A 57,671-nucleotide genomic window follows, 5' to 3' on the forward strand; every position below is an offset into this window, starting at 1 on the left:
AATAGCTACCATTGGTATAACTTCTATACGGATATCCTTTGTATCTACCAGTTGCGGTAATTAGATAGCTGGGATTGTATATACCAGCTTTATAATATTGATAAGAAGAATAATCAGTAAATTGAGTTTAACAACCAAAGTTTATCCTGTCAGTTTAGTTGGTATTTGTAGTATATTTTCTACAAAACTGAATTTGTTGTGGCTAACATTCGTTTTTGTAGTTTTTTATAAAAAACTCATAGAATCATAAATGTATATAAACAAAAAAAGCGCTTTTAGCGCTACTTCTATGACATTGGTAATATTTCTATTACTTTTCCATATACATTTTTGGTCCAGCCATTAAGGCGACCTCGGTTATTACCGATTAGTAATCCTCTTTTCACATTTTTTCCTTTGACCAAATGTGTAAAACAGTTACCCCTTACTTTACAAAAAACAATATCTCCTGCTTTGCAATCTTCCCATTTTACAGGTTCTAAAACGACAGGTTGTTTTGATTTTAATAAAGGTAACATAGAATTACCTGGTTCTTTGGAGACAATCGTCTCGCCATTCAATAGTTTTTGAATTTTCCAATTCATCATATATAGTTTTTAAAAATTAAACTTAAATTCAAAAACTATGGAGTATGGTTACATAAAGAACTTATGCAAAAGTAAGTAATTTACTTTAACTATCAATATTCTCTAATCATGCCTATTCTGAAAACACAATTCTAATGATCAATTGTATTGGTTTTCTTTCTATACCAAAAAAGTCCTGTTGATAGAATAATCAATCCTGCTATTCCCAAAATCCAGTACAATCTAGTATTGTCTATAAACGGAATAGGCGCTGTATCTCCTACCAAATAAAATCCTGCCCAAAAGGGGCTGTTCTATTGATATTGGCAGTTGCCAGATATTCTAATTTGGCTTGTTGTAATGCCTTGCCTTTACTCATCCCTGATTTGAGGTTTTTATAGAAATACCGCATCAACTCTGGAGTCGTTTGATCAGAAACCTCCCAACCAGTAAGTACGGCTATGCAAATAATTCGAAACAGGATAAAGCACTAAAGCAATGTCGCTTTCTGTGTCTATTAATTCATTTGTTCTTTTTTTATTTTGGTCATATCCTTTCTCTTTAGCTTATCGATTAAGGTATGGTACATATCTTTTGGTAATCCACAAGCAATTAAGTATTCTTTCATAAGATCTTCTTCTTCTTTCTCTATCGAACCATCTGCCAGAAGCACTACAGCTGCCTGTGCCAAAATATTGATCAATGCCTCTGAGGATAATTGACTACGTGCCTCATTAAGAAAATTAAACACCTGATTATTCTGATTCCCATTTTCTTTTACATCTTGATGTATTACCATTAAATCATCTTTTATTTCAGAAAAGCCTTCGATAGCATCCATAATTTCACGTTCCTCTTCTTTTGCAAAGTCACCATCAATAATAGACATATGTGTCATTGATGCTACTAGCGCTTTGGCAAAAACTAGTTTTGCATGTTTCTGATTCTCTTTAATTTCTTCTTGTGAGCGTTGTAATACTGTTTTTATACCTTCATTATAGGCACTTTTACAACTATCACATTCATAAAAACGATCTACCACATCCAAGGGAATTATTGGAATAAAAAACAAGGTAAACCATCTGCGATATAACTTATTTTCTAAATTTCCATTATTACAATTTGGGCATGAATTTGATAAAACAGGACTTTCACTCACCGTGTGTTTGAGTCCTCTTGTTCCGAAGATGATAAACATAACTGTATATTTTATTGATTTAGGGGGATATTAAATATACTATAATATTCTAAAAAACCTAATTTATAACCTCTTATATAAGAAAACACTCGTGATTTCCTTCAATATTCATTTTGCAAAATCATACGGTTTAGAAGTTTTTATACTAATCTAACTGTGAGGTAGTGAGTATTATATTATTAACCTCTGATCTTATTCCTTTTTTTGAGTAAAATTTATGTTAGAAATAATACTTATAGAGTATCTTTCTTTTTATCAAGCTGTTATAGGTTGTATATTTTTACAAAAATTCATGGCACGCTTTTTGGTTTTTATCAAATAAATTGAGTATTTTGACTCGATGTTTTTAAGGTTATTTTAACAATAAAATAAATTTTATCTCGTTGTAATAACCAAATATGATTAACCTATAAATTTTTTAATACATTATTATTTAACCCAAACGTTATGAAAAAATTATTTCTACTTTTATTTATGCTAGGTGCTGGATTATCTACCCAAGCCCAAACTCAAAACTGGGAAGGACTTCATATACTTCATAAAGATGAATTATACCCTCTTGCAAAAGATATTAGTGAACTTACAGACAAAGTAATTGCCAATGGTAATGTGATTTCTATAGTAAAAGATAATGGAACTACATCTTTAGTAAAAGAACTGGATAAATCTGTTCCTATTGAATTCTACAACTATAAATTGCTTACATCTACAGGAAGAGAACTTAAATTAGATGACTTGATGATGGCTAACAAAGTAGTAAACAAGTTTTTTGATGTCTTAAGGCGAGTAAAAGAAAATGAGTCTGCCGATACTAAACAAGAGATTGAAGACATCCTTAATAGCCTATAAAAGCTAATTATTTATAAAATATAAAAAAGAGCAATCAAATTAAGATTGCTCTTTTTTTATACAGAATCTTTTCGCTTTTTATTTTATAACAAAAAGTTGCTGTAAATCAAAAACATAACAACATAAACCCACTAAAAAAACGCTTTTATTAATGCTATTAAGTAGTATTGTTTTCTATATATAGCATTTCTAAAGTATATTTTAAATAGCTTTGTAGTAACAGTTAAGAGGGATAATTTTTATGATGAAAAACAAAAAAGTGTTAATCGTCGAAGATGAATTTTCGATAGCCTTAGATATTAAAATTAGCTTAGAAAAAATTGATTATTTGGTAGTCGGTATTGCTGATAGTTATGAGGAAGCGATGAAATACACTGCAGAGACCACACCAGATATTATTGTGATGGATGTCAATATTTCTGGAAAAAAAAATGGCATTGATACTGCAGAAGAAATCTATCATAAATATAAAACTCCAGTTGTTTTTCTTACTGCTTATGGAGATAACCATACATTTGCAGAAGCATTACAATCTAAACCTTTTGGCTTTCTACTAAAACCTTTTAAAATAAAAGAATTATCTTTTGCCCTACAAATTGCTCTACAAAAACAACTTGAAAAAAAAGATAGTACTCCACACTCATCTGCTAGTAACAAACTGTCTGACTCATTATTTATAAAAGATAAATCACAGCTTACAAAAGTTATGATTGATGAAATTCTATGGGCAGAAGCAATGGATAACTACACACAGGTAATCACTAAAAACAAAAAAGTAGTTGTAAACATGTTTCTCAAAGAATTTTATGACAAAGTACCACAAGACAAATTCTTAAGAATTCACAGATCCTATATCGTTGCCTTAGAAAAAATTGATAAAATAGAAAATAGGTTCATATGTATTGGAGATAACACCATCCCAATTAGCAAAGCCTATAAAAATTTATTATTAGAACGCCTAGATGTTTTATAACATGAATACCCCCTTCTTTTTTTTGAAGAGATACTCTTATCTTTTACTCTTTTTTTTAAGTATTTCATTAATTGCTCAAACAGATAGTTTGACGCAAAAGTTAACAACAGCTTCTAAAAAAGAAAAAATAGAAATCTATCAAAAACTTGCACTCAGTCGAAGTTATACTGATCCCGAAAAAGCTACCGAATACGCACTAAAAGGACTAGAACTATTAAAAGACAAAAATTCTAAGGATGTTGGTTATTTTTATTTTATACTAGGTAAACTTTGTAATGGGCGATCAGAATACGAACAAGCATTATTCTATTACAATAGAACAATAGAGATTGCAAAAGGATTAGATTACGATTTAGGCATTGCAAGGACATATCAGAATATGGGGCTAGTGCATGTGCGGATAGGAGAATATGATAAAGCACTAGATTTCTATTTAAAAACTGCTGAGATCTACAAAAAGGAAAAAGAAAATAATCTTCTTGTGGGTATAATGAATAATATAGGCTCATTGTATTCCTGTAGGTTAAAAGACGATAAAAATGGCCTTCTGTATTATAATAAAGCACTGAAACTATCGCATGAAATTGATGACCCACAATACAGAACTGCTGTATTGATCAATATGGGAGAAATGTATATGCGTCAGAATAATTTTGAAAAGGCAAAAAAAACGATACAAGAATCTATTGGTATTGCAAAAAAATTAGATGATTACAACTCTCTTATGGCTGGATTGAGCAATCTATCTACAATAAGTATCCAAGAGAACAAATTAGAAGAAGCATTGGCATATACCAAAGAATCTCTAAAATTGAGAAAAAAAATTGGTCAAACATACGGTAATGCACCTGAATACCTTAGATTGGCTGAGATCTATGAAAAAATAGGGAATACCAAAGCTGCAATATCACACTATGATGAAGCATTGGCAATAGCTACAAAATCAAAAGCACTACCACAACTATCAAAAGTATATGAATCTCTTCATGACTATTATAGCAGACAAAAAAAATATAAAAAAGGATATGAGTATCTATTAAAATTTAATAAAGTCAAAGACTCTTTGTTTAATGAAAAAAAACATAACCAGATAAAAGAAATTCAAGCAAAATTTGATATTGAAAGCAAAGAAAAAGAAGTACAATTATTAACCAATGAAAACAAAATAAAAACATTGGAGAACAAGAGTCAACAAACGACTCAAATTGTATTACTAATTGGGTTAATTGGATTAACCATAATAGCATCAACGCTTTTTTATAGTTACAAAAACAAACAAAAGACTAATGGAATTCTAGAAGAAAAAAACAAGAAGATATCACAAACACTTAAAGATCGTGAGATATTATTAAAAGAGGTACATCACAGGGTAAAAAACAATTTACAAATTGTTTCAAGTCTGTTACGACTTCAACATAAATTTGGAGACCACAAAAGTTCTATAGAAATCATACAAGAAATACAAGATAAAATCCAAGCAATGGCTATTATACACGAGAGACTATATATGTCTAGTGATTTGTCTATGATTAATTTGGAAACCTATTTAGAGAACCTATTAATATATTTCAAAACCAGTTACGATCTTACAGAACAAAATATTACAATAAATACGGCTGTAGATCATATTAACCTTAATATGGATTACTTGGTTCCTTGTGGATTAATTGTAAATGAAATTATAGTCAATAGTATAAAATACGCTTTTCAAGAAGGTGCAAAAGGGCATATTAGTATCGAAGCCTCTCAAAACGAGAGTAAATGCACACTTACCATAAAAGATACAGGAGTTGGATTCCCTGAAGATTTCAAAATAGAAAACAGCCATTCTCTGGGTATGCAACTTATACAAGGATTGACAAAGCAAATAAAAGGCTCTGTTGAGATTGCATCTAATCCTGGAGCTTGTTATAAAATTGAATTCAATATAAACGCATAAAATCTATAAATTAAAGTATGCCTTACCCTTCTTTTTAATCCATTTACCAAATAAATAATACCGTACACCATATTAATTTAGAAACTGCACCTTAGTATCATATTTTTAGTTGATAAACTAATTTTAAGAAAAGGTAAACAATGATAAATATTTTTAAATTATTAAATATAGGAAGTGCGGTTCTTTCTATATTTCTTATGATTGGCTGTGACTCTATAGATGATGCCCCAATTTTAGACCCTACAAACCCAGATACGCCAGACACACCACCTGTGGCAGAAGTTGTACTAGAAGAAGCAAAACTCTCAGCTTTTCCTTTATTTGGTATAACAGCAATAAAAACAGAGATCATTGATCCAGAAATTGTAGAGAATAAAGAAACTAAGTTCGGAGAAATTAATATCACTGTAGCCGCAGAAACCTCTCTAGATGCAATAAGCGCAATGATAACATCTAAGGAACTTAACTTAAGTAAATTCAGCATTACGCCTGGTAACGACATAAAATTATCATACGTAGACGGAAAAACAAATCTATATACCATAAACAATGCTACTGATGACAAAGAAGAATTACTGCATTATACTGTGAGTATTACAAAAGAAGCTGTAATCGTGCCAGAAACATTAGAGCTAACAAGTTTTAAGTTTGAAAAAAGTAAAAACCCAAATTTGCCAAATGATATCGAAATTGCCAGAACTGTAGAGAATTTAGCAAACGATAAAATATATTTGTTTGTACCTGTAGGTACCGACTTCACAAACTTGGTTCCAACAATTACATACACTGGTACAACGCTACATTACCACGAAGGCCCTTTACGATCTTCTGTAGAAAAAATATATACTGAAAACACTAGTATGAATTTTAAGTATCCTAATTCTATTCTTCTTGAAATTAAAAATAAAAACAATGACAAATCAAAAACTATCAATGTCATTGTAGATGTAATTAACCCACTCAAAATAGAGGAAACCTTTTTTGACGTCTACCTGTCAGATGGAGTTTTAAGAGCAGACCATGTTATACAATGGACTAACCAAGGAAATCATTTGTTGGAATATGGAAAAGAATATACTCAAGAAAACCAAGACCCTGTAGGAATACATTATTTATTTGATTTTTATACAACTATGCCCTCAGGAGGATTAGCTCCAGGAGATAGTGACCATATAGTGGCAGCAATTGATTTCCCCTTAGACCACCCTCAAGGAGTTTATAAAACAACAGCTGTGTTTTATCCTAGAATAAAAGATAACGCAGAGATTGATGACCTATTAGAACCAGCTAGAATGGATGTTATTGCTCACTTTGTGTGGTAATAATCATTTTTTAGATTTTATCTAGAATATTGTCAAAAAAGTAGTACCCTAAAAAATATTTTTTAGGGTACTCTTATTTTTATCATATTTAAATGTTTTATATTAAAAAAAGACCAACTGTTTAAAAAAAAAGTTTTTCAAGAATTATAATCTCAATTATTTTCAAAAACAATGCTTATAAGCTCACCCCTTATTATAGCTTATTCACCAAATAAATAAGATAGCACACCATATTAATTTTAAAGAAATAAATCATTACAATACATTTGATCAATTAATCAGTTGAAAAGTAAAATAATGAAAAACATTTTTAAATCAATAAGTCTAGGAAGTGTTATCCTTTCCCTAAGCTTAATAATCAGTTGTGGTTCTGATGACGACAACTCTGGTATTTTACAACCAGAGCAGCCAGTTAATCTACAAGAAGCAAAACTCTCGGCTTTTCCTTTATTTGGTATAACAGCAATAAAAACAGAGATCATTGATCCAGAGATTGTAGAGAATAAAGAAACAAAACATGGTCAAATTAATATCACTGTAGCCGCAGAAGTTTCTTTAGATGCTATAAGTGCAATAATAACATCTGATGAGCTTAATTTGAGTAAATTCAGTATTGCACCTGGTAACGATACAAGATTATCATATGTAGACGGAAAAACAAATCTATATACCATAAATAATGCTACAGGTGATAAAGAAGAATTACTGCATTATACTGTGAGTATTACAAGAGAACCAGTAATTGTACCCGAAACATTAAAAATAACAAGCTTTAAGTTTGAAAAGAGTAAAAACCCAGGTTTGCCAAATGATATTGAAATTTCTAAAACTATAGAAGACCCAGGATTAGATAAAATATATTTATTTGTACCTGTAGGAACAGATTTTTCAAACTTAGTACCTACAATTACATATGATGGTTCAAAATTATATTATTACCAAAATAGCTCTCAATTACCAGGAGATGCTACTCAAGAATACCCAGCAGAGGGCATGAGTATAGATTTTAAATACCCTAATACATTTACTCTTGAGGTTAAAAATAAAGACAATGATCAATTTAAAACTACTGTTGTCATTGTAGATGTAATCAACCCAATCAAAACAGAAGTATCCTCTTTTACCATCACTGATATTCAAGAGGGAGCATCAGTAACGCATGTTATTACACAATGGACTAATCAAGGAAATCACCTGCTAGAGTATGGAAATGGAGATACCCAAGAAAATCAAGATCCTGTAACACCATCTAAAGTATTTATATTTAATAGATCTGTACCTGGTGGTGGAGGTTTAGCTCCAGGAGATAGTGCTAATATAAGTGTTACAATTAATGCTCGAGATTACCCCGCAGCAACTTATAAAACAACTGCCGTGTTTTATCCCAGAATAAAATATAACGCAGAGATTGATGACTTATTAGAGCCAGCTAGACTTGATGTTACTGCTGAGATTATTAAGTAATACCATTTTTGATACTTGAAGTTACTGTTTTTGGAGATTATTATTTTTTATCCAAAATAAACATACCTCGACATTATTTACAAAGTACCTTCTAGTTAGGGCATACTTATAAACCTAAATTATCTAATAAGGTTGATTAATCCATAAATAACCAATACATTTTTTCCCGGATTAATCATATCATTGATCAAAAAAAGAGGTGCACACGCACCTCTTTTTATATTCTTTCTTTTCTGACCAAGCAATGATAAACTCCTCTGGGGTAAACCCACAAAGTATTTGTTTGACACAAACCTTTAGTTTCTAAGCAATCTTTAGAGCATTAAAACTTCACTTAGTGAGTAGAACCCCATATTTCATCCCCCCTTTTTCAGGGTATAATAATTCACTATAAAGGGGGAACTATTACACCTTATATCATCATACTTTTGAAGTATCAAAAAGCACTTAGGTTTTGGTGATAACTACAAACTTTATAGAAAAACGTATGGCACTCAAAGAAAAAAGAACGACCACAGTATTTCAAGAAAATCATCAAGTATCAGGGCTTGATATTGCATTAGAAGTCTCATATCTAAAAGAATTTAAAACTAAATCTATAGCAGAAACTGTAAACTTTGCCTACCAAAACAAGTCTCATATTATTGTAGGAGTATCTCTAGCTAGTGGCTTATATCTAGAAGGTCATATTACAGATATCTCTCAAAAAGATCACCATGGCTATAACATATGTTTTGATCAACCACAAAACGGTCTTACCTATTTTTATCCCCAAAGCATTATTGCAATTACTATTAGACAATCTCTAGATTCAACATTATCTAATAAATATTCTACCAAAAGGCCGCTATATTGCTAAAGGCTTTTACCACCCTAAAATATAATTTCTAATACCAACAAAGTATTCATAATACCAACAATAGATTACTTGGTTTTTATTTATTTGTTTAAAAGGCATTAAAACATTGTATTTTAATGCCTTTTTGTTTATTTCTTTTCTTTGATAAGATAGATATATACAGCAAAATGATCGCTGTATCCATATGAATAGCTACCATTGGTATAACTTCTATACGGATATCCTTTGTATCTACCAGTTGCGGTAATTAGATAGCTGGGATTGTATATACCAGCTTTATAATATTGGTAAGAAGAATAATCAGAGGTTAAAAACTCTTTAGAGATAATAATTTGATCAAATAAACTCCATTGATCTCTCCAGGCAAGAGAGCCAATTCCTTTTTTTGCTAATTGCTCCATAGGATTATATAAGCCTTTGATTTCAACATCTTTTATGTGTTTTTTTGTTGCTAATATTTTTTTGATACTAGGACTATTTGGGGTATCATTTAGATCGCCCATAGTAATAATTTTTGCATATGGATCATCAGTAAACAAGGAGTCCATAATTTTTTTATTAAGTGCAGCAGCTTTTTCTCTTTTATATTGACTTCTTGTTTCTCCACCTCGTCTAGATGGCCAATGATTTACAATAACATGAATAAGATCACCATCAAGATAACCGCTTACCAATAGTTGATCTCTGGTATACAAACGTTTATTTGTGGTTTTATCATAAATAATGAGCTCATATTTTTGAGCTTTTTTTACTTTAAAAAAAGCTTTCTGATATAATAAGGCAACATCGATACCTCTACGATCAGGAGAATCAAAATGTACAATATCGTATCTATTAGAAACAAGGCTAGAATCAATAGTAAGATTCTCAAGCACTTTTCTGTTCTCTATTTCTGCAACACCAATTATGGCAGGAGCATTATTAGATACATCTGTACCTATTTTAGCAATGACTCTAGCCATATTCTTTATTTTGTGAGCATACAAATCATAAGTCCAACGATCTTTTCCTTTTGGAGTTCTATCATCATCAAAAGTCAAAGGGTCATCTTCTGGGTCAAAAAGGTTTTCAAGATTATAAAATGCTATTGTATGAACCTTATATTCCTTTCTTTTCTGCGAAAAGAGGAGCGTGGTGAACAAAAAAATAGGTAGTAAGTATTTGTTTTTTAGAATCATAATATTTTTTAATTACAAATATTAATTTTTAAAGTTTCAAAAAATGAAACTCAAATATTTTATACTTGCTTTTTATTAACAATGCAAATTCAAAATTTGAATTGCTCAAACCCATAATACAGTATCAATTAGTATGATTTATAATCTTTTTAATTCAAAAAATGTAGTTTTCTTTTTATTCTGCAGTTTTTCTGGGATTTATGCTCAACAGACCATAATAAAAGGAAGAGTTGTAGATGCTATTACAGAAGAAAAGCTAGAGAAAACAACACTATATCTTAAACACACGCATATCACCACCTATACAAATGCGATGGGCGAGTTTGATTTTAATACCTATAAACAGCTCCCTTTGGGAGAGCAAGTACTTATACTATCAAAAGAAGGATATATAACCAAATATTTTCCTGTAGTTATTAATGAAGGAGGTATTCTTGATCTGAAAAAAATAGACTTACAATATGATTTTAATAATAAGCAAGAACAGATAGGAACCATTAGTCTTTCTGATAATGAATTAAATGTAGATAACACGATTTCTTTTGGTGTCGCTGGATTACTTCAATCCACACGAGATGAATTTCTAAATGCCGCTGCTTTTGATTTTGGAACAACATTTTTTCGTCCAAGAGGACTAAAAAGTGAAAACGGAAAAGTAATGATCAATGGTATCCAAATGAATAAACTTACTACAGGAAGACCACAATGGAGTAACTGGGGAGGTTTGAATGATGTATTGCGTAATCAGGAGTTTTCTATAGGAATCTCTGAAAACGATTATACTTTTGGTGATCTACTGGGAACCTCTAATATAATTATGAGAGCCTCAAAGTATAGAAAAGGAGGTAGGTTATCGTATGCAACCTCCAATCGCAGTTATCAAGGAAGAGTAATAGGTACTTATCATACTGGAATTACAAAAAAAGGATGGGCATTTTCATTATCTCTATCCAGAAGATTTGGGGAAGAAGGTTTTATAGAAGGAACAAGGTATGATGCAAACTCTTTTTTTATTGCTATTGAAAAAAAACTAGGGAGTAAACACAGTATAAATATGACTAGTTTTTATACTCCAAACCGTAGAGGGAAATCTACAGCAATTACTAAAGAAGCGTATCGTATTAAAGGAAATACTTATAATCCTAATTGGGGATATCAGGATGGGGAAAAAAGAAATTCAAGAGAGAAAAAAATTGAAGAACCAATCTTGATGTTAAATCATTATTGGGATATTGCTAAGAATACAAGATTACAGACCAATATAGCTTTTCAAACTGGAAAAATAGCAAATAGTAGAATTGATACAGGAGGGAGTGATATCGTATTTCTAGGAAATAAACAGCAAACATATACAGGCAAAGGTAGAAGTGTAGCCACCAATCCAGTACACCCTAATAATATGCCAAGCTTTTTTTTACAAGAAGCAACTCCAACATCTCTAGAATATCAAAAAGCTTTTTTAGCTCAGAAAAAATTATTGAATGATGGGCAACTCAATTGGGCTAATTTGATACAAACGAATCAACAAAATAAACAACAAGGTAATAATGCAACTTATATTTTATATGAAGATAGAAGAGACGACACGCAATTAAGTGGCAACCTATTACTGAATAGCCAATTAAACCCTCGTTTTACTCTGAATACGGCGATTAATTATCAAAATTTAAAAAGCCAAAACTTTGCTGAGGTAACAGATCTTTTAGGAGGTGCCAGTTTTTTAGATATAGATGTATTTGCATTATCTGCAAAAGGATTCTCTCAGACCGAATTGGTAGATAGGGCACAAAGTGATTTACGAAATCCTGATCGTATTGTTAAGAAGGGAGATACATACGATTATAACTATGAGATTAATGCCTCTACAATCAATGGTTTTGTTCAGGGGCAATTTAAGTTTGATAGAATAAATTTTTTTCTAGGAGGAATGGTTTCTCAAACATCATATCAAAGAAATGGTCTTTTTGAAAACGGATATTTTCCTGGGAATGCTTCTTACGGAAAAAGTGATGTCTTAAATTTTATGAATTATGGAATAAAAGGAGGAGCAACATATGCTATCAATGGGCATCATTATATTAAATTTCACAGTGCATACTTTAATAAAGCACCAGTTATTCAAAATGCTTTTGCTAATGCAAGACAGAATAATATTACTGTGGCACAATTGATAGGAAAAGATCAGGAAAGGCAAAAAAATGAATCAATAGATATAAGTTATATTTTACGCTCTTCAAAAATAAGAGCTAGAATAACAGGGTATTATTCTAAAATTATGGATGATACTGATATTTCTTTCTTCTTTACAGAAGCTATTTCAGGATCAAACACTGGCTTTGTTCAAGAAATACTTACCGATATCGATAAAATTTATATAGGAACAGAGCTAGGGGTATCCTATCAAATTACACCTACAATAAAACTAAAAGGAGCAGGAGCAATGGGAAATTTTGTTTTTGATAGTAATCCTAATTTAACATTAACAAGTACCAGTGATGCATTTATCGATGTTCAAGGAATACAAGATTTTAGAAAATCGTCGCTCAAAGGATATCGCATTGCAGGAGGACCACAAAACGCAATGCAACTAGGTTTTGAATATCGTGACCCTAATTTTTGGTGGTTTGGTGCAACCTTAAATCATTTTTCTAACACCTTTATTAATATTAGTCCTTTTGCAAGAACAGCAAACTTTTATCAAGATATTGATGGATTACCTTTTAATGATTATGATGAGAATATTGCAAAAGATTTGCTAAGACAAGAACAATTCGAAGGTTATTTCTTGGTAAATGCAATAGGTGGAAAGTCGTGGAAAGTCAAAAAATATTATATAGGCTTTTTTGCTTCTGTAAATAATATTCTTAATCAGGAATATAGAACAGGTGGTTTTGAGCAATCCAGAAATGCTAACTACAGACTTGCATTAGCCGAATCACAACGTGATACTCCTATTCATGGGTCTAAGTATTTCTATGGACCAGGTATATCATACTATTTCAACATTTATCTAAGATTTTAATAATAGACAAATTTTAATAATAAACAAAAAGATATGTACGCTAAAAGATTAAGTTATTTTTTTATAGGAATAATGTTCCTTAATTGCTCAGAAGAAGAATTTAAAACCCCTTCAATCACTATTGATACTCCTAAAATTGAAGGCACAATAATCTCTATAGATGCTGTGCTAGGAATTTTGAGGCAAGAGATTGCATCAAATGGAGAGAATGCCAAGGTGTTTTTTGAAGAAACGGATAATTTTATAGAAGGATACATTGTATCCAGCGATAAAGCAGGTAATTTTTATAAAAAACTAATAGTTCAGGATAAAAGTAATAACCCCTCTGCAGGTATACAAGTACTAATAGACATTAATCCATTATACACAACCTATGAGCTTGGAAGAAAAATATATATCAAGTTAGAAGGGGTATCCTTAGGGATAGAAAATGGAGTACCTACTTTGGGTATTGCAGAAGGAAATTCTATTAGTACAATTCCTTCTTTTTATGTAGAAGATATAGTGATACGATCTACAGAAGTTGTAACAATAACTCCATTAGATATTGCAATTGAAGATTTTACAGATAAACTATTAAATCTATATGTAAAAATAAATGCGCTACAGTTTACAAAAAATCTGGTTTTAGAAAATAACGCTTTTACTTTTGCTGCAGAGGATAATGATAAATATAGTGGAGAGCGTATTATAGAAAGCTGTTCTTCTAATAATACAACTATAGTAAGCACTAGTACTTTCTCAAGTTTTAAGGGGCTTAAGTTACCCAATAACCAAGGAAGTTTTGAAGGAGTATTGACAAAAAACTTTTTAGGGAATGCATATAATTTAGTACTTAATGATCCAACAGGTTTAGTGTTTGATACAGAATCGCGATGTGATCCAGAAGTTCTAGAATGCTTATCAGTATCTGATGCAAGTTTGACTGTATTTGAAGAAGATTTTACAAATCTCAAAATTATAGACTTAGAAGATTCAGGATGGATAAATAAGAACACAACAGGGGGTAAGCTAACTTATAAAATAGGAAATTTTGGAGATAATCACTACATACAAATTACAGGATATAGATCAAAAGAAAGTCTATATGAAGCATGGTTGATTACACCAGAAATTGATTTAAGCACCTATACAGATGCGATTTTAAATTTTGATCTTCAAGCAGGATATGATAATGGTAATATTTTAGAGGTTTTTGTAACCAATAATTATACAGAAAATCCATCTGCCACTACATGGGTAAAACTAGATGCAACTATTCCCAGAGGACCACTCAATGCATTTAGTCCTATTGTATCTGCAGGACCAATAAGCCTTTCTTGTTTAGAAGGTAAGATTCGTATTGGGTACAGATATATTGGGGGAGACCCAAGAGCGACCACACGATATCATATTGATAATATTAGAGTTACAGGAAAGTAAAGAAGATTCTGTGATGGATACATGTTTTATTATGAATTCAACAACGAGAAAACTTAATGGAATTGATAGGATTACTGTATAAACAAATGTAGTAACTCCACCCTTTTTGAGGAACTATTGAGAGAATGCTAATTACCTCGAGATCGCTTGGAACCCTCATAAAAAATTTTGGAGGATGGTTTTTGATTTTCAGAGAATTGTCTTATATTCAATTAATATTGTACATTTGTAAAAGCGAGTAAATCGCTTATTTAAAACTAAAATGAAAACAAACTATACAGCATTAGACATTTCCTCTTTCTTTATAAAGAAAGGTGTTAGTCCGTTGAAATTACAGAAATTACTGTATTATTCACAGCTTTGGTTTTTTGTTAAGAATAACAAAATGTTATTTAATGACAGAATTCAAGCTTGGATATATGGTCCTGTGGTTTATGATGTTTGGGCGAATTTTAAGTTTATGAAAAGAAGTTCAGTTATTCCTGATAGTAGAGTAGTTCAGTTAGATTTAGATAATTTAGTTTTCGATCATTTAAATGATGTCTGGAAATCTTATGGTCATTTAAGTGGTTCTGATTTAGTTGATTTAACTCACAATGATTTGCCTTGGAAAAATAGTAGAAAAGGACTTTTAACCAACCAACCAAGTGACAAAGATGTAATTATCAACCAAGATACTACTGCTGATTTCGCATTAGATTCGTATAATAGAATTCCAATTGTAGATTCACAAAATACTTTAGGACACTATTCTAATTTTTAGAATATGGCTAAAAAAGGATTAATATTCCTTATGAATGAAAAACCTAAAGGAAATGATGGTTTTATTATTCGTAAAATTTATAGATTTATTCCTGAATTTACAAATATCATTACTACAATTATTGAGTTAGAAATTTATACAAACAACATTTGTGTAATTTCATTTTATGAGCACAATAAAGGAACAGACAAAACTAAATATAAAATCCGTTCAAATATTGGTTCAGGTCATACAAGAGCAATTTTTAGAGCCTGTATAGATGCCTATTATGAATTAAATCAAGATTATGCATTAGTGTTTTCAGCCTCTAATGATATTGGAAAGATTGAAGAAGATAATTCTAGATACTCTGCTTACACACTTTTTTTGTCAATTTACTTTAGAAATTATAATAACTATATACAACAAGGTTCTATTGCGATAAACACGTTAATGTTGTATCATCAAAGTTATCAATATAAGGATGAAGCTGATTTATTCTATAAAGAATTTGAGAAAAAAGTTGAAAAGAACCTAACTGAAGATGACGATTCTGACAAGCCTTAAATTACTATTATTTTTTATACAACGAGTTGAGCACCCTGATAAAAATTAATAAAATACTATATAGTTGGTATTGGTTGTTTGTGAAACTTTGGTATCATGTATATGGTGTTTACTGTAAAATTATGGCATAATAAAGAAAGCTCCTTAGAGAGGCTTGCATAAAGTCATTTTTCTTTAAAATTATGAGTTTGTGCAACGATTAGCATTGTCATACATAAGTTTGATTGGTATTATAGTGTTATAACCATCCGTAATAAATGAAGATTAAAGCAGGGGTGTCAATAAAACCATGAACAGCGATGTTAAACCATAAATCGTTTTTACGGAGATGAAAAATAATAGCAAGAATGATACCTGTAATGGCTGACACGATTTGTCCACTTATTCCTTGATATGCATCCTATACTGGGTACTACCATTATCATATCCAGACTTAAAAGAAAAAGGATATATTTCTATGATAGACAATTTAAATAAGGGGCAAACTTTGATTTGATGAATCGCCTGTTATTAGACTAGCGTGGCAGGTGGTGTGTGAGGCGTAGTGGCAGTTATTGAATCGTCATCCTCCTACTCGATTGTGCCTTTGCCTTTTAATTCTATTTTAGATTTTTATTTTCAAATACCAGAACATAAGCTTGTTCCATTTTCTCAATTTCAATATCACTTAGCTCTTTGTAAAGGTTTCGTTTTCTACTTGCAAGTTTTCCTTTATTTTGGTGAAGGAACAATATCATACGATCAACTTTTTTATCTGGCATATCTACTATACTCTGGATGTTACTCTTCAGTTCATCATAGCACTGAAGGAAAAGAAGTTCTTCGGGAATATCTGTTGTAATTGTTGATTGTATGGCTCTTGCCAAAAATACAGTATGATTTGTTAGATCTGGATATCTGAACAATGCTTCTATATCCGATGCATTATTAACTGACATTTCACCAGAATCGTTAATGTTATATTTTACTTTTCGTTCTATCAACTTAGAAAGTAATTCTAAAGTAGCATCATATTCATCCATATGGGCGAGTATTTGAGCTGAAACAGGGAGTATTGTACTATTTGGTACAATGCCATCACGTACTAGAATATCATGTATTAGAAAGCGGTGAATTCTTCCGTTACCGTCTTCAAACGGATGAATATATACATAACCAAATGATACCATTGTGGCTTTTATAATTGTTGCAGTTGATGAGTTCTTTTTGTTTAGGTCAATAAGTCCTTTCATAAGTGACTTTACAAATTGTGGTGGAGGACATACATAATGTACTTTTTGTGTATAGTCCCTCATTGTTTGACCTACATAGTTTTGAAAATTTCTAAAGCCATCATCTACATACCTTGGATCAACAATAATATTTTGCATACGTACCAATTCTACTTCTGACAATGATTCTTCAAAAGATTTTTGGCCAGCTTCTTCTAGTAAAACAATGAATTTATCCATTCTGTCTTGTGATGGCTCTTCTTTCTCTATTTCACTTGATGATTTTGATTCTTTCTTATATAGGTAATAGCTTGCTCGTTTAAAAATTTCTGGAGAATATTCATGCTTTAGATTTTCAATTTCACCTTGAATATCCCAATCAAGTAAATCTTTGAGTTCTGTTGTCTTTCTAATTATTGGACAGTATTCTTTAGATCCGAGAAGGTTGTCATTTATTTTCCATTTAGATATTTTTGTAATACTTCCTGTTACATATTTAGATGAATCTAATAAGTCTTCATAATTAGAAATAGTTATGTCAACATCTATTGATTTAACTCCAGTGAATTCATAAAGAAAACCTATTATTCTTGAATATTTTCGATTTGGATTTGCTTTTACATAGTCAGCTATTGTTTGATGCTCAACTGAAGAGAAAACTTCCTTTATGAATGCTAGGTTTAAATCATCATATTTTAAAGCAAATTCTAAATGAGAAATTGGATTGTCATTTTTCACATCATATTTTGATTTGAAAGTCCGTACTACTGTATTTGTTAAGCTTATTTCTATTTTATCAGTTGACCCTATATATGATTCGTGAGTTAATTGAAAGCCTTTGATTTTTAATTTTTCTTGAAGCCAAGTAAATCCTATTTTTTTCATTTATTTTCTATTAACTGGGGTAAAATTCATTTTACAGGGGTAAATATAGTTTATTTTACCTAAATAGGGGTAAAATCCATTTAATGCCAGTTTTTAGAGGTAAAAATTATTTCACTAGGATAATATCGTTTTTATCTAGATTTTTGAGGGTAAAAAGGTTTTTTTAGACATATTAGGTTGGTTACCTCTATTTTCTATGAATCTATATATTTTGCTTTTTACAGGCTTTTTAACTTCCAAATAAGACCTTAAAAACTATATTTTACTAGGAGATGTAATAAAGAAAACTTCTTTATAGAGTCATCGTGAGTTGTAATGATATTTTCAATTTCAGAACTGTCTTTAGCTTCTTGCAAGTCCACCTTTTAATAGTTCCGTTAATTGTTGCACCTAAATGACCAGCCAATTTTTCAGATTGTTTTCCGTAAAAACTAATATTATCAGCTAACGATTTTTCTGAATTATTATCCTCTCCACGTTTCAGTTCAAACAATAGATTCCAAATTCTGTGGGCTAATTCATTAGACCATTTTAAACACTCAACCTTAGTTTTATCCGTTGATTCAGGATCATCCCAAATTGCTCTATTCATAACAGTCATATCAGAAAGTAATAGTTCATTAAATATTACTTTATCTTCCACTGATTTTGATGATAACCAGAGAACGGTCTCTTTTAATGTCATTTTGTGATTTTGATTTAAGTTCTATTTAAAAAGACGTTGAAAAAAACTCTTTTCGGGTTCTGGATAGACATTTTCATTCCGTTCAATATATCCGTATACTTCGTCCGATATTTTTGCTTTCAATTCTAGAATTTCATTTTTCATTTCATCCGTAAGTTTAGAACTGTAAAGTCTGGATTTAATCATAAATAGATTATTAGAAATGGTAGCGATTATTTCAAAATCACCTCCAATATTCTCAGGTACGTCTTTGGGCTTTGCTGTCCGATCTTCTTCCCATTGAGCTTGACCATTATATTTACAGTATAGTTTATAAGTGTCAAGATTTATTTTGTCCATTAATTTGCTTAAATTTTTTACAACAATAAAATATAGCATCTATACTCCTTAACATTAGTTAGTATATAGTTACTAGCTATCCTTATTTTATATCTAGAATAAAAATACTACTATTCTTTTATAAGAGTTATTGCTAGAAACCAAAAAGGCTTTACAGAGTCTTATCTTGTAAAGCCTTTTTGGTTTTTGATAGTGTACTTCCCTGAATAGAGTTGATCTTTTTTAGGTTAGTATTCGAGATTTTTCACTTTATCATTTTTTGGTTTTACATCCTAAATCCATTTGTGATTGCTCATCATTATTAGGAAAACAATAGCCTGATTTTATTGTTTCGGGTACATATCGGGTAAGATCGGTATCTCGTAAACTATTTTCTATAAAAACAGTAAGATTTTCTATTTCTTGATCTGTCAAGTTTAGAGTACCAAATTGAGGCGCTAGATTTTCTATAGTAACTTCTGTAGATTGTGCAACCCCTTTATTTTTATACGCAACGACATCTTTTATAGAGGTAAAAGTACCCCCGTGTCCATAAAAACCAGCATCGATCAAGTTGTATAATGTGGGAGTTTTAAACTTATAATCATCATTAGGATTTTTGGTAAACCCTCCTCTTCCTTTTTTTACATTTTCAAAATTTACTCCACTCAATACAACAGCATTTTTTGTGTTATCAAAATCTCCCATCCCAAAGGCATAAAAACCTGTATCATTGAGTGCAGGGCCAGTATGACATTCATAACATTTTGCTTTTCCAAAAAAGGCAATAGCTCCTTTTTTTTCTACCGTACCCATTGCGTCATAATCTCCCTTTAGCCATTCTTGCCATGGAGACTTATTGGCCAATAATGTTCTCTCATAAGCTGCTATAGCAAGACCTGCATTTTTGGTAGTATACCGCATGCTCTCCTCGATATCACCAAATGCTTGATCAAACATCTCTTTGTACCCAAAGGTATCAACAAAGTCTTTATCTACCTTTAGCCGGTGTACTCCTTGTCCCTTTATGGCCTGAACCTCTACCCCTTGTAATCCCAGAAAATTTTCTTGAATTTTATCCCAGTTAGCTTCTGTACCCTCATTAGTACCCGTTCCTCCAAATTGTCCGTTCCACAGCATTACATCTTGATAAGCAACATTAAGCAGTGTAGGGGAGCGAACAGGTTGTATATCTACAGAATCTACAGGTACATTATTATCGATGACCCGCTCACTACCATTGTACCCAAACCCAATACCACATTCTCCAACACCTTGTCTTACACCAGAACTAAACCCCGCTGTAGCTTGATGGCATGAAGCACAAGAATAGGTCTCCTTCATACTCTCTACCTTTGGGTTTTTGCCCAATGCCGTTTCGTGTAATAGTAGCTTTCCTAGTTCAACTTTTTCTTTAGTAATTGGATTTAATGGGTCTTGAGGGATATTGGTATAATCATCACTTTCTGGCAACATAAAATAAGCAAGACCTTGTTCTTTTGATATATCTACAAGAAGCAATTTGAGTTCCTTATCCAGATTTGATGCAATAGGTATATACTCATCATCGCTAGTACAAGAGCATAAAAGTAATACAGTAAATAGAAGAGTAATTGTTTTTGTCATAAAAATCTTTTTTGTTTATTTGTTTGGTTTTGTGGTTGTTATGGTTGAATATAATGAATGATTCTATATCGTAATAGGGGAATTTACCCCGAATTTATTGGATTTCCAAATCTGTTTTTTTTATCTGGATTTTAGAAATAACAAGATATTCATGATTATAAGTGCTAGCAATGAAGGCAACAACCAGGCCAAACTGTATAAACCCAAAGGAAGAGTTTCTAAAATAGGTGTTACAATAGTATCCAATCCTATTGAGGCTAAAAAATCGGGAATACTAAATATAATAGTTACTATTACCACTGTCTTAAATACCATAGAAGAAGTGAATCTATCTGGCAAAACATTTAGTACAATCAAAACAATTGTAATAGGGTAAATAAACATAAGTGCTGGTATGGCTATATCAATAATATAATGTACATCAAATTGTCCCATTATTACCCCCAAAATACAACCAATAACAGCCGTAATAACATATGTATTATGAGAATCATTGCAAATACCTTTGATAAAATCTGCTGTACCTGTTACAATACCAACTGCAGTGGTAAAACAGGCTAGACCCACAAGAATGCTAAGAAAAACTTTACCAATTTCTCCCAATGTTTTTAAGCTAAGGCCAGATAATAGGTCAGTTCTTGTAATGTTTGGATCAAATTGATTATTAAATAGAGCTCCGTTATAAATCATTCCTGAGTAGATGATAAAAAGCCCTATTCCTGCAATGATACCAGATTTTATGATCAATCCTTGATTTTGCTTAAAATCGGTAGTTCCTTTAATTTTTAAAGAGACTATAATTACACCCCCTACTACTACAGCACCAATGGCATCAAAAGTTTGATACCCTTCTAGTAATCCATTTATAATAGGTGTCTCAAAAACAGATGGGTTTATTACAGGGCTTTGAATAGAGAATATACCTATACAAATAATACTAAGAACAACTATAAATATAAGAGGAGAAAGAAACTTCCCTAGTAGATTAAGGATTTTAGATCGATTAAGTACAAAAAGTAGTACTAGTGCAAAATAAACAGTACTAGTAAGCCAGGCACTAGTGCCAAAAAAAGGCTGTATAGCCATTTCATGAGTTACAGATGCGGTTCTTGGAGATGGCAATGCTATAGAGATCATATAGACCAGAATACAATATATAAGGCTAAATGTAGGAGATACTTTTTTTGCAAAGTCTAGCATCGTTCCTTGTAATCGGGCATGGGCAAAAATCCCTAATAGAGGAATAAGCACTGCAGAGATCACAAAACCTAGAATAACCATAAACCATGCATCTCCTGCTTTAAGCCCCAAAAGAGGGGGAAGCATGAGATTACCAGCACCAAAAAACATAGAAAATAAGGCAAATCCAGCAACAAAAGTTTCTTTATTAAATCTCATATGGTTAGATATTTATATCTCTTTAATAAACAATAATAACGAAACCTTAAGACTCATACAAAATAATCATTGTAGTATTACAAATAGGAGAGCAAAGAAAAAAGAACCTATTTCCGTTTAAAAAAAGTTCATTTTCTAGTTTCTTTGTTCTCTTGAAAACGAATCAAATGATAGTAACACATAAAAACATTGCGATACATTATAAAACTTTTGGAAAAGGAGCCCCCATAGTTTTTTTGCATGGATTTTTAGAAAACACCATTATGTGGGAACAAACTATAGATTCATTATCAGACACCTATCATTGCATTTCAATTGATTTATTGGGTCATGGTCATACTGAATCTATGGGGTATATTCATACTATGGAGGATATGGCGCAGGCTGTAAAAGCCGTTCTGGATACTCTGGCAGTAACCAATGTAACTTTTATTGGTCATTCTATGGGAGGATATGTGGCATTAGCCTGTATTGATCTATTTACTGATATAGCTTCTGGATTGGTATTGCTCAACTCTACATCACTACCCGATAGCCCCCAAAGGCAACAAACCAGAACTAGAGCTATAGAGATTGTAAAAAAGAATCCCAATGCATATACCAGTATGGCGATTGCCAATCTCTTTGCCCCCAAAAACAGAATAAAATTTGATCAGGAGATCAAAGAGATCAAAGATCAAGCATCAAAAATCTCATTACAAGGAATCATATCTGGATTAGAAGGAATGAAGATTAGAAAAGATCGATCCTCTATCCTTGCAAATTTTGAAGGCTCTAAAATTATTGTTGCAGGAATCAAGGATCCTATACTGCCCATTGACCTAGTTGTCAAAGAAGCTCAATTATACAAAACTGATCTTATTCGTCTTGATGGGGGGCATATGTCTTACTTAGAAAATAAAGAAGAATACCTTAGAGAACTTCGTACGTTTCTAGCCACTCTCTAAAAATTATAAATGAGCTACTACAAAATAGAGTGGGGTCATCATGAAACACTAGACAAAATACATTTTTAAAGGTTAAAAAACATGATTGTAAGGCAATTTTGATTAAAAACCAACCATTTAAGACATATTTTCTTACAAAAATAAGGTAATTCTCAAAAAAAATTGGTATTATTGTATTGATAATGAACCTATAACCCCAATTTATGAGTTATTAACCCCGCAAAAAATGAAAAAAAATACCCCTAACTCCGCATTCTCCTTTTCAAAAATCTACTGTTCTTTATTTGGTCACAACTATTTAATTTCTAAAAATGTAACCCATCATATCAAAGAATATACGTGTTCTCATTGTGGTGAGCAAGCAACGACCAATAGTAGAGGTAGATTAGAAGTGATGACCCCCAAACTCAAAGAAATTAATAATGCTTTGGCCTCTGTGCATGCAAAAAAACTTGCAAAGACTGGTCCAAATACCCCGCTTCAGACTGCATCATAATTTATTCTTTTAAAGGATTCCATCCCTGAGCTGTTATTTCAATTTTTTCATTGGCTCTGGTAACCAATCCTATTCCGCTTTTTTCATCGGTAATATGCCCAATAACCGTTAGACTTGGATTTGCCTTTATTTTAGGGTAATCTTCTTGTTTGATAGTAAATAGTAATTCATAATCTTCACCTCCATTTAGAGCAACGGTTGTACTATTTAGTGTAAACTCTTCGCAAGTAGAAATCACTGTAGGATCAATTGGAATTTTTTCTTCATATAGATTTACTCCTACTTTTGATTGAGTACAAAGATGTATTACCTCAGAAGATAATCCATCACTTATATCGATCATACTTGTTGGTTTGACTTCTAATGCTTTCAAAAGTTCAGGAATGTCCTTTCTTGCTTCAGGCTTTAGTTGCCTTTCTATAAGATATGTATATTGATCAAGATCTGGTTGTGAATTAGGGTTTACCTCGTATACCTTTTTTTCTCTTTCAAGTATTTGAAGTCCTAGATAAGCAGCTCCCAAATCACCTGTTACTACCAAAAGGTCACTCTCTTTGGCACCGTTTCTATATGTCAAATCTTCCTCATTGGCATGACCAACAGCTGTAATACTAATCAGTAATCCTGTAGTTGATGAGGTAGTGTCGCCTCCTACAACATCAATATTATAAATTTTGGCAGCTGTTTCAATCCCAGTATACAATTCCTCTAGTGCTTCTATTGGAAAACGGTTTGAGACAGCGATAGAAACAGTAATTTGAGTAGCCGTAGCATTCATCGCATATACATCAGATAAATTTACTACCACAGCTTTATATCCCAAGTGCTTTAAAGGCACATAGGATAAATCAAAATGTATTCCTTCAATTAATAAATCAGTAGTAAGAACACACTTTTTATTTTCAAAATCCAAAACCGCGGCATCGTCACCAATACCAAGGCAAGTTGTTTTTTGTTTGATCTCAAAATTTTTGGTCAAATGATTAATAAGTCCAAACTCTCCCAATTCTGATAATTGTGTGCGCGATGTATTTTTATCTTCAATCATGTTGCAAAGGTAATCAACAATCTAGCTTCAATTCATAAAAAAAATCTGAAAAATAAAGGATCATAAATTCTTTATAAGGAATCTATATAGTGTTTAAAAAAACCAGCTTATATTTTATCAATAATGTTATTTATTTGAAAATAAACTTATTATAATTTAAAATATTTTGTTAAAAAAGTTAAAAAACACCAAAATAATTAATAGTTAATGCAATATCTCTAAAAAACCATCAATAAAATTGATAAATTGTTTAACTATTTAATTATTAAACTATTAGCCTATGATATAAATCTTTGTACACAAACTCACTCTTAAAATACACAAACTCAATGAAAAAATTAACTACCATTATACTGCTGGTAACTGCAGTAGTATGCTCTTATGGTCAGACTCCTTGTCAAAACGGTTTGGCAGGCTCTTACCCTTGCAACGATTACGACCTAATGTCTCACATTACACTCTCTACTATGAATGCCTCTTCTGGTAATGATAGCTGGGGATGGACAGACCCACAAAACGGTAACGAATATGCCATTATAGGATTGGATAACGGAACCGCATTTATCGATATTTCTAACCCTACCAGTCCTGTTTATTTAGGTAAACTCCCTTCAGCAGTGGGATCAAGCAGTTGGAGAGATGTAAAAGTATATAAAAATCATGCTTTTATAGTTGCTGATTTTATAGGAAATCATGGAATGCAGGTTTTTGACCTTACAAGGTTGCGTAATGTAGCAAACCCTCCTCAGACATTTACGGCAGATACAAGATATACAGGATTTGGAAGCGCCCATAATATTGTAATCAATGAAGATTCTGGTTACGCATATGTAGTAGGAGCAAGTAGATCAGGAACATATAAAGGAGGACCACTATTTATTAATATCCAAGACCCCAAAAACCCAAAAGATGCAGGTGGTTTTTTATCAGGAGGTCAACGTGCCTATACACATGATGCACAGGTAGTAACCTATAATGGACCTGATAGTGATTACACAGGAAAAGAAATTCTAATAGGTAGTAACGAGATAGAAATCGTAATAGCAGACATTACCAATAAATCAAATCCTGTAACTATATCTACCATAAAGTATTCTGATGTAAAATATACACATCAAGGGTGGTTTACAGAGGATAAAAGATATTTTATTCTTGGTGATGAGCTAGATGAGCAAGGAGTAGGTTTTAATACTAAAACCATCATATTTGATTTTCAGGATTTAGACAATCCTAAGTTTCATTTTAATTACTTTGGTCCCACCCCTTCAACCGATCATAACGGATATGTAAAAGGAAATTTATTCTACCTAGCTAATTACCGAGCAGGAATACGGGTCATTGATATTTCTAATATTGCTTCTAAAACAATGACAGAAGTTGGCTTTTTTGACACCTATACCTCTAGCGATAGTGTAACACTAGATGGGGTGTGGAATGTATATCCTTATTTTAGTAGTGGAAACATTGTAATAAGTGATATTCAGGGAGGATTTTTCTTAGTACGTAAAAGTGGTGGAGGAACATGTATAGCAACCACACCTTCTAATTTAGCCTCTTCTAATATAACAGCAACCACAGCTATTGTCAATTGGAATGCAATAGCTAGTGCAACATATGATATACGATATAGACAAACAGCTACCACCTCATGGACCACCGTTGCGGCAAACTCCAACTCATATAACATAACGGGTTTATCACCAACAACATCTTATGAAGCTCAGGTAAGAAGTAAGTGTCAAGACGGGACAGCTTCAAACTATAGCAATAGTATCAATTTTACAACAACTAATGTACAAATAAGCTATTGTGCTTCAAATGGTAACAGTGTAACAGATGAATATATAAGTAATGTTGCAATAGGAACTATCAACAATACTAGTGGAGCGTCTACTGGTGGTTATGAGGACAACACCTCTATAGCTACAAACCTTGCAAAAGGAGAATCTCATACTATTACAATCACCCCAACTTGGTCAGGAACTACCTATAGTGAAGGGTATAGTGTATGGATTGATTATAATAATGATGGTGATTTTGCAGATTCAGGAGAACAAGTATGGTCACAGAATGCAACCAGAACCACTCCTGTTTCAGGAACATTCACTATACCCTCGAGTGCAACAACAGGCGCTACCAGAATGCGTGTTTCTATGAAGTATAATGCAGTCCCAACCCCATGTGAATCATTTCAATATGGCGAGGTTGAAGACTATACCGTAACTATTCTAGAAGGAGGACCTGGTGGGGGTGGAGTTTGTGTTGGAGGTATTTCATCTTTTCCGTATAATGAAAGTTTTGAAAACACTCTGGGTCAATGGACACAATCACAAGCCGATAATATTGATTGGACTATAGATGCAAATGGAACCCCGTCTCGTAACACAGGCCCGTCAAATGCAAATCAAGGAACGTATTATATATATGTAGAAGCCTCAGGAGATGGATCAGGATTTCCTAATAAACAGGCAATACTCACCTCTTCTTGTTTTGACCTAAGTACTACTACAACTGCAACATTCTCATTTGCATATCATATGTATGGAGCAAGCAATATGGGTAGTATAGCAGTAGAAGCCTCTATAAATGATGGTACTTCATGGACAAGTATATGGAGCCAGAATCAAAATCAGGGAAATACATGGAACAACGTTAGCCTAGATTTATCAGCATATATTGGAGAATCACTAAAATTAAGATTTAATAGAATCACAGGAACTACGTGGCAAGCTGATATTGCAATAGATAATGTTACACTTACCACAGGAGCAGCCAGAAATGCCTCTTTGGTATCTAACCAAAACACGGTTATCTCTATTTATCCTAATCCTGTAGATGGAGACACTATGAATGTATCTATGACCGATAAAAACAATTCAAGTTTTGAAATCAAAAATTTTATCGGACAAACGGTAAGCAAAGGAAATCTTATAAATGATATTGATGTTTCTAGCTTATTATCAGGAGTTTACTTTTTACAGATAACTACCAAAAACAATCGTGTAATTAGCAAACGCTTTGTAAAAAGATAATATTCATAAACCTATCATAAATGAATTACTATAAACTTATATCAAGTAGACATAGTATCTATATAGCTATAGTATGTTGCCTAGTCGCTTGTAGTAGTAGCGATGATGCGGGTAATACAGTACCTTCTCCTCCAGAAGGTTTTCTGGGCGAAATAGAATGGATACAAACATTTGGAGGAAGTAATGAAGATAGTGCCCTATCAATAGTAGAAACTATTGATGGGGGCTATGCTATAGCGGGATATACTCAGAGTATAGATGGAGATATTACTGATAAAACAGCTACAGATAGCGACTATTGGCTTCTTAAACTTACCAAAGAAGGGCAAATTACTTGGAGCAAAACCTATGGGGGATCAGGTGATGAGAGAGCAGAAAAAATCATACAAACCTCTGATGGAGGATTTGCAATAGTGGGATATAGCAGAAGTGCTGATGAAGATGTTACTATAAATGCTGGTTTGCAAGATTACTGGATTGTAAAAACAGATGCCTCTGGGAATATTCTATGGGAAAAAAGTTTTGGATTTGCAGGAATTGATAGAGCTTTTTCTCTGGTACAAACTAAAGATAGTGGTTATTTTATAACTGGTTTTCTTGATGTAACTGCCAGTGACGGAGAAGGAAATGATGATAAAGGTAATCTCGCAAAACATGGAGTTGGAGAGTTTTGGGGAATAAAACTTAATGCATCAGGAGAAAAAGAATGGCGTCGCTTTTTTGGAGGTACTAATAATGATCGTAGCTATGATGTAGTACAAACTCAAGATGATGGTTTCTTAATGATAGGCTCCTCAGAAAGTATAGATTTTGATGTAACCAATAGCAAGGGGAGTTATGACTTCTGGGCAGTAAAAGTAAATAAAGAAGGAACTAAATTATGGCAAAAATCATTCGGAGGATCAGAAATAGATGTTGGGTATGCTATTGCAGCAACCAATGATGGAAAATTTCTAATCGTTGGAGACTCTAGAAGTATTGATGGTGATATCTCTAGCGCCAACGGAAATGCTGATCTATGGTTGATTCAAATAGATGGTAATGGTAATTTACTTTGGGAAAAATCATTAGGCGGTACTGCCTTTGATACAGGTAGAGCTATTACAAAAAGGAAAAGCGGAGGCTATATAATTACTGGGAATTCCAGAAGTAATGACCTTGATCTTTCAAAAAATAATGGACAAAGCGATGTATGGACTATAATCATAAATCAAAAAGGAGAAGTACAATGGAAACATGCTAGTGGCGGTAGCCAAGCTGAATTTGGAGAAGGTTGTATAGAAAAAACAGATAAAAAAATAGTAGTAGCTGGTAGCTCTGAAAGTAATGATTTTGATATCCCTGCCAATAAAGGATCAAAAGATGTACTCATAATTAAATACAAATAAAACCACGATGAAAAAAACAACTTATATACTCTTCACAATTTTAATCATTATATCCTCATGTAAAAATGATGATGAAACAACTACAGAAACTTTTGGTACGGTAGTGCTAGATTTTAAAAACACAATAAAAACCAATGGTATCGAGTTAATAACAGATTTATATACCAATAGCAGTAATGAAGTCTATAATATATCAGAACTAAAATATATTATAAGTAATGTTGTACTCATACAGGCCAATGGAGAAGAATTTACATATCCCGTAGATCGAAGCTATTTTTTGGTAAACGAAGAAGTTTTAGACAGTAAAAAAATAAAGCTTTCCGATATTAAAACAGGAGAATATACCAAAATTAGATTTGGTATTGGTGTGGATCAGTCAAAATATCCACTCAACGGAATGGCTAATTTTATACCTACCGCAGAAGAAAATGCAATGCTATGGAGTTGGTCTGCAGGGTATATCTTTTTAAAATTTGAAGGATCATATACTGCAAATGATGGAGCCAATACCGATTTCTTAATTCATATAGGGAGTCATGGTACAACTTTAGATAACTATAAACAAATTACATTGGATTTGCCAGAAACGTTGGTTATACAAGAATCAAAATCGCCAGAAATCGCTATTAATGTTGATGTTGAAAAAATATTTGATGGCCCCAATACACACTCTTTAGAACAAAAAAACAGTATTCAAGTAGATCCTGAGTTTTCTCCAAAAATTGCCGAAAATATTGGTGATATGTTTAACGCAGTTAGTATCTCTAATTAAATTGATATTTTGAAACTATTGTTGTACTCAGTTATTATACTTATCGGAGCTTCTTGTAGTTCTGATAAGGATAATTATATTCCTATAGAGAATATAAATCTAGAGTTTACTGTTCCTTCAAATTTTCCTAAACCTACTTATAAAATGGCACTTAATCCTCCTACAGAAAAGGGTTTTGAGTTAGGAAAAAAACTATTTTATGATGGCAGATTAGCTTCAGATGGTGTTGTCTCTTGTGGTTTTTGTCATATTCAGGATTTTGCGTTCACCCATCACACTCATATAGTAAGCCATGGTGTAAACGGGGCGCTGGGTACTCGCAATGCACAGCCATTGCACAATATGGCATTTATGAAAGAGTTTACTTGGGATGGAGCCACAATGCATCTTGATTTGCAACCAATTATACCCATTACCGCAGCAGTAGAAATGAATGAAACTTTTAATAGTATTCTTCAAAAACTAGAAGAACAACCCGAATATGTAAAATTGTTTGCCGAAGCATTCGAAGATCAAAAAATAAATACTGATAATCTGCTCAAGGCATTATCGCAATTTATGGTTATGATGGTTTCGGCAAATTCAAAATATGATAAAATAGAAAGAAATGAAGGATCTGTATTTACCAAAGAAGAAGAAGCAGGCTTTGAGCTTTTCAAAACTAAATGCGCTTCCTGTCACAAAGGCACCTTATTCACAGATCAGTCATATCGCAATAATGGTTTACCCATTGATTCACTTTATAATGATATTGGTAGAAAACGGGTTACAGGCTTAGCAGAAGATATATACAAATTCAAGGTTCCTAGCCTTAGAAATATCGAACTTACTTTTCCATATATGCATGATGGTAGATTAAAAACCCTAAGCGATGTTCTGGATCATTATAGTAATGGGATCGAAAACTCAGAAACTTTAGACCCCATATTAAAACAAAACGATACTCTGGGAATCTCAATGACTCCACAAGAAAAACAGTATATCATCTCTTTTTTAAAAACGCTTACCGATGACGATTTTTTAAATGATAATCGTTTTTCTGAATTCTAAAAACCCGATTTAAAGACTAGTATAACTTTTAACTATGCTATTATATAGTAGATATATGTTAGGTTTTGTGTATAAAAACTACTTATGTAGTATATTTGCATTTAATATTAGAATTAATCTATTTATAAAAGTATGATTAAGGTATCAGACGGAGCAAAAAATAAGATCATCCAACTAATGACAGAGGATGGCTATAATACTACTACCGATTATGTGCGTGTAGGAGTAAAAAGTGGGGGATGTTCTGGTTTATCATATGACTTAAAGTTTGATAAAGCACAACATGAAGAAGATAAAGTATTTGAAGATAACGATGTAAAGATCATTGTGGATAAAAAAAGTTTCCTCTATTTGATCGGTACTACTCTCGAATATTCAGGTGGTTTAAACGGTACTGGTTTTGTTTTTAACAATCCCAATGCAAGCAGAACCTGTGGTTGTGGAGAAAGTTTTTCCCTTTAATTGATAAAAAAAGAGCCTAAAATTATTTTTAGGACAAAGAAGATGGCATATACTGAAGACGATTTAAAAAAAGAATTAGAAACCAAAGAATATGAGTACGGATTCTACACAGACATAGAATCTGATACTTTTCCCGTTGGTCTTAATGAAAATATAGTTCGAGCAATTTCTAAGAAAAAAGAAGAGCCCGAATGGATGACAGAGTGGAGACTCGAAGCATTTCGTATTTGGGAACAGATGGAGGAAAAAGAGTGGGCGAATGTTACATATGAAAAACCTGATTTTCAGAGTATTTCTTACTATTCAGCACCCAATAAAAAACCTAAATATAATAGTATTGATGAGGTTGACCCCGAACTACTGGAAACTTTTAAAAAACTAGGGATTTCTCTAGACGAACAAAAGAAACTGGCAGGTGTTGCTGTAGATATTGTAATGGACTCTGTATCTGTTGCTACTACCTTCAAAGAAACACTAGCAGAAAAAGGAATTATATTTTGTTCTATCTCTGAAGCAATTAAGGAACATCCTGAATTGGTTAAGAAATATATTGGATCTGTAGTTCCTCAAAAAGATAATTTTTATGCAGCCTTAAACTCGGCTGTATTTAGTGACGGTTCATTCTGTTATATTCCAAAAGGCGTTCGTTGTCCAATGGAACTATCTACCTATTTTAGAATTAATCAGGCAGGAACAGGACAATTTGAAAGAACACTAGTTATAGCTGATAAAGGAAGTTATGTAAGTTACCTAGAAGGATGTACAGCTCCTTCTCGTGATGAAAACCAATTACATGCTGCCGTTGTTGAATTAGTAGCACTAGATGATGCAGAAATAAAATATTCTACCGTACAAAATTGGTTCCCTGGTAATGCCGAAGGTAAAGGAGGAGTTTATAATTTTGTAACCAAAAGAGGGTTGTGTGAAACCAACGCCAAAATCTCATGGACACAAGTAGAAACAGGATCAGCTGTTACTTGGAAATATCCTTCTTGTATCCTAAAAGGAGATAACTCTGTCGGAGAATTTTATTCTATCGCTGTAACCAATAATTTTCAGCAAGCAGATACGGGTACAAAAATGATACACTTAGGTAAAAACACCAAAAGTACTATTATTTCTAAGGGTATTTCTGCTGGAAAATCTCAAAATAGTTACCGTGGATTGGTGCATATAAGTAGTAAAGCAACCAATGCGCGAAATTTTTCTCAATGTGATTCTCTATTGATGGGCAATGAATGTGGCGCACATACGTTTCCTTATATAGAAACTAAAAATAAAACAGCTCAAATAGAACATGAAGCAACTACAAGCAAAATAGGTGAAGATCAGATCTTTTACTGTAACCAACGAGGAATCGATACAGAAAAAGCAATTGCTTTGATTGTTAATGGTTTTAGTAAAGAGGTATTGAATAAATTACCTATGGAGTTTGCTGTAGAAGCTCAAAAGCTTCTTGAGATTTCTCTGGAGGGTTCTGTGGGCTAATCTTGAAACCATCAAATATCTCACATCAATGAAAAAATCATTTATTTTAATCGTCTTAAGCCTTATTCTTTTTTCTTGTAAATCTAATTCTAATGAAGAACCTGATTTAATACGAGGAGAATTTATTCTCATTGATGATGCAGCAGTGATAAAAGGAGATAATTTTATTTATGGAGTAATAATTAATGATGCTACTCTAGAATTGGCCAAAAAAATAGAACCACTACAAAGAGAAGAATACGATATGGTTCCTGTAGTAATCAAAGGAATCGTAAAACCTAACCCAGAAAAAGGTTGGGAAGAAATAGTAGAAATAAAAGAAATTATTGGAGTAAGTGCCCCAACATCAGAATTACCAACCAAAATTAGGTCTTCTGAAGATGCTAAAGGCGCAAGCTTGCAAAAGGAAAATTAAATAATATCTCAGGTAAGAGATAAACATAGTATATCATGTTAGAAATAAAAGATTTACACGCAAGTGTCGAAGGTAAAGAAATTTTAAAAGGTCTTAACCTAAATGTAAAAGCAGGAGAAATACACGCTATTATGGGACCTAATGGTGCTGGAAAAAGTACACTAGCAAGTATTGTTGCGGGTAAAGAAGAGTATGAAGTTACCAAAGGAAAAATGCTTTTGGATGGAGAAGATATTGAAGAACTTGCCGCAGAAGAACGTGCTCACAAAGGTGTATTTCTTTCTTTTCAATATCCTGTAGAAATCCCAGGAGTAACAGTAACTAATTTCATGAAAACGGCTATCAACGAGACCAGAAAAGCACAAGGTCTAGAAGAAATGCCAGCAAAAGATATGCTTAAAAAAATTCGTGAGAAATCTGAATTATTAGAAATTGATCGCAAATTTTTATCTAGATCACTTAATCAAGGATTTTCTGGAGGAGAGAAAAAACGTAATGAAATCTTTCAAATGGCTATGATGGAACCCAAATTAGCTATACTTGATGAAACAGATTCTGGACTAGATATCGATGCACTTCGTATTGTAGCTAATGGAGTAAATAAATTGAAAAGTGAAGATAATGCTATTGTTGTAATTACTCACTATCAACGTTTACTTGACTATATCGTTCCTGATTTTGTACATGTGCTATACGATGGTAAAATCGTAAAATCTGGTACCAAAGAACTAGCTCTAGAACTAGAAGAAAAAGGATACGATTGGATAAAAGAAGAAATAAACGCATAATCCTCAGTTTTTGGGCTTATAAGATATCGGTTGTTTAAATTATAAAGAGTTCAGAAGAGAAGTAATCTCTTATACTTGAAAACTGTTTCAAAAGAAACAAAACATGGAATTAAATATGGAGTTGAAAGATAAATTAATGTCTTCTTTTTTAGCTTTTGAAAATACAGTAGATGTAGATTCAACAGTACATGATATTAGAAGTCAGGCCATTAAAACTTTTGAAGAAAAAGGGTTTCCTACAAAAAAAGAAGAAGCATGGAAATATACTTCTTTAAATAGCGTATTAAAACACGATTATAGTATTTTTCCTAAAGAAGAAAACACCTTAGAATTCAAAGACATAAGAAAATATTTTCTTCATGACCTTGACACCTACAAAATCGTATTTATAGATGGTATGTATTCTTCTCATTTATCAGAAACTACGCATGATAAAATAGATGTATGCTTGATGTCATCTGCTTTGACTGATGAAAAATATAAGCCAGTAATTGAAAACTATTTTAATAAAATAGCACCCAGTGATGGTCTAGCATCATTAAACACAGCTTTCTCAAAAGAAGGAGCCTATATTTATATTTCAAAAAATAAGTTGGCAGATAAGCCAATCCAAATAGTACATTTCTCTACAGGAAAAGAATCTGCCCAAATGCTACAACCTCGTAACTTGATTGTAGTTGAAGAGAATTCTCATGTACAAATCATTGAGCGTCACCAGAGTTTGACAGAAAACCCAGTATTAACTAACTCGGTTACAGAAATTTTTGCAGATAAAAGAGCCATTGTAGATTATTATAAAATTCAAAATGATAATCAAAATGCTTCTTTGATAGATAATACACACATTGAGCAACACGCACAAAGTATAGCATCTGTACATACTTTTGCTTTTGGAGGAAATATTACCAGAAATAACCTTAACTTTTATCAAAAAGGAGAAGGGATCGATTCTATACTTAATGGGGTAACTATCATTGAGGGAAAACAACATGTAGACCACAATACATTGGTACATCATGCAGAACCAAATTGTGAAAGTCACCAAGATTACAAAGGTATTTTTGATGAAAAAGCTACTGGAGTTTTTAATGGTAAAATTATTGTAAACAAAGAAGCTCAAAAAACAAATGCTTTTCAATCTAACAATAACATTTTGTTAAGTGATAAAGCAACTATAAACTCTAAGCCTCAATTAGAGATTTTTGCCGATGATGTAAAATGTTCTCATGGATGTACTATCGGGCAATTAGATGACGATGCATTATTCTATATGCGCTCTAGAGGAATTGGAGAAAAAGAAGGGCGAGCATTACTAATGTATGCATTTGCAAATAATGTATTAGAAAGTGTGAAAATCCCGCAACTAAAGACTAGAATTAATAAATTAATCGCCAATAAACTCGGTGTTAATATAGGTTTTGATTTATAAAAACAATCAAAACTAGTACAGTATATAAACCTCTTCATATATTTGTAGAGGTTTTTTTAGTTCCTATGAAGAAAGTAAACAATGCTTATCATTTTATTCTTCTATTGCTATATGCATTCTTTTGTATATTAATGTTTCAAATTACAATACAGTACTTTCCCATAGATTTTGATGTTGCTTTTTTACGAATCAAGCAACAATACACTCACCTTACTCATTATAAAATTGCATTTTATATTCATGTAACCTTTTCTGTTTTTTCGCTCTTTGCTGGATTTACACAGTTCTCAAAAAAAATAAGAACACAATTCTCAAAAGTTCACAAGGTAATAGGGTGGATCTATTTGGTATCCGTATTATTATTTGCAGCTCCCTCTGGATTAATACTAGGATATTATGCCAATGGTGGATTTTGGTCACAATTAGCATTTTGTATATTAGCGATAGGGTGGTTCTGGTTTAGTTTACAAGCAGTACGAGCTTTACGACAAAGAAACTATACAAAGCATCAATTTTTTATGATTAGAAGCTTTGCGTTAACAGTATCTGCTATAACTTTACGGTTATGGAAATATTTGATTGTTCTAATTTTTCAGCCCAGACCAATGGATGTATACCAAATTGTTGCATGGTTAGGATGGGTTTTAAACCTTATAGTAGCTGAAATTATAATTATAAAGTATCTAAAAAAATGAAAAAAATAATTCTACTAATTATTGCTATCACTATTTTTTCTTGTAAAAAAGAAGAAAAAAAACATGAGGTTTTACCAAATAAAGAAGAGATAAATAAGGCAGAAACAGAAACTCCTGATGATGTATCAAAAAAACAAGAGACCGTATCTGATTCTAATTCTAATTTACTTGGTTTCTATGTAGGTGCTTTTATTACTTCTAGTTATGAAGATGTGCATAAAAAAAAGGGATCATATCACAATAGAATTAATATCTCTGTAGATCGTATACAAAATGATTCATTGTATGGACACTCTGTAGTTGCAGGTAATTCAAGACCATTCAAAGGAAGTTTTGACAAAGCAACACTTTTTGCTAAAGTTACAGAACCAGGAGATGATAAATACGATGGTGTTTTTGAGTTTACCCTTTATCCAGAAAAAAATAAAATAAAAGGAGTATGGATTGCCAATAATAACCAATTGGCAGTACCCAAAAGAAAGTATGATCTTGATAAAAAAGAATTTGAATACAATGCAGGATTAAATTTACATTTTGACGAAGAATATGATTATAACCTGAGCTTACACAATTCTCAAGATGAAGAAAATGGAGAGTTTGAATCAATTGATCCTTCTATTATATCAAAATTAAACGCTTCTTCTCAAGAACTCACAAATCAAGATGTAGAGAACCTCAATAAAGGTGAATTAGAGATATTACGAAATTTAATCTATGCCAGACACGGATATTCTTTTAAAAACAGAAAAATGCGTTATTTCTTTGACGTTGCAATCGATTGGTATATACCAGTATCTACAGATGTAAGAAAAGAACTAACATCATTAGAAAATAAAAATATTGAACTAATCAAACGTTATGAGCAACACGCCAAACGTTATTATGACTATTTTGGTAGGTAGCAAACTATATCTTTTAGACCCCATTTTTTATTAATTATATCAGTGAAAATATGAGCCGAGAAGAAAACCTAATTCTATCTTTGACAGGAGAGAATAGCCACAGTGTATACATTCCTGCAGGGCAGGGCAGTTTTTCTATAGGTAGCACAACAATGGCACCAGATTTATATGATGTGCTCGTAGATCATAATAAGACAATTAATTGGAACGCATTTGATAAATTAAACACACCAGCAGGCTCACATTGGCCGAGATTTTTTTATTATTGGGGTAATGATCTTGGATTTATAAAATGGTCAGAAAAACGTTCAATAGAAGATTTTCAATGGACTCCTCTTACAAATGTTTCAGTAGATTTTGAGAAGGCACAGATTAATAGGCTTACAATTCAATTACAAAAAAGCATAACCGTAACCAATCTGGGAAATATAAATAATCTGAATCTGGTAGGAAACCTTGATTTATTTCAATGTAAAAAAGCAAACCTTAATTCAGTTCCTCAAGTGGGGTTTTACCCAGACACTTCAAGAATCAAAAAAACATCATATACATTACCCATTTTTGAGGCCTTTGAAACAGTAACTTCTGTAGATGTAAAAGTAACTCCGCTAGGACAACCATTCGATTGTAAAAGCTTATTGCAGTTCAAAAACATTACACACCTTGCATTGTCAGGAAACCTGACTAACTTAAAAAGCTTGGAAGAATTAAAAAGTTTAGAATCTTTAGCAATACGATATTGTCCTAATATCAGTGATTTTCCAGAACTCAACAAATGGCCATCATTAGTATCATTTATTGGTTGGAATATTGAAGAGTCTTCAGGTAAATTACTACGAACGGATCTTAGAAAATTATCGAAACAGCGAGAAATGAAATATGCTTCTATATCCAAATTAAGAAAACCATTCTGGTTTACAGAAGCATATGGCTTGCCATTTTCAGGATGGATAAAAAAGAACGAAAGAATTGCTATAAAATCATACAAAACTGCGGTTCAATCAATATCCTCTGCAACATCAGAAAAAGAAGTAAAAACTGCAATTGTGGTATTTATAAAATCAATTAACGCTCTATCAGGTATAGAAACCTCAGAAAGAGAAGATGTAGCGTTGGGCATAGAACAACTTATTACTACTTCTCCTATAAAAATCAAACAAGAAAAAGCATTGCAATGGTTTGATAATACTCGTGATTTTTAAGGACTTCTGGTTTTCAAGATGCATTATTTTACAGCACTAACCATGTTTTTAAGAAACGTATTAAAATCAACCCCTTTATCCCCTATTAATCCAAAGCGTACAATTACCAAATCTTTTGAAGGAATAATAAACACCCGTTGCCCCTGATATCCATTTGCAGAAAACATATCTCTAGGTGCGTCGGGATAAAAACTACCTGCATTCAACCAAAAATGTCCTCCATAATCCCCCTCAGAGGTAGGGCTTGGTGTTGTAATATAGTCAACCCATTCTTTATCAAAAATCTGATCACCATTCCAATTCCCCTTATGTAGATATAGTACACCAAATTTAGCCCAATCCCTTACCGTTGCCCAAGAATATGAGGAACCTACATAATTACCAGCCATATCTGTTTCTATAAGCATAGAATGCATACCAATTTTATCAATAAACTCACGGTATGGATAATCAAGATACTCTTGATATGTATCAAACTTACTACGCAAAATGCCTGACAATAAGTTTGAAACACCAGATGAATAGTACCAAAATTCATTAGGTTTATGAATTGCTTTTTTATTGATTTGAGCCTTTGTCATATCAGCATCTATATATAACATCTTTGTAGCATCACATATAGAACCATAATCCTCTTCCCACTCCAACCCACAATTCATTTGCAATAGGTTATTGATTGTTATTTCTTTTCTTGCATCATTTTGCCATTCTTTTACAGGAGCTTTGTCTGCAACAGTAAGAATTCCTTGTTTTTGTAATACACCATACACAGTACTAAAAATACTTTTGGTCATAGACCACCCCAATAATTTAGAATTTTTATCGATCCCATCTGTATATCGTTCTGCAATAATCTGGTCTTTGTAGAGAACAAGAACTGCCCTTGTTTTTTGTACATCCTCTCCTTTGAGATCAAAAATTGAAGCGACAGTTTTATTTACTTTATCATAATCAATATTTGTAAAAACAGTGTCTTTTTGATCTAGTTCTCCATAAGGATATGACAATCCAGAAGGTTTTTTAACTCTATTAGGGATCAATACAGGAGTATTCTCATCAAAACTATCATCAATCAGAAGACTACCCAGCCCTTCTCTATAGATGGCTTTTCTTTTCTTGAGTCCAAAAACAGTAGCCGTAGCCGTTTTCTTTTTATAATCTACCGTATCATCAGCCAAATGAACGGGAGCGAAATTATTATCATTATGATCTGTATAGTTTACACCACGCGATGCAATAAAAACAGATGAATTCATATTTTTTGCAGAATATCCAGCCAATATTGTGAGCTTTGGATAATTGAAAATAATAACAACACAAAGGATTGTGATTAATACTAAAAATAAAAGTCCGAGTTTTTTTCTGAATCGATTCATAAGAAAAAGGATTAAATCGTTTTAAAAATAAACAATCCTCATAGAAATACTTATTACTTTTGCAAAAAGAAATTGATATGCTAGATGTATTGAAAATCAGAGAAGATTTTCCTATTCTCAAAAGAACGGTAAACGGACAACCTTTGGTATACTTTGATAATGCGGCCACATCTCAAACACCACAAATAGTCATAGATGCAATTGTAGATTATTATAGTAATTACAATGCAAATATTCATCGAGGTGTACACACCCTCTCACAAGAAGCAACAGATGCCTATGAGGTTGCCCGCAAAAAAGTGCAACAACACTTTAATGCAAAGCATACTCATGAGATCATTCTTACTGCGGGTACAACACATAGTATCAATATAATTGCTACTGGTTTTACCGATCTTCTTACTGCAGGAGACGAAATTATTGTTTCGGCCCTAGAACATCATTCTAATATAGTTCCTTGGCAGATGTTATGTGAACGAACAGGTGCCATACTCAAGGTAATCCCTATGAATAAAGAAGGGGAATTATTGATAGATGTATACGATCAATTGCTTTCTGATAAAACAAAACTTGTATTTACCAATCATATTTCTAATGCATTGGGTACAATAAACCCCATCGAAGAAATTATCAAAAAAGCACACCGTGTAGGTGCTGCGGTATTAATAGATGGAGCACAAGCTTGCCCGCATATCAAACCTGATGTTCAGGCTTTGGATGTAGATTTTTATGTAGCTTCTGCGCATAAGTTATGTGGCCCAACAGGAGTAGGTGTATTATACGGAAAAGAAGAATGGCTACACAAAATCCCTCCGTATCAAGGAGGAGGAGAGATGATAGAGCAGGTAACTTTTGAGAAAACTACCTATGCTGGATTGCCACATAAGTTTGAAGCGGGTACACCTAATATTTGTGGGGGTATTGCTTTTGGAGTAGCGCTAGATTATATGAATACCATAGGCTTTGATGCTATTGCAAGCTATGAAGAGGAGTTGTTAGCCTACGGCACACAAAAATTATTAGAAATCGAAGGATTGAGAATCTACGGTACTTCCAAGAATAAGACCTCAGTAATTTCTTTTAATCTAGATAACATTCACCCTTATGATGTAGGAACAATTGTAGATAAGTTAGGAGTTGCGGTAAGAACAGGACATCACTGTGCACAACCTATTATGGATTTCTATAAAATTCCAGGAACCATACGAGCCTCCTTTTCATTTTATAATACCAAAGAAGAAATCGATGTACTGGTAAATGCTGTAAAAAAAGCACAAATGATGTTGAGCTAATATAACATAACAAGAAATATAACTATTAGTTAATACTATACTATCATTATCAGAAAGTATTGAATAGCAACAATTCTTATCGTACTTTTGCTAAAAATTTGTAAGCAATGACAATACAAGAAATTCAAGAAGAGATTGTTGATGAGTTTAGCATGTTTGATGATTGGATGCAACGCTATGAGTATATGATTGAATTGGGTAAATCATTACCTCTTATTGAAGAAAAGTATAAAATAGACACTAATATTATAAAAGGCTGTCAGAGTAAAGTATGGGTGCATGCCGATATGAAAGATAATAAAATAGAATTCACGGCAGACAGTGATGCTATTATTACCAAAGGGATTATTGCTATATTGATTCGTGTATTTTCTGAGCAGCATCCAGCTGATATTATTAAAGCAAATACCGATTTTATAGATGAAATAGGCCTGAAAGAGCATTTATCGCCTACTCGAGCAAATGGCTTAGTAAGTATGATTAAGCAATTAAAAATGTATGCTATTGCCTACCAAACTCAATTAGATTAAATCTGTTTTTTGGTAAGTATAGTTTATCTAAAAGAAAAATTAAAATAAAAAAAATGAGTGAAGAAGCTATAGACACAGATGATCTGGGAGAAAAAATTGTACGCGTATTAAAAACAATATATGATCCAGAAATTCCCGTTGATATATATGAGTTAGGGTTGATATATGATGTATTTGTTAATGAGGAGTATGATGTAAAAATTCTGATGACACTTACCTCTCCCAACTGCCCTGTAGCAGAGTCACTACCAGAAGAAATACGAGAAAAAGTAAAATCTCTTGATGAAGTAAATGATGTAGAGATGGAACTTACCTTTGATCCACCGTGGTCACAAGATTTAATGAGTGAAGAAGCAAAATTAGAATTAGGAATGCTTTAATCCATCTTATAGGCTTACGCAAGATTGTCTTTGGTATGTATTATTAAACATAAAAATGAATCAAGAACATTATACCAAATTAGAAAAAATGTATCTACAAGCAAATATTAATACTGCATTGTATGATACTACAACAATTAAAATTTCTGAAGGTCTGGCACAAATAAATATGGAAATTTCTGAAAAATATTTCCACGCATTAGGAGCTATACATGGTTCTGTCTATTTTAAACTATTGGATGATGCCGCTTTTTTTGCGGTGAATTCTATTATAAAGGATGCTTTTGTACTTACGACCTCGTTTAATATTCATCTGATTAGACCAGCTCACAAAGGAATTATTTCATCTGTAGGAAAAATAAAATCCAAATCCAGAAACCTTTTTGTAGCAGAAGCAACTATGTATAATGAGGATGGAAAAGAAATTGCATTTGGTACAGGTAATTTTGCAAAGAGCAATATCAACCTATCAGAAAAAATAGGATATAAATAATATCTGTATAAAGAAAAAAAGATAACATCATGGCTGATGAGATTGTAAATAGAGTTGCAAATAATACGAAACTGATAACTTTTGATCTAGAAGATTATTACCCAAAAGGAAACCGTATTCTCTTTGATATCAAAGACTGGCTTTTTGAGGGGTTGGTGCTACGTGAAAAAGATTTTAGAGCACATGTAGCAGATCATGATTGGAATCAATATCAAGATACTTATGTAGCCTTATATTGCTCTACAGATGCAATTATACCAGGATGGGCATATCTTTTATTGACCAGCTCATTATTTCCTTTTGCAAAAAAAACAGTTGTAGGTACACTAGATAACTTAGAAACTATGATATACTCAGAAATCATACGCGTTCTTGATGTTTCTGAGTATCAGGATAAATTTATTATTATAAAAGGGTGTACTAACAAACCCGTTCCTCAAGGAGCATATATAGACCTGATCCAAAAGCTACAACCCGTGGCCAAAAGTATTATGTATGGTGAGGCCTGCTCTTCTGTTCCACTATACAAAAGAAAATAATTCGTTTTGTCTATTAATATTGTCTTTTATCGAAAAATGCTAGCCTCTTAGCACACTTTTAGAATAAAAAACGTTTCTTAAAATATATTTGCCAACGTAAAAAATTACACTGGTTGTTGATATCAGTTAACAAATTATCTAACTTTTAAAAATGGCCGAATTAATTCGCCTAAAACTATCTATCAAATGAAAAAAACATTGCTAACAGTAGTGCTACTACTTGGTTCTACAATCCTATTTGCACAAGAAGAAGCAAAAGAAGAAGCTCCAAAAGAAGGATGGACAAGAGGGGGAAATATTAGTTTCTTATTCAATCAATCTGCATTTAATGCCGATTGGCTTGGGGGAGGAACCTCTAATATCGCAGGAAACCTATCTCTATCTTATGATATGAACTATCGCAAAGGTGATATTACTTGGGATAATAAAATCCTTGCGGATTATGGTCTTACAAAACTTAAAGACCAAGAGTTTACTCGTAAAACTAATGACCGTTTTGAGTTTAACTCTCTGGTAGGTAAACAGATCAAAGAATCACTATGGTATTACTCTTTCTTCCTAAATTTTAGAACACAGTTTGACAAAGGGTACGAATTTGGTGAAGAAGAGATTATTGACCAAAATACTGGGAATGTTACAGGTACAAGAGAAATAAGAACAGAAAGAACACATATCTTTTCTCCTGCATATCTACAGTTTGGACCAGGTATGTTATGGAAAAAAAGTGACAACCTAAAAGTAAATATAGCCCCTGCAACAGCAAGATTTATTTTTGTAGATGGAGATTTTACAGAAAGAAATACGCAAGCTGAAATTGATGAGTTTAATACTGCTGGTGGTTACTTTGGAGTAGAAGCTAATGAAACTTCTCGTTTTGAATTTGGTGCAGCGCTTAGCGGATATGCAAAATTTGATATCATGAAAAATGTATCAATGGAAAACATTTTGAACCTATACTCTAATTATCTAGAGGATCCTCAAAATGTAGATATCGATTATACTGCAAATATTGTGATGACAATCAATAAGTATTTGTCTACAAACTTTACGTTTCAAGCAATTTATGATGACAATGCAACTGGAGCTTTTCAGATCAGAGAAGTATTTGGACTTGGTGTCAACTACGGATTCTAATAAAAAGAGAAGATATAATATAAAAAGCACCTTATGGTAAACATAAGGTGCTTTTTTGCATCAAACCTTTGGCAAATAAACTCTGATTTTCTACATAAAATCATCCTTAATTTCTTAATCTTGATTATATGGCTCAAAACCTATCAATTAAACCATACTTGTTGATGTAAAAATTAATAATCAGAGTACCAAAGGCGAAACAACTAACTAACTAATTAAAAGATAAACTATATACATTGGTATCATATATAGTATTTTTCATACGTTATAATTATTACTTATTTATAGTATCCATATCATTTTTTATTGAGACTTAAAGCAAATCACAAATTCAAAAACATAAGATAACACTCAAAAACAGTTACCAATAATTAATTGTATGCTACATAATTCGAGATCAAAGTTAATACCTCTTTTCTATTTATTTATACCTGTTTTCAGGGGTTTATTCATTTATTTTTAGAATTATAAAACTGTATGTGATAACAAGAAGAACTATAATATCCCTTGTAAGTAGATATCATGTCATCAAATTCATAGGTAATAAAAACTAGTATTCAACTAGTTTGTTTTTGTAAAACACTGGAAAACATTTTTTTTTGAAGTCGAATCACAGTACATAAAATAATAAGGTAATGCAATGAATATTGAAGTGTTAAGTGTAAAACTATGAAAAGAGAAAAGGACAGAACTCTTACTCTAATTTAATGTAGCAATCCACCATGTATTTCCATATGGGTCTAGAAAACCAGCTTCTCTGGCTCCGTAATCTTCTTCCATAGGTTCCATAAGAGATTTGGCTCCAGCATTTATTGCTTCATAATAGGTTTGGTCTGTATCTTTTACATACACATACATAGATCCTGGATGTGCTGGGTAATGTTGTGATGCCTCGGTAAGAAGAATAGTAGTATCCCCAATTTTAATTTCTGAATGCTGTATTCGGTGATTAGCATCTAAGCGACGTAGCATTTCTTGGGCCTGAAATATTTTTCGAATAAAATCTATAAAATCTTCAGCTTTTTCAACAACTAAATAAGGCATGGCTTGTTGATGACCCGCCATAATTTTCATTCTATGCATATTATAAAAAAGGAGTTTTTTTAGTATTCAACGAAAAAAGAGAAGGAAATATTCTATCGGTATATAAAAAAACCTCTTATGATCATATCATAAGAGGCTTATATGTTGTTAAAACCTAATTATTATTTATTCATCAGTTCCTCTATTTCCTGAGCTTCAATAGGAATATTCTCCATTAAATTAAAAGGAGCACCTTTTTCTTGTATAACCACATCGTCCTCTAATCTTATTCCAAATCCTTCATCAGGAATATAAATTCCAGGCTCTACAGTAAACACCATATTTGCCTTCATAGGTTCTGTAAGAATCCCGTAATCATGAGTATCTAGCCCAATATGATGAGAAGTACCATGCATAAAATATTTTTTATAAGCAGGCCATTCAGGATTTTCGTTTTGTACATCAGCTTTGTCAATCAGTCCTAATCCTAGTAGTTCAGAGGTCATAAGTTTACCAACCTCTACATGATAATCGGCCCAGATTGTTCCAGGGACTAATAATTTGGTAGCTTCATTTTTTACTCTAAGTACAGCATCATATACAGCTCTCTGGCGATCGGTATATCTACCCGATACAGGAATAGTACGAGAGAGGTCACTAGAGTAATTAGCATACTCTGCGGCCACATCCATAAGGATTAAATCCCCGTCCTTGCATTGTTGGTTATTTTCTATATAATGAAGCACATTGGCATTATTACCACTAGCAATTATAGGAGTATAAGCAAAACCTTTGGATCTATTATTGATAAACTCATGCAATAATTCTGCTTCGATATTGTATTCCCAGACACCAGGTTTTACAAACCCTAAAAGTCTACGAAACCCTTTCTCAGTAATATCGCAAGCTGTTTGCATCAGATCAAGCTCTACAGTATCTTTTACAGAACGTAAACGTTGTAGAATAGGATTACTTTTGGCTACAGTATGTGCAGGATATTTTGCTTTCCACCACTTGGTAAAACGATCTTCACGAGTTTCTGTCTCTACATTTGATCTATAATGCTCATTGGTATTTACATAAACAGTCTCACACTGAGTCATTACTTCAAAGAAAACTTTTTCCATATCTTGAAGCCAGTATACCGTTTTGATTCCTGAAACAGCAAAAGCACGCTCTTTGTCTAGTTTTGCTCCTTCCCATATAGCAATATGCTCATTGGTTTCTTTAAGAAATAGCATCTCACGATGTTTTTCATTGGGAGCATCAGGAAAAATAAGTAATACACTTTCTTCTTGATCCACACCACTTAGATAAAAAATATCTCTATGCTGCTCAAACGGCATAGTACTATCTGCACTAATAGGATATATATCATTGCTATTAAATACCGCAATACTATTGGGCTTCATTTGTGCAACAAAATTTTTACGGTTTTTTATAAAGAGACTGCTATCTATTTGGTGATATTTCATTGTGTTATATGTTGTTTAATTACGTACCCCATACGTACTTAGTTGAGATGAGGATTTTGAAATATTGATTTTTTTTCAAAAATAGGATTATTATTTACGTAATAAAAAAAGGAATTCACAATCTTATGAATTCCTTTTTTTAAGTAGATTATTTTTATCAATCTAGCTATACCCTATTTGGCGATTGCATTCTTTATTAAGCCAATTATAGCCATTAATACACCACCACCAACACCACCGCCAGCTATACTACCCAATATACCAGATAGATCCATTCCGCCAGAAGTATCAACTCCTAGGTAGCTTAATAAATATCCTCCTATACCGCCACCCAATATTCCAAGAATTGAGTTTCCTAGTTTTCCAAAAGATACATTTTTTAGTATTGAGCCTGCAACATTTCCTCCTACAGCCCCGCTTATTAATTGAATAATTAATGGCAAATACTCCTCCATGATTTTGTGTTTTAATTAGTTAGTAATCAATAAATTAAATAAAAAACTATGAAAAACCCAAGAAAGAAATAATATAAAATTATTTTATTCGCAATATTTTGAGGAATAGATGATTGTTAAACAATCTCTAAAAATTTTGAGTTTGTAGTAACAATATCTACTTTGAGCGCACTAAATACTAATTCAAAATGAAAATTTTTATAGCATCTTTTTTTCTTTTTCTTTCTTCTTTAATTTATTCTCAACAACCAGCAACACATGCAGACGAAGTGCAAAAAGGGTTGTTGAATAAAAAAGAAATGAAAGAAACTTCATTGGTACAACATGTGCCTTTTATAAACATTGGCCCCACAGTGATGAGTGGTAGGGTAGTTGATGTGGCTGTAAACCCTGACAATACTACAGAGTTTTATGTAGGATATGCCTCTGGGGGATTATGGCATACAATAAATAACGGAACTACTTTTGAGCCAGTGATGGATTCAGCAGAGACTATTAATGTTGGGGATATTGCTGTAGATTGGAAAAACAATATCATATGGGTAGGAACTGGAGAGAATAACTCATCAAGATCTTCTTATGCTGGAGTTGGAATTCTAAAATCTGATGATGGTGGTAAGACATGGAAAAATGTAGGATTAACAGATACTCATCATATAGGTAGAATAATTATCAATCCAAATAATCCCAACGAAGTAGTAGTTGGAGCAACAGGACATTTATACTCTTCTAATGAAGAAAGAGGAATATATAAAACAACAGATGGCGGTAAGACGTGGCAAAAAACATTATTTATTGATAACCAAACAGGGATTATTGATCTTGCAGTTACTCCAAATGATTTTAATATCATGTATGCTTCTGCTTGGGATAAGGATAGAAAAGCCTGGAATTTTAGAGGGAATGGTTTGGGATCAGGAATTTATAAAAGTACTGATGCTGGACTTACCTGGAATAAAATTTCTATAAAAGCAAGCGGTTTTCCTACAGGAGAAGGAGTAGGACGTATTGGTCTTGCAGTTTTTGATAAAAACACAATATATGCTGTACATGATAACCAATATAGGAGAGAGAAAAATACTGTAAAAAAAGAGGGAGCAGGACTGACCAAAGAGGATTTTAAAACAATGTCATCAGAGGCTTTTCTCAAATTAGAAAATAAAAAACTAAATGCGTTTTTAAAAACCAATGGTTTCCAAGAAAAATATAGAGCAGATAATGTAAAACATTTAGTACGCAGTGGTACAGTAGCACCAATTGATCTTGCTAAATATCTTGAAAACGCAAATTCAATGTTGTTTGATACTCCAGTAGTAGGCGCAGAAGTGTATAGAAGTGATGACGGAGGAAAATCATGGCAAAAAACCCATACAGATTATATAGATGATCTATTCTATAGTTATGGATATTATTTTGCACAAATACAAGTAAACCCTGTCAATAAGGATCATATTTATATATCTGGGGTACCAATTCTGAAATCTAAAGACGCAGGAAAAACGTTTAAGAATATCAATGGAAAAAATGTTCATGCCGATCACCATTCCTTGTGGATCAATCCAAAAAATCCAATGCATTTGATAAATGGTAATGACGGTGGGGTAAATATTTCTTATGATGATGGAGAGCATTGGATAAAAGCAAATCAACCAAGTGTAGGACAGTTCTATGCAATCAATATAGATTATGAAAAACCATATAACGTATATGGTGGTTTACAAGACAATGGAGTTTGGGTAGGAGCACATACAGCAAAAGAAGATGAAGAATGGCATCAGACAGGGCATTATCCGTGGGAAAGTATCATGGGAGGAGATGGTATGCAAATACAGATTGATAATAGAGATGCAAATATTGTTTATACAGGATTTCAGTTTGGAAATTATTTTAGAATAGATAGAGCAACAAATGCACAAACATATATTCAACCTAAACATGAATTAGGAGAATCCCCTTATCGATTCAATTGGCAAACACCAATCCTATTATCTTCTCATAATCAGGATATTTTATATGTCGGGGGTAACAAGCTTATGCGATCTATGAACCAAGGAGATGATTGGGTAGCAATATCAAATGATTTGACCACTGGTGGAAAAAAAGGAAATGTAGCTTTTGGCACACTGAGCTCGATATCAGAATCTCCTTTTCAATTTGGATTGATTTATACAGGAAGTGATGACGGTTTAGTATATGTAACCAAAAATTCTGGAGGTAGCTGGAATAAAATTTCAGATTCTTTTCCTAAGGATCTTTGGGTATCACGAGTAATTGCATCATCTCATAAAAAGGAAAGAGTGTATGTTACCCTAAATGGATATAGATGGGATGATTTTACTCCTTATATATATGTAAGTGATGATTATGGAAAACATTGGAAAAGTATAGCAAACAATTTACCAATAGCAGCAATCAATGTAATTAAAGAAGATCCAGAAAATGAAAATGTATTATACCTAGGAACAGATAATGGTGCCTATGTTTCTTTTGACAAAGGAGGTGTCTGGCAAGTATTTTCTAAAGGGTTGCCAGATGTTGCAGTTCACGATATTGTTATACAACCAGAAGCCAAAGATTTATTATTAGGAACACATGGTAGAAGTATCTATACTGCCAACATAGAAGCATTACAAACTCTTAATGACAAGGTGATGAGCAAAGCACTACATGTTTTTGAGATGCCTGCAATAAAATGGTCAGATCGATGGGGTGTTTCCTGGAGTAAATGGATGACACCTAATAAACCAGAGACAACAATTAAGTATTATATTTCTAATACAGCAGATGTTTCAGTAAAGATTACTTCAGAAGAAGGAAAAGTGCTTCAAGAGTTTTCTACAAAAGGGGATAAAGGGCTTAATTATGTAAACTATGACCTTACTATTACAGAAAAAGGAAAAAAAGCTTTAGAAAAAGAATACCCTGACGAAGAAGTGTCTAAAAGGAAAGATGGTAAGTATTACCTTCCTGTGGGAAACTATCAAATTGTAATTAGCAGTGGAAAAAACAGTGAGAAGATAAATTTTGATGTTAAGTAAGATGATTTCTCATTGAGTATAATGCAATAAATTAATTTAGATAAGACCTTATGTCGTTATAAACAACATAAGGTCTTTTTTTTTACCCTAATCCAATTATTGTTGGACTGGTACAGTTTATGTTTTTTGTTTCGCAAGCTACACTGGTGTGATGAAAAAGATCACCAGGGTCATCTGTCTTGCGATGACCACCTTTGATCGATGCTATGGTTTCTAGCTTTGTAATGTTTAATTTGTTAAGACTTAACTTTTTACCCTTTACTTTTTTCATGATACTTAATTTTTAAGATTTTTGTGCAAATACTTTTATTTAATTCCCAGAACAAAAATAATGTAAACATCAATAAAACAGCTGCTTATGTGGTTTTTGTTATTCGAAATTCACGGAATTTCGATAAAATCATCAAGTATTTATAGTGAATTGAAAAAAAGCTTAAACCATTTCAGAATGTAGTTTTTTGATAAAATAAGAAGTTTTGATACCAGTACTCTTTTTAAAGGCAGAAGAAAAAGATTCGGCAGTATTAAACCCCATTTCTTCAGCAATTCCTTGTATCGTATAATTTTTAAGAGTCTTATTCTTTTTGAGCTCATTTACAGCATATTCAATTCTGAGCTCATTAATATAATTGATAAAGTTTTTGTTTTTATGATGGTTGATCACTTTAGATAAATACTTTGTATTTGTTTTTATGTCTTTGGCTAGAGAAGTAGTACTTATATTTTTGTGTAAATACAGATGATTTTGCTCAAACCAAGCAAGGCCAGTCAATATCTCTTTTACAGTATCATCTGGAACCCCAATATCGTGAGAAGGATTATTTTTTGATGTCTTACTCTGATTTTGAGTATTTTGGTGGATGAGTTTTTCAAATTTTTGTTGATATACCTTCTTTTTTTGAAACTGGATATATAAGAAAAGGAGAATCACAATTGAGATGATACTAAGAAAAATTACTACCAGATTCAGATGTTTATTATCTCCTGTTAGTTCAGTGATAAGTACTTCTTTTTCCTTTAACAACAAAGGAGTGTCAAACTCTTTAAACAATCGAGAAGAGACAAAAGAAGCTTCTTTATTTATAATACTATCAAATTTGAGTAATTTATTGATGTATTCTAGTTGCTTTTCTTTTTGACCATATGTCTTAAAAGAGTTGATTAAAAACTCATACCCTTCTCGAATCTCTATTGGAGTAATTTTCTCTTTTTGTAGGATAGAATCAACCTTGATAAAATGTGTCTTGGCAGCTAATTTATTCTGTTGTTTTAAGTAGATTTTTCCTAAATAAAACTCTCCCAAAACATGTGTTTTTATATACTCTATACTACTTTTGTTCAACATCAAAAGACCTTTGGAAATGCTATCATATGCGGTTTTGTATTGATGTTTAAAAAAGAGGTTAATACCTTCATTGACTATAATTTTTCCATAAAAACGATCATAATAAACTCCTGGTTTTTTAGACAATTGTATTGCTTTAGAATTATATAACGATGCAGAATCTAGCAGTTTATTATATCGATATGACTCTGCCAATGCAATAGAAGATTTTAAGAATCGAGTAGTATCAGTACTATGATTGGCAATAATATGAGCAAAGTTTTCTTTAAAAAGAGGTAGGCCCTCTTGGTGTTTTCCGATTTCGGTTTTAATACAAGCAATATTGTGTTTGGTAACAGTTATAAACTCAGAATTTTGTACTTTTTCTGCTACAGATAGTAGTGCAAGATAACTGTCTAAGGCTAGACTATACTTACATTTTTTTAGATAATATCCCCCTTTAAAAGAATAAGCTACAATTGGATACATTTTATCTCCAGAACCTTTACTTAGCTCAATAGATCTATCTAATAAAGCTATTTTTTCTGATTCTTCTACAGCATAGTACGATAACATGCAATATGTTTGCGCAATTTTTATAGTATTATTCTCAGTTATTGCTTTTTTTAAACAGCTGCGTAAGTAGATTTTTGATTGTATGGTATCTCGCCAGGTTTTACGATAAGATGCATATATACTATCATAGCTCATGAATTTTAAAGAATCAGGAACCTCAAAATCTTTTTCTTGCCCAATAGAAGATAGTATACTAGATAAAAAAAGAATAAAGAATGATCTAATATAAAAAGAAGTAAAAAAAGGATATGTTTTTTTTGGGTTCAAGAGTTTTTGTTTAATCAGAATCGTATGTATAGCTATAGATAAAGATACTATTTTCTAATCTTATTATATGAGTTATTTTGTTGTTATTCATTTGTTTAGTGTGTTTTTTAAGTCTCGAAATTCTCTGAATTCCGAGACATTGTATTTGTATCCTAGAAGAGTGTCGTTCTATATTTGATGTAGAATCAACATGATCATCATGAGTATCAAAAACAATATACATAATGAGATAATGACAGACTCATCTGCTTTTTTAAAAAAAAAGCAGGAAATGATTACTATAGATGATGCTCAAAGCAATTCTAGAGAACAAATACAGACATTGAATAAAAAGGATTTAAGACAACCTTCGGTTTCAGGTTGTGCTATTTCTGATTTAGATTATTTCTTTTCAGAAGAAGGCTTTATCAATAACCAGAATAAGTCTGGTGATTTGATAAGGGTATTGAGTTACTTTGCATCTGCATTGTTCCAAAAAAATACACTAGATGAGGTATTAAGAGATATTACAGAAAATTGTATTTCACAACTCAAATTAGAAAACGGTGTTATATACATGTTTGATCAGGAGAATACTTTTTTGATTCAGAAAACTCTATTTGATACTAATAAAAACAAGGAGAATAATAACATGACCCCAATACAAATTATGAAGGGAGAAGGTGTCATTGGTGAAGTAGCACAGTCAGGAAAATTGCAATGTATTGATGCGATTTCTTATGACTATAGATATACGATCTATAATACTAATAATAAATCAAAGTTATCGGTTCCTATTTTTATGAATGATAAAGTGATTGGTGTTATAGATTCAGAACATTCCCAAAGCAAATTTTTTAATGAGGATTATATATTTTTATTTCGATTGATAGCAAAATTAACGGCAAAAAAAATACAACATGTTTTTGCAAAAAGAGAGATACATATTACAAGTGATAATATTCATTATAAAGAGCTTGACTTTTTAATGAAAGAAGCAAAAATATATAGAGACTCAACGCTGGGACTGGATGCAATGGCAAAACGATTACATATCAGCAATAATTATTTATCACAGTTAGTAAATAAAATAAGTAAACGTAATTTTACTGACTATATAAATAGATTTAGGATAGAGGATGCAAAGTTAAAATTAAGAAACCCACATTTTGCAAATTACACGATTATTGGGATTGCACTAGAATCAGGATTTAACTCAAAGTCTACCTTTTATAGTACATTCAAAAAAATGACTGGGATCTCCCCAAAACAATACAGACAAGATATAACCACATAAACCATTTTAGAATGAAAAAAATATTATATTTAATACCAATGGTTGTTTAAATTTTATACATTAAGAGAGATTTTAATACTTCGAAGCTAGCTTCGAAATTAAAGGTTTGTTTCAAACGAATATTTCGTGGGCTTATCTCGAGGTAGTTTATTTTTATAAAAATGTATCAGGTAGTAACAAGAATTGTCATAATTTTCAGTCTTATTTTTTCTAGTATCAGCAATGCACAAGAGTCAAAAAACACTTTAGAAAATTCGGATTCTTCTATATCTGATGTTTTTAAGGTAGGATACACCTATTGGTGGCCTCAATCTGGCCCTTTTATAGGTAATTGTGGTGATACATATAGTTTTGTATTTCTAGGAACTGTTCGATATATAAATACCCCAGCTGAAGATTCAACAAGTATAGTTGTTTCTCAAAAAGGAGGAATACAAATAGATGAGGTACTTACAGTAAGAGATGTAAAAAATAACACCTATAAAAATCAATCTCTTTTTGTTTCAGATTGTTTTTATGATCAAGATCTTACACAAGGAGATAAGGTACTTGTTTTTTGTTATGAATATGAAGGAGATTATAGCATACCAGGAAAAAAATCAATATTAAAAATTAGTGATTCAAATGATCTGATAGTACAGTCAATAAAGAGTTATATAGAAAAAAATCAGAACCCATTATCATTAAAAAAAGACATTTCATTGTGGAAAAAATATGGATTAGACACAGAATTAAAACAGCTAATAAGTTGTAAAGAAGCAATGGATTAAATCTGTAATACTTCTCAATAATACATTTTGATAATGCGATAGTTTATTATTTGCTACTCTATTTTTTTGATCTACATTAGTAGTTCCAAAAGAAAAAAGATATGACTCTTACTATGGGGATTCCAGCATTATTGTTTCCTGCAATATCATTAACCATGTTGGCGTACAATGCTAGATATTTAGCTATTGCCGCATTGATAAGGCAATTACATAATGAATATTTGATTTCTCAATCAAAAAATATAGTATTACAAATCAAAAATTTAAGAAAACGACTCAGACTAATACGTAATATGCAAGCAATAGCTATAATGAGTTTTTTGACCAGTGTAATTACTATGTTCTTGTTATATATAGAGCAAATATCACTGGCAAATATGGTATTTGCAATCAGTCTTCTTTTATTGATGGTTTCTCTTTTCTTATCTTTTATAGAAGTTCAAATTTCTACCAAAGCATTAGCTATTAGGCTCGATAGAATAGAAGAAAATAAGTAATAAATCCTTATCTTGTTAAGATAATAATTCTTTTCAATGCTCCAGAATGAACTTTTTAATAGTGTAATACGAGATTCTAATGCAGGTTATTGGGAGCTGCATATAAATCCAGAAAGAGAAATATGGTCAGATAAATTTTGTAATAGTCTTGGATATTCAAAAGAGGAATTACAACCGACAATTGATTATTTTCTGGAACATTTAGTGCACCAAGATGATGTAGCACTTTTTAGAGATAATTTTATAAGCTATAGGCAGAATGCAGTAAACTTTAAACAACATATAAAAATCCTTGATAAACAAGGAGGCTATAAACTTTTTAGATGTGCCACCAATGATGAATTGCCAGTTAATATAAAATCAGAAGTAAGTCTTGTTTTTTTTATAGAAGTAAAATTAGAACCTGAACAAGACATAGCCAAAGATAATTTTTATTATAAAGAGACTGCACAAATGACCTCTACAGGTAGTTGGTATGTAGATTTTAAAGAAAAAAAAAGTTACTGGGATTTTGAGACCAAACGAATTTTGGAGTACCCAGATGATTATATCCCTTCGCTTAAGGATTCTGCCAATTATTATGCAGAGGATTCGATACAAAAAGCGGCAGACTTATTTTTTAATTGCGCAATGACAGGAGTACCTTTTAATACAGAGATCAAGATGGTCACAGCCAATAAAAGGGAGTTTTGGGTAAAAGCTATAGGAAAACCAATATATAATGATAGTAAAGAGATAATTGGAATTAGAGGGGTTTTTCAAGATATAGATGAAATCAAGCAAAAAGAAGTAAGACTACAGAAGTCTATTGATATAATTGCATCACAGAACTCTAGATTATTCAATTTTGCTCATATCGTATCCCATAACCTTAGATCACATACTAGTAATTTGTCGTTATTAGTACAATTGATAGAAGATATTGATAACCCAGAAGAAAAAATTGGATTTATCAAAGAAATCAAACAGATATCGTATAGCCTGAATACTACGATTGAACACCTTAATGAGATCGTAGCGATTCACACAAATAAGGATCAAGTAAAAAAGAAAATAAAATTTCAGGAATCACTTGATTTGGTTACCAATGGAATTGGGCAGATGATATCTATGAGCAAAACAAAGATTTTGGTAGATTTTACAGACCTAAAAGAAATTAATTATGTAGCGGCCTATCTAGAAAGTATTTTACTAAACTTGATAACAAACGCTATAAAATATAAACACTTAGATAGAGATCCTATTGTAGAAATCAAAACATATGAGATAGGTAAAAATAAATACCTAAAAGTATCTGATAATGGTAGAGGAATAGATATGAAGCTATTCAAAGATAAAATATTTGGGATGTATAAAACGTTCCATTATAACAAAGATGCGGTTGGAATAGGGCTGTTTTTAACAAAAAACCAGATAGAATCATTAGGAGGTAGTATTAGTGTAGAAAGTGAAGTTGATCAAGGAACTACTTTTATAATTGAATTTTAAATAAATAAAACCCCAGAGTCATGAGTCAAAAAATAGGATTAGCTTGTATTATTGATGATGACAATATGTATGTAAATCTTGTAAAAAAGATTGTAGAGGCAAGAAGCCTTTGTAAGAACTTGATGGTGTTTCAAAACGGAAAAGATGCACTCAATCATTTTGAAGCTATTTTGACTAATTTGGATAACAAGACTATTCCCGAGATTATATTTCTTGATTTGAATATGCCAGTAATGGATGGATGGGAGTTTCTGGATAATTTTACCAAAATAAAAAACAAAATAGGAAAAGTGATTACACTCTATGTGGTAAGCTCATCGATTAACCCCGTAGATATAGAAAGAGCCAAAAGTATTAATTTGGTAAAAGATTACTTAGTAAAACCTGTTACTATAGAAGATTTAGAGAGTATTTTCTTAAAAAATACCTTATAAAAAAAGACCCCTTTTTTAAGTAAGAGGTCTTTTATGAATACTTTATTTAACGCTATATCTACACTTGAGAAACTCTAAGTGTATTTACCATTCCTTTTGCTGTAATTGGCATTGCAGCGAGATTTATCAACATATCCCCTTTTGCTACAAATTTACGATCCAATGCTATTTGATTAACATCTTCTACAGTTTCATCAGTACTTACAAATTTGTCATAGAAAAAAGCTTTTACACCCCATAGCAAACTAAGTTGTGATAAGATTCTATGATTGCTGGTAAAAACCAAGATATGAGCATCAGGTCTCCAGGCAGAGATTTGAAAAGCAGTATACCCACTATTAGTCAATGTACAGATTGCTTTGGCATCAATATCATTAGCCATATGTGCAGCATGATAGCAAATAGATTTAGTGATAAATCTATTTGTTCTTATATGAGGAGGATTTTGTGGTACTGTAATTAGATCAGAATTCTCAACACTTTTGATTACATTAGACATCGTCTCTATTACCTGTACTGGATATTTACCAACAGAAGTTTCACCAGATAACATAACAGCATCAGCACCATCCATTACAGAATTGGCTACATCATTAACTTCAGCACGTGTAGGTGTTAAGCTATCTATCATGGTCTCCATCATCTGGGTAGCAATAATTACAGGTATTCTGGCAGTTTTTGCTTTGAGTACTAATTTCTTCTGAATAAGAGGAACCTCTTGAGCAGGAATTTCTACCCCAAGATCCCCTCTTGCAACCATCAATCCATCACAATACGCTACAATTTTATCAATATTCTCAACACCCTCAGGTTTTTCGATTTTGGCAATGATTGGAATTTTATATTCACTATGCTCTTTAATCAAATCTTGCAATTCAATAAGATCCTGAGCATGACGCACAAATGATAATGCCATCCAATCCACTCCTTGCTCACATGCAAAAATAGCATCCTTTATATCTT

At 32.1% G+C, this 57,671-nt stretch carries 54 protein-coding genes (1 of these 54 running past the window's edge); 36 read left to right on the plus strand and 18 right to left on the minus strand.

From position 1 onward, the window contains the following. Positions 1 to 287 precede the first annotated feature (287 nt). From DG508_RS08235 to DG508_RS08245, 3 genes are all read right to left on the minus strand, one after another. Entirely contained in the window at positions 288 to 587 is a 300-nt protein-coding gene (locus DG508_RS08235) for a phage repressor protein (RefSeq protein ID WP_108867693.1), read from the minus strand. Positions 588 to 846: 259 nt separating this feature from the next. After that, positions 847 to 1,050: a CHAT domain-containing protein gene (locus DG508_RS08240; protein ID WP_328515271.1), complete on the minus strand. Its 204-nt coding sequence runs from the start codon at positions 1,048 to 1,050 to the stop codon at positions 847 to 849. 33 nt (positions 1,051 to 1,083) lie between these two features. After that, positions 1,084 to 1,764, minus strand: coding sequence for a tellurite resistance TerB family protein (locus tag DG508_RS08245; RefSeq protein WP_108867695.1), 681 nt, complete (start codon positions 1,762 to 1,764; stop codon positions 1,084 to 1,086). A gap of 447 nt (positions 1,765 to 2,211) precedes the next feature. On the opposite strand from DG508_RS08245, the gene DG508_RS08250 reads away from it, so the two are divergent. From DG508_RS08250 to DG508_RS08275, 6 genes are all read left to right on the plus strand, one after another. Next, positions 2,212 to 2,613 carry a hypothetical protein gene (locus DG508_RS08250; RefSeq protein WP_108867696.1) on the plus strand — a complete coding sequence of 134 codons (402 nt, stop codon included), beginning with the start codon at positions 2,212 to 2,214 and terminating at the stop codon, positions 2,611 to 2,613. Positions 2,614 to 2,854: 241 nt separating this feature from the next. Next, positions 2,855 to 3,586 (plus strand): LytR/AlgR family response regulator transcription factor, encoded by a 732-nt coding sequence (locus tag DG508_RS08255; RefSeq protein ID WP_108867697.1) that lies wholly within the window; start codon positions 2,855 to 2,857, stop codon positions 3,584 to 3,586. Between the two features lie 88 nt (positions 3,587 to 3,674). Continuing rightward, positions 3,675 to 5,525, plus strand: coding sequence for a tetratricopeptide repeat-containing sensor histidine kinase (locus DG508_RS08260; protein ID WP_159090759.1), 1,851 nt, complete (start codon positions 3,675 to 3,677; stop codon positions 5,523 to 5,525). 140 nt (positions 5,526 to 5,665) lie between these two features. Then, positions 5,666 to 6,847 carry a hypothetical protein gene (locus DG508_RS08265; protein ID WP_108867699.1) on the plus strand — a complete coding sequence of 394 codons (1,182 nt, stop codon included), beginning with the start codon at positions 5,666 to 5,668 and terminating at the stop codon, positions 6,845 to 6,847. A gap of 297 nt (positions 6,848 to 7,144) precedes the next feature. Continuing rightward, positions 7,145 to 8,311, plus strand: a complete 1,167-nt coding sequence (locus tag DG508_RS08270; protein WP_108867700.1) for a hypothetical protein — start codon at positions 7,145 to 7,147, stop codon at positions 8,309 to 8,311. A 487-nt stretch (positions 8,312 to 8,798) separates the two neighbouring features. After that, the gene (locus DG508_RS08275; RefSeq protein ID WP_108867701.1) at positions 8,799 to 9,170 is read left to right on the plus strand and encodes a hypothetical protein; all 372 of its coding nucleotides are present in this window, start codon (positions 8,799 to 8,801) and stop codon (positions 9,168 to 9,170) included. Positions 9,171 to 9,298: 128 nt separating this feature from the next. Here DG508_RS08275 and DG508_RS08280 read toward each other — a convergent pair whose 3' ends face one another. Continuing rightward, positions 9,299 to 10,348, minus strand: coding sequence for an endonuclease/exonuclease/phosphatase family protein (locus DG508_RS08280; RefSeq protein WP_108867702.1), 1,050 nt, complete (start codon positions 10,346 to 10,348; stop codon positions 9,299 to 9,301). 133 nt (positions 10,349 to 10,481) lie between these two features. Here DG508_RS08280 and DG508_RS08285 point away from each other — a divergent pair, with 133 nt between their 5' ends. The 4 genes from DG508_RS08285 to DG508_RS08300 all read left to right on the plus strand — a co-directional run bounded on the left by DG508_RS08285 (position 10,482) and on the right by DG508_RS08300 (position 16,101). Beyond that, positions 10,482 to 13,370: a TonB-dependent receptor gene (locus DG508_RS08285; protein WP_108867703.1), complete on the plus strand. Its 2,889-nt coding sequence runs from the start codon at positions 10,482 to 10,484 to the stop codon at positions 13,368 to 13,370. Positions 13,371 to 13,403: 33 nt separating this feature from the next. After that, positions 13,404 to 14,792: a DUF5689 domain-containing protein gene (locus tag DG508_RS08290; RefSeq protein ID WP_159090762.1), complete on the plus strand. Its 1,389-nt coding sequence runs from the start codon at positions 13,404 to 13,406 to the stop codon at positions 14,790 to 14,792. Positions 14,793 to 15,054: 262 nt separating this feature from the next. Continuing rightward, positions 15,055 to 15,555, plus strand: coding sequence for a Panacea domain-containing protein (locus DG508_RS08295; RefSeq protein ID WP_108867705.1), 501 nt, complete (start codon positions 15,055 to 15,057; stop codon positions 15,553 to 15,555). A 3-nt stretch (positions 15,556 to 15,558) separates the two neighbouring features. Next, on the plus strand, positions 15,559 to 16,101 hold the full coding sequence (locus tag DG508_RS08300) for a hypothetical protein (protein WP_108867706.1): 543 nt from the start codon (positions 15,559 to 15,561) through the stop codon (positions 16,099 to 16,101). Positions 16,102 to 16,700: 599 nt separating this feature from the next. Here DG508_RS08300 and DG508_RS08305 read toward each other — a convergent pair. The 6 genes from DG508_RS08305 to brnQ form a co-directional block, all read right to left on the minus strand. After that, a complete protein-coding gene (locus DG508_RS08305; RefSeq protein WP_108867707.1) occupies positions 16,701 to 18,197 on the minus strand; it encodes a Fic family protein in 1,497 nt (498 codons plus the stop codon). A 248-nt stretch (positions 18,198 to 18,445) separates the two neighbouring features. Next, positions 18,446 to 18,526 carry a hypothetical protein gene (locus tag DG508_RS21420; RefSeq protein WP_328515272.1) on the minus strand — a complete coding sequence of 27 codons (81 nt, stop codon included), beginning with the start codon at positions 18,524 to 18,526 and terminating at the stop codon, positions 18,446 to 18,448. Then, the gene (locus tag DG508_RS21170) at positions 18,490 to 18,882 is read right to left on the minus strand and encodes a hypothetical protein (protein ID WP_199912767.1); all 393 of its coding nucleotides are present in this window, start codon (positions 18,880 to 18,882) and stop codon (positions 18,490 to 18,492) included. The genes DG508_RS21420 and DG508_RS21170 overlap by 37 nt, the downstream gene beginning before the upstream one ends. Positions 18,883 to 18,903: 21 nt before the next feature. Next, entirely contained in the window at positions 18,904 to 19,221 is a 318-nt protein-coding gene (locus DG508_RS08310) for a hypothetical protein (protein WP_108867708.1), read from the minus strand. A 252-nt stretch (positions 19,222 to 19,473) separates the two neighbouring features. Next, positions 19,474 to 20,826 carry a cytochrome-c peroxidase gene (locus tag DG508_RS08315; protein WP_108867709.1) on the minus strand — a complete coding sequence of 451 codons (1,353 nt, stop codon included), beginning with the start codon at positions 20,824 to 20,826 and terminating at the stop codon, positions 19,474 to 19,476. Positions 20,827 to 20,946: 120 nt separating this feature from the next. Continuing rightward, on the minus strand, positions 20,947 to 22,224 hold the full coding sequence (brnQ, locus tag DG508_RS08320; RefSeq protein ID WP_108867710.1) for a branched-chain amino acid transport system II carrier protein: 1,278 nt from the start codon (positions 22,222 to 22,224) through the stop codon (positions 20,947 to 20,949). 167 nt (positions 22,225 to 22,391) lie between these two features. On the opposite strand from brnQ, the gene DG508_RS08325 reads away from it, so the two are divergent. Both DG508_RS08325 and DG508_RS08330 read left to right on the plus strand, forming a co-directional pair. Continuing rightward, entirely contained in the window at positions 22,392 to 23,171 is a 780-nt protein-coding gene (locus tag DG508_RS08325) for an alpha/beta fold hydrolase (protein ID WP_108867711.1), read from the plus strand. A gap of 226 nt (positions 23,172 to 23,397) precedes the next feature. Continuing rightward, positions 23,398 to 23,667: a hypothetical protein gene (locus tag DG508_RS08330; RefSeq protein WP_108867712.1), complete on the plus strand. Its 270-nt coding sequence runs from the start codon at positions 23,398 to 23,400 to the stop codon at positions 23,665 to 23,667. 1 nt (position 23,668) lies between these two features. Here the strand turns inward: DG508_RS08330 and thiL are convergent, their stop codons facing one another. Continuing rightward, complete coding sequence (thiL, locus tag DG508_RS08335) at positions 23,669 to 24,715, minus strand: thiamine-phosphate kinase (protein WP_108867713.1); 1,047 nt, start codon at positions 24,713 to 24,715, stop codon at positions 23,669 to 23,671. A 329-nt stretch (positions 24,716 to 25,044) separates the two neighbouring features. Here thiL and DG508_RS21425 point away from each other — a divergent pair, with 329 nt between their 5' ends. The 12 genes from DG508_RS21425 to DG508_RS08395 all read left to right on the plus strand — a co-directional run bounded on the left by DG508_RS21425 (position 25,045) and on the right by DG508_RS08395 (position 38,341). Beyond that, entirely contained in the window at positions 25,045 to 27,747 is a 2,703-nt protein-coding gene (locus DG508_RS21425; protein ID WP_328515270.1) for a choice-of-anchor B family protein, read from the plus strand. Positions 27,748 to 27,767: 20 nt separating this feature from the next. Continuing rightward, positions 27,768 to 29,135, plus strand: coding sequence for a hypothetical protein (locus DG508_RS08345; RefSeq protein ID WP_108867714.1), 1,368 nt, complete (start codon positions 27,768 to 27,770; stop codon positions 29,133 to 29,135). Between the two features lie 7 nt (positions 29,136 to 29,142). Further along, the gene (locus DG508_RS08350; protein ID WP_108867715.1) at positions 29,143 to 29,910 is read left to right on the plus strand and encodes an MbnP family protein; all 768 of its coding nucleotides are present in this window, start codon (positions 29,143 to 29,145) and stop codon (positions 29,908 to 29,910) included. Between the two features lie 9 nt (positions 29,911 to 29,919). Continuing rightward, positions 29,920 to 30,960, plus strand: coding sequence for a cytochrome-c peroxidase (locus DG508_RS08355; protein WP_416354246.1), 1,041 nt, complete (start codon positions 29,920 to 29,922; stop codon positions 30,958 to 30,960). A 132-nt stretch (positions 30,961 to 31,092) separates the two neighbouring features. Next, positions 31,093 to 31,422, plus strand: coding sequence for a HesB/IscA family protein (locus tag DG508_RS08360; protein WP_103866267.1), 330 nt, complete (start codon positions 31,093 to 31,095; stop codon positions 31,420 to 31,422). Positions 31,423 to 31,464: 42 nt separating this feature from the next. After that, on the plus strand, positions 31,465 to 32,910 hold the full coding sequence (gene sufB / locus DG508_RS08365) for a Fe-S cluster assembly protein SufB (protein WP_108867716.1): 1,446 nt from the start codon (positions 31,465 to 31,467) through the stop codon (positions 32,908 to 32,910). Positions 32,911 to 32,938: 28 nt separating this feature from the next. Further along, positions 32,939 to 33,325 (plus strand): hypothetical protein, encoded by a 387-nt coding sequence (locus DG508_RS08370; protein WP_199912768.1) that lies wholly within the window; start codon positions 32,939 to 32,941, stop codon positions 33,323 to 33,325. Between the two features lie 35 nt (positions 33,326 to 33,360). Further along, entirely contained in the window at positions 33,361 to 34,113 is a 753-nt protein-coding gene (gene sufC, locus DG508_RS08375) for a Fe-S cluster assembly ATPase SufC (RefSeq protein ID WP_108867717.1), read from the plus strand. Positions 34,114 to 34,228: 115 nt separating this feature from the next. Then, positions 34,229 to 35,542 (plus strand): Fe-S cluster assembly protein SufD, encoded by a 1,314-nt coding sequence (gene sufD, locus DG508_RS08380; protein WP_108867784.1) that lies wholly within the window; start codon positions 34,229 to 34,231, stop codon positions 35,540 to 35,542. A gap of 65 nt (positions 35,543 to 35,607) precedes the next feature. After that, positions 35,608 to 36,237, plus strand: a complete 630-nt coding sequence (locus tag DG508_RS08385; protein ID WP_234418201.1) for a DUF2306 domain-containing protein — start codon at positions 35,608 to 35,610, stop codon at positions 36,235 to 36,237. Further along, complete coding sequence (locus tag DG508_RS08390) at positions 36,234 to 37,139, plus strand: YARHG domain-containing protein (RefSeq protein ID WP_108867719.1); 906 nt, start codon at positions 36,234 to 36,236, stop codon at positions 37,137 to 37,139. Before DG508_RS08385 ends, DG508_RS08390 begins: the two co-directional genes overlap by 4 nt. A 50-nt stretch (positions 37,140 to 37,189) precedes the next feature. Next, on the plus strand, positions 37,190 to 38,341 hold the full coding sequence (locus DG508_RS08395; protein ID WP_108867720.1) for a leucine-rich repeat domain-containing protein: 1,152 nt from the start codon (positions 37,190 to 37,192) through the stop codon (positions 38,339 to 38,341). A 23-nt stretch (positions 38,342 to 38,364) separates the two neighbouring features. Here DG508_RS08395 and DG508_RS08400 read toward each other — a convergent pair whose 3' ends face one another. Continuing rightward, positions 38,365 to 39,717: a serine hydrolase domain-containing protein gene (locus tag DG508_RS08400; RefSeq protein ID WP_108867721.1), complete on the minus strand. Its 1,353-nt coding sequence runs from the start codon at positions 39,715 to 39,717 to the stop codon at positions 38,365 to 38,367. A gap of 77 nt (positions 39,718 to 39,794) precedes the next feature. On the opposite strand from DG508_RS08400, the gene DG508_RS08405 reads away from it, so the two are divergent. From DG508_RS08405 to DG508_RS08430, 6 genes are all read left to right on the plus strand, one after another. Beyond that, complete coding sequence (locus DG508_RS08405; protein ID WP_108867722.1) at positions 39,795 to 41,009, plus strand: aminotransferase class V-fold PLP-dependent enzyme; 1,215 nt, start codon at positions 39,795 to 39,797, stop codon at positions 41,007 to 41,009. Positions 41,010 to 41,116: 107 nt separating this feature from the next. Beyond that, positions 41,117 to 41,539: a SufE family protein gene (locus DG508_RS08410; protein ID WP_108867723.1), complete on the plus strand. Its 423-nt coding sequence runs from the start codon at positions 41,117 to 41,119 to the stop codon at positions 41,537 to 41,539. A 53-nt stretch (positions 41,540 to 41,592) separates the two neighbouring features. Then, positions 41,593 to 41,919: a DUF59 domain-containing protein gene (locus DG508_RS08415; protein WP_108867724.1), complete on the plus strand. Its 327-nt coding sequence runs from the start codon at positions 41,593 to 41,595 to the stop codon at positions 41,917 to 41,919. Between the two features lie 55 nt (positions 41,920 to 41,974). After that, a complete protein-coding gene (locus DG508_RS08420) occupies positions 41,975 to 42,412 on the plus strand; it encodes a PaaI family thioesterase (protein WP_108867725.1) in 438 nt (145 codons plus the stop codon). Between the two features lie 29 nt (positions 42,413 to 42,441). Beyond that, entirely contained in the window at positions 42,442 to 42,951 is a 510-nt protein-coding gene (locus DG508_RS08425; protein ID WP_108867726.1) for a DUF2480 family protein, read from the plus strand. A gap of 186 nt (positions 42,952 to 43,137) precedes the next feature. Further along, complete coding sequence (locus tag DG508_RS08430; RefSeq protein WP_108867727.1) at positions 43,138 to 44,085, plus strand: DUF3078 domain-containing protein; 948 nt, start codon at positions 43,138 to 43,140, stop codon at positions 44,083 to 44,085. 699 nt (positions 44,086 to 44,784) lie between these two features. Here DG508_RS08430 and DG508_RS08435 read toward each other — a convergent pair. The 3 genes from DG508_RS08435 to DG508_RS08445 all read right to left on the minus strand — a co-directional run bounded on the left by DG508_RS08435 (position 44,785) and on the right by DG508_RS08445 (position 47,038). Then, positions 44,785 to 45,168 carry a VOC family protein gene (locus tag DG508_RS08435; protein WP_108867728.1) on the minus strand — a complete coding sequence of 128 codons (384 nt, stop codon included), beginning with the start codon at positions 45,166 to 45,168 and terminating at the stop codon, positions 44,785 to 44,787. Between the two features lie 122 nt (positions 45,169 to 45,290). Continuing rightward, on the minus strand, positions 45,291 to 46,583 hold the full coding sequence (locus DG508_RS08440) for an aminopeptidase P family protein (RefSeq protein ID WP_108867729.1): 1,293 nt from the start codon (positions 46,581 to 46,583) through the stop codon (positions 45,291 to 45,293). 173 nt (positions 46,584 to 46,756) lie between these two features. Then, complete coding sequence (locus DG508_RS08445; protein ID WP_108867730.1) at positions 46,757 to 47,038, minus strand: hypothetical protein; 282 nt, start codon at positions 47,036 to 47,038, stop codon at positions 46,757 to 46,759. A 188-nt stretch (positions 47,039 to 47,226) separates the two neighbouring features. Here DG508_RS08445 and DG508_RS08450 point away from each other — a divergent pair, with 188 nt between their 5' ends. Beyond that, positions 47,227 to 50,076: a WD40/YVTN/BNR-like repeat-containing protein gene (locus DG508_RS08450; protein WP_108867731.1), complete on the plus strand. Its 2,850-nt coding sequence runs from the start codon at positions 47,227 to 47,229 to the stop codon at positions 50,074 to 50,076. Positions 50,077 to 50,158: 82 nt separating this feature from the next. On the opposite strand, the gene DG508_RS08455 is transcribed toward DG508_RS08450, so the two are convergent. Both DG508_RS08455 and DG508_RS08460 read right to left on the minus strand, forming a co-directional pair. After that, a complete protein-coding gene (locus tag DG508_RS08455; RefSeq protein WP_108867732.1) occupies positions 50,159 to 50,347 on the minus strand; it encodes a hypothetical protein in 189 nt (62 codons plus the stop codon). 162 nt (positions 50,348 to 50,509) lie between these two features. After that, the gene (locus tag DG508_RS08460; protein WP_108867733.1) at positions 50,510 to 52,243 is read right to left on the minus strand and encodes a helix-turn-helix domain-containing protein; all 1,734 of its coding nucleotides are present in this window, start codon (positions 52,241 to 52,243) and stop codon (positions 50,510 to 50,512) included. A gap of 199 nt (positions 52,244 to 52,442) precedes the next feature. On the opposite strand from DG508_RS08460, the gene DG508_RS08465 reads away from it, so the two are divergent. The 5 genes from DG508_RS08465 (at position 52,443) to DG508_RS08485 (ending at position 56,708) form a co-directional block, all read left to right on the plus strand. Then, positions 52,443 to 53,519, plus strand: coding sequence for a helix-turn-helix domain-containing protein (locus DG508_RS08465; RefSeq protein WP_159090763.1), 1,077 nt, complete (start codon positions 52,443 to 52,445; stop codon positions 53,517 to 53,519). A gap of 161 nt (positions 53,520 to 53,680) precedes the next feature. Beyond that, positions 53,681 to 54,289 (plus strand): hypothetical protein, encoded by a 609-nt coding sequence (locus DG508_RS08470; RefSeq protein WP_108867735.1) that lies wholly within the window; start codon positions 53,681 to 53,683, stop codon positions 54,287 to 54,289. Between the two features lie 101 nt (positions 54,290 to 54,390). Further along, positions 54,391 to 54,786: a DUF2721 domain-containing protein gene (locus DG508_RS08475; protein ID WP_103866601.1), complete on the plus strand. Its 396-nt coding sequence runs from the start codon at positions 54,391 to 54,393 to the stop codon at positions 54,784 to 54,786. Positions 54,787 to 54,822: 36 nt separating this feature from the next. Further along, positions 54,823 to 56,274 carry a PAS domain-containing sensor histidine kinase gene (locus DG508_RS08480; protein WP_108867736.1) on the plus strand — a complete coding sequence of 484 codons (1,452 nt, stop codon included), beginning with the start codon at positions 54,823 to 54,825 and terminating at the stop codon, positions 56,272 to 56,274. 20 nt (positions 56,275 to 56,294) lie between these two features. Further along, a complete protein-coding gene (locus DG508_RS08485) occupies positions 56,295 to 56,708 on the plus strand; it encodes a response regulator (protein WP_108867737.1) in 414 nt (137 codons plus the stop codon). Positions 56,709 to 56,766: 58 nt separating this feature from the next. Here the strand turns inward: DG508_RS08485 and pyk are convergent, their stop codons facing one another. After that, positions 56,767 to 57,671 carry the 3' portion of a pyruvate kinase gene (pyk, locus tag DG508_RS08490; protein ID WP_108867738.1) on the minus strand. Its footprint extends 523 nt past the window's final position, so 905 of the gene's 1,428 nt are visible here — the last part of the coding sequence; its start codon lies off the right edge, out of view; its stop codon occupies positions 56,767 to 56,769.

The sequence above is a fragment of the Aquimarina aquimarini genome (assembly GCF_900299535.1).
In the GTDB taxonomy this organism is placed as follows: domain Bacteria; phylum Bacteroidota; class Bacteroidia; order Flavobacteriales; family Flavobacteriaceae; genus Aquimarina; species Aquimarina aquimarini.

Excerpts from the sequence above, each read along its gene's own strand:
- DG508_RS08480 (WP_108867736.1), top strand. The coding sequence starts at position 54,823 with ATGCTCCAGAATGAACTTTTTAATAGTGTAATACGAGATTCTAATGCA.
- DG508_RS08350 (WP_108867715.1), top strand. The coding sequence starts at position 29,143 with ATGAAAAAAACAACTTATATACTCTTCACAATTTTAATCATTATATCC.
- DG508_RS08325 (WP_108867711.1), top strand. The coding sequence starts at position 22,392 with ATGATAGTAACACATAAAAACATTGCGATACATTATAAAACTTTTGGA.
- DG508_RS08275 (WP_108867701.1), top strand. The coding sequence starts at position 8,799 with ATGGCACTCAAAGAAAAAAGAACGACCACAGTATTTCAAGAAAATCAT.
- DG508_RS08265 (WP_108867699.1), top strand. The coding sequence starts at position 5,666 with ATGATAAATATTTTTAAATTATTAAATATAGGAAGTGCGGTTCTTTCT.
- DG508_RS08435 (WP_108867728.1), bottom strand. The coding sequence starts at position 45,168 with ATGCATAGAATGAAAATTATGGCGGGTCATCAACAAGCCATGCCTTAT.
- DG508_RS08295 (WP_108867705.1), top strand. The coding sequence starts at position 15,055 with ATGAAAACAAACTATACAGCATTAGACATTTCCTCTTTCTTTATAAAG.
- DG508_RS08305 (WP_108867707.1), bottom strand. The coding sequence starts at position 18,197 with ATGAAAAAAATAGGATTTACTTGGCTTCAAGAAAAATTAAAAATCAAA.
- DG508_RS08450 (WP_108867731.1), top strand. The coding sequence starts at position 47,227 with ATGAAAATTTTTATAGCATCTTTTTTTCTTTTTCTTTCTTCTTTAATT.
- brnQ (WP_108867710.1), bottom strand. The coding sequence starts at position 22,224 with ATGAGATTTAATAAAGAAACTTTTGTTGCTGGATTTGCCTTATTTTCT.
- DG508_RS08235 (WP_108867693.1), bottom strand. The coding sequence starts at position 587 with ATGATGAATTGGAAAATTCAAAAACTATTGAATGGCGAGACGATTGTC.
- DG508_RS08360 (WP_103866267.1), top strand. The coding sequence starts at position 31,093 with ATGATTAAGGTATCAGACGGAGCAAAAAATAAGATCATCCAACTAATG.
- DG508_RS08470 (WP_108867735.1), top strand. The coding sequence starts at position 53,681 with ATGTATCAGGTAGTAACAAGAATTGTCATAATTTTCAGTCTTATTTTT.
- DG508_RS21425 (WP_328515270.1), top strand. The coding sequence starts at position 25,045 with ATGAAAAAATTAACTACCATTATACTGCTGGTAACTGCAGTAGTATGC.
- DG508_RS08280 (WP_108867702.1), bottom strand. The coding sequence starts at position 10,348 with ATGATTCTAAAAAACAAATACTTACTACCTATTTTTTTGTTCACCACG.
- DG508_RS08400 (WP_108867721.1), bottom strand. The coding sequence starts at position 39,717 with ATGAATCGATTCAGAAAAAAACTCGGACTTTTATTTTTAGTATTAATC.
- DG508_RS08310 (WP_108867708.1), bottom strand. The coding sequence starts at position 19,221 with ATGGACAAAATAAATCTTGACACTTATAAACTATACTGTAAATATAAT.
- DG508_RS08290 (WP_159090762.1), top strand. The coding sequence starts at position 13,404 with ATGTACGCTAAAAGATTAAGTTATTTTTTTATAGGAATAATGTTCCTT.
- DG508_RS08285 (WP_108867703.1), top strand. The coding sequence starts at position 10,482 with ATGATTTATAATCTTTTTAATTCAAAAAATGTAGTTTTCTTTTTATTC.
- DG508_RS08410 (WP_108867723.1), top strand. The coding sequence starts at position 41,117 with ATGACAATACAAGAAATTCAAGAAGAGATTGTTGATGAGTTTAGCATG.
- thiL (WP_108867713.1), bottom strand. The coding sequence starts at position 24,715 with ATGATTGAAGATAAAAATACATCGCGCACACAATTATCAGAATTGGGA.
- DG508_RS08465 (WP_159090763.1), top strand. The coding sequence starts at position 52,443 with ATGAGTATCAAAAACAATATACATAATGAGATAATGACAGACTCATCT.
- DG508_RS08420 (WP_108867725.1), top strand. The coding sequence starts at position 41,975 with ATGAATCAAGAACATTATACCAAATTAGAAAAAATGTATCTACAAGCA.
- DG508_RS08345 (WP_108867714.1), top strand. The coding sequence starts at position 27,768 with ATGAATTACTATAAACTTATATCAAGTAGACATAGTATCTATATAGCT.
- DG508_RS08370 (WP_199912768.1), top strand. The coding sequence starts at position 32,939 with ATGAAAAAATCATTTATTTTAATCGTCTTAAGCCTTATTCTTTTTTCT.
- DG508_RS08330 (WP_108867712.1), top strand. The coding sequence starts at position 23,398 with ATGAAAAAAAATACCCCTAACTCCGCATTCTCCTTTTCAAAAATCTAC.
- DG508_RS21170 (WP_199912767.1), bottom strand. The coding sequence starts at position 18,882 with ATGACATTAAAAGAGACCGTTCTCTGGTTATCATCAAAATCAGTGGAA.
- DG508_RS08425 (WP_108867726.1), top strand. The coding sequence starts at position 42,442 with ATGGCTGATGAGATTGTAAATAGAGTTGCAAATAATACGAAACTGATA.
- DG508_RS08445 (WP_108867730.1), bottom strand. The coding sequence starts at position 47,038 with ATGGAGGAGTATTTGCCATTAATTATTCAATTAATAAGCGGGGCTGTA.
- sufC (WP_108867717.1), top strand. The coding sequence starts at position 33,361 with ATGTTAGAAATAAAAGATTTACACGCAAGTGTCGAAGGTAAAGAAATT.
- DG508_RS08415 (WP_108867724.1), top strand. The coding sequence starts at position 41,593 with ATGAGTGAAGAAGCTATAGACACAGATGATCTGGGAGAAAAAATTGTA.
- DG508_RS08270 (WP_108867700.1), top strand. The coding sequence starts at position 7,145 with ATGAAAAACATTTTTAAATCAATAAGTCTAGGAAGTGTTATCCTTTCC.
- DG508_RS08245 (WP_108867695.1), bottom strand. The coding sequence starts at position 1,764 with ATGTTTATCATCTTCGGAACAAGAGGACTCAAACACACGGTGAGTGAA.
- DG508_RS08430 (WP_108867727.1), top strand. The coding sequence starts at position 43,138 with ATGAAAAAAACATTGCTAACAGTAGTGCTACTACTTGGTTCTACAATC.
- DG508_RS08440 (WP_108867729.1), bottom strand. The coding sequence starts at position 46,583 with ATGAAATATCACCAAATAGATAGCAGTCTCTTTATAAAAAACCGTAAA.
- DG508_RS08475 (WP_103866601.1), top strand. The coding sequence starts at position 54,391 with ATGACTCTTACTATGGGGATTCCAGCATTATTGTTTCCTGCAATATCA.
- DG508_RS08390 (WP_108867719.1), top strand. The coding sequence starts at position 36,234 with ATGAAAAAAATAATTCTACTAATTATTGCTATCACTATTTTTTCTTGT.
- DG508_RS08395 (WP_108867720.1), top strand. The coding sequence starts at position 37,190 with ATGAGCCGAGAAGAAAACCTAATTCTATCTTTGACAGGAGAGAATAGC.
- DG508_RS08255 (WP_108867697.1), top strand. The coding sequence starts at position 2,855 with ATGATGAAAAACAAAAAAGTGTTAATCGTCGAAGATGAATTTTCGATA.
- DG508_RS08385 (WP_234418201.1), top strand. The coding sequence starts at position 35,608 with ATGAAGAAAGTAAACAATGCTTATCATTTTATTCTTCTATTGCTATAT.
- sufB (WP_108867716.1), top strand. The coding sequence starts at position 31,465 with ATGGCATATACTGAAGACGATTTAAAAAAAGAATTAGAAACCAAAGAA.
- DG508_RS08300 (WP_108867706.1), top strand. The coding sequence starts at position 15,559 with ATGGCTAAAAAAGGATTAATATTCCTTATGAATGAAAAACCTAAAGGA.
- DG508_RS08485 (WP_108867737.1), top strand. The coding sequence starts at position 56,295 with ATGAGTCAAAAAATAGGATTAGCTTGTATTATTGATGATGACAATATG.
- DG508_RS08315 (WP_108867709.1), bottom strand. The coding sequence starts at position 20,826 with ATGACAAAAACAATTACTCTTCTATTTACTGTATTACTTTTATGCTCT.
- DG508_RS08250 (WP_108867696.1), top strand. The coding sequence starts at position 2,212 with ATGAAAAAATTATTTCTACTTTTATTTATGCTAGGTGCTGGATTATCT.
- DG508_RS08405 (WP_108867722.1), top strand. The coding sequence starts at position 39,795 with ATGCTAGATGTATTGAAAATCAGAGAAGATTTTCCTATTCTCAAAAGA.
- sufD (WP_108867784.1), top strand. The coding sequence starts at position 34,229 with ATGGAGTTGAAAGATAAATTAATGTCTTCTTTTTTAGCTTTTGAAAAT.
- DG508_RS08455 (WP_108867732.1), bottom strand. The coding sequence starts at position 50,347 with ATGAAAAAAGTAAAGGGTAAAAAGTTAAGTCTTAACAAATTAAACATT.